The following is a 56,386-nucleotide window of genomic DNA, read 5'->3' on the forward strand; positions in this document are numbered from 1 at the left end:
CGAGGCGCAGGAAACGATCACCGCATCTTCGACATTCAACAGATTGGCGATATAGGCCCCGGTCTTGTCGACCAGATCCTTGATTTCAAAATAGTGATTCAGGCCGTAGTCAACCGCGTCAATGACGTCCTGACGCGGCGTGGATACGCCAAGCATGGTCATGCGACCTGACGTATTAATGACCTGTTTTAAATTATATTTTTCATAAATCGAAGACATGAGCGGCTTTCCCTTCATCGGTTAATAGGATTTCCCCGGCCACCACCGCGGCCAGCGGAACCAGCAACTGTTGGCCGGCTGCCGATTGCCCTTCTGAATCGGCAAAAACCTGCGGCCCCTGGCGGAGATCAAAAAGGGTGAAATCGGCGTCGCAACCCACTTCGAGCCGGCCCTTATTGACCAGGCGTAGCGCCGACGCGGCATTCTCAGTCACGCAGGCGATCACCTGCGGCAGCGACAGCCCGACGCTGAAGAATTTGGACATCACCGTCGCCAGGCTGTGTACCGGCCCGGCCATACGGTTGCGGCAGTAAATATCGGAACTGATGGTATGTGGCAAAATGCCCAAGGCAATCGCCTGCCGGGCGACCTCAAAGCTGAAGCTGGCGGTTCCGTGGCCAACGTCGAGCAACACACCGCGCTGCAGCGCACGCTGAATAGACTCACGCAGCGTGCCCGCCGGAGTCAGGATACGGTTTGGCTTGCCGTTGTAGCAGTGGGTGATAATGTCGCCACGGGTCAGCAGATCGGCTATCTCATCGAGATCCGGTGGGTTATTGCCGATATGCACCATCAGCGGCAATTGGTTATTTTCCTGTTGGATCTCTTTGGCAAGCACCAGCGGCCGGGTGCCATTCTGGCCGACCACGCTGCTGCTCATGCGCGCCTTGATGCCAATGATAAAACCCGGGTGTTCGCCTATCGCCTGGCTGACTTTCTGCTTGTCGATATCGGCCAGGTCTGCCAGTTCGTTCTGTCGCAGCAGACCGATGCGCGAAATATTCAGGAAGGCAAAAACGTTGGTTTTCGCACGGCGCGTCAGTGCATAAAACGTATCGACATCGTCAGTGCCGGTGCTACCGGCGTCGACCACCGTGGTGACGCCACAGGCGGTGCCGACCAAATCCGGTTCGTCATGGTAAATCGGCGAAGAGGGGTAGCAATGCACGTGGGAGTCGATCCAGCCGGCACTCAGGTGGTGATTGCCCGCCAGATCCCATTGCCGATGAGCGCGAACGTCTTCAGCCAGTTGCCCGACCTCGGCAATCTTGCCGTCCTGAACCGCCAAATCGACCAGTCGGTCATCCGCCAGTCTGGCGCGTCTGATTACTAAGTCATACATACTGCGTCACTCCTTTTCAAGCCGGGGAGCGGCATACCGCTCCCCAACAATCACAATCGCATTTAAGCGATGGCTACCGGGAAAATAGCCCCTAACAGCATCGCCCCGAGGATCGCCCCACCGGTGATTGGCTTATTCCAGATATAGAACAGCAGTGCGCCGAGCAGTGAACCAATGCCAATCGGAATCGAAGCGGTCATCGCCGACAGAATGATCAACGGCCCCAGGAAACGCCCGGAAGAGTTACCGGCCCCCATCATCACGTCCGCCCCGTAGGTGGAATTGCTTTGGTTGATGGTAAATTTACGCGCCAGAATGATCAGGTAGCCAATCGCCAGACCAATCACCAGGCCGGTGATGAGTGAAGCGGCAAAGTTGGCAACCGGGAAGATAATGCCGGCCCCGAGCAACAGTGCCGGCACTCCCAGACCTACACCGGTCTGGATTGCACCGCCGATGTCCAGGATCCCCACCAGTGAGCCTTCGATGATGCGCGCAAACAGGAAGCTGGCACCGAATGCCGCTACCGCACCATAAACGCCGGTATCCATTCCGGCCCGCAGCATGGAAACGAAGGCCACTTCGTTAAAGGCACCGATGCCGTACAGGTAGTACATGTGGGTCCCGGCGAACACGCCGGACGAGAGCAGGCCAACAAAAATCGGGAATGACCAGTCGGCATACCAGAAGCCTTTTTGGGTTTGTTCTTCCATCATCCAGCTCCTTATTTACCGCTCAGGGTATTGTGAATGGCATCCAGCCAGCCCGGCACGCCAAGGCTGAAGGACTCGAGGACTTTCATGTCGAAGCCGCGGAAGAAACCGCTCAGCACGAACAACAGCACGATCACGGCCATCATGATCTTGGTGATTTTGTTCCAGCCGCTCTCTTCCACGCCTTTACCGATCAGGATGCCCAGCACCAGACCCGGTACGGCGTTGCCCATGATCAGCTGCGCCAAACCGCCAAAGATGGTGCCCCAGAAACCGGAGCGACGCCCGGCGTCGATCGCCGCCAACCAGAAAATCACCGGCATCACGGTGTTCACCAGCAGGTTAGCCGCCGGTACCAACACTTTAATCGCCGTGACTTGCAGTGCAGCAGGCACTGCTGAAGCGGTGGTGTTAAGGAAAGCCACCACCAGCATGCCAATGATGCCGCACGCGATAGCCATTTTTTTCGGATCGTGCAGCGTTTGCGCCAGGTTGCGGTTTTTGACCATCAGCGCTGCCGCACCCCAGTGTGGGATAATGCGGTGGTCAACGTCCTGCGTGAAGGCACCTGCCGCCACGGAAGACGCCCAGGCGTTGAAGAAGAAGCCCAGACCGAATGAGAAGTGGGAAGCCGGATCGCCCTCGCAGGAGTTCAGCTCGCCCAAGGTACGGAAAGCGCCCATGCCCTGGGTGGTCGGGGCATGGAACATGCGTGCGGCGCCGGCCCCTACGCCAACCCCCACCAGTCCGCCGATAATAAGCGACTTAAATAAGATGATTAAAAACATCAGTATACCCTTTGATTTATGCTAACGTTTTTATTTCGTGACGAAGACAACTTTTTCTGTGTTGATGATTGTCACGTTCACGGTTATTTCCAGAGTAACGGAGTAGTTTTTTCTTTCGCGCGGAAGAAAGAAAAAAAGAAACTTTTCTTTTGTTATTTTCTCTTCCGCTTTTAATACGCTGACATCCTGCGGTTCAATACGCAGCAGAATATTACTGGTGGATTTTAATACCGCGCCCTGCACGTTGGCCAAAGCGGAAGCAAAAGCTTTCGCTTTGCTGTCGCCTTTACCCTCCACCTTTACCGACGTTGTATAGTGTTCTTTCATTACGGATTGCCGTGTTTTTTAACGTAGGCCTCAACCAACCTTTGTCCCAGCTCTTCTTTATCCATAAAACCGAAACCTAATACGGTGCAGCCTTCGTTAATTGCCGTCACGCCTTCATCAATCGAGCGCATGCCGTATTTAGCTTTATAACCGTATTTGGTCTGAGCGGTAATTGCCCCTGCACCGCCGCTGCCGCAGAAAGAAATGCCCAACTGCGCGCCTTCCGCTTTCATCACGTCGCCCAGCTTCATATCCGCCGCCACGCCAGGGATAACAATGGCTTTTCCGCCTGCATTTTCAATGCCCTGACCTACTTTCTGACCTTTACCCAAACGATCGCCAATCACTACAGTAATCTGACCCATGGTATTTTCTCCTGATTAAATTAGTTCGTTAACAGCTATTGGTTATTATCTTTTGCCACTTCAAAATGCACGGAAAGTAAATAAGCTTCTTCGATAGGTAAAGTTGCAAACTGCCCCACTACCCGCTCGGCCATTTGCATTGATTCCGCCGAAATTTCATCAAACAGTGATTTATCGACTTCCGGTAATGGCTCACCGGTTATTGAACGTAGCACCATGGCACGAATATGCGACTCCAGCATCTGTTGCTGTACCGCGTTGGTATAAATACCCTCGGCGTTTAGCATCTCGGTAATACCTGCCAGCACCTGTTCGGTGATTGTCCCGGCCAGGCTGACATCGGGTTGCTCACTATTTTCTATCGCAACAGATCCATCATTCACTTTTCAGTACCCCTAGATCCAAACATGATTCGGTCAATTGCACGGCATCACCTGAATAACCCGCCTTCTCTGATGCCTTTACCCTAACCCCGGGGAGATTTTCTGTGTAGCCTGTTTTTTTCCAGTTGGAAGTGGAAATTCAGTGACCGTCAGGGATCCATTTCGCAAAATAAGCATTTGCCAGATAATTCAATTAAATTACAAAAAGATAACGCCACAAAGTGTTTCCAGCTCGCCCGGCGACGGTGAAAAGCTTCGTGATCGGGATCTCTTTCTTTTCCCCGCTTAACCGCCTACTATCGGTAAGACAATTCGACATCAACAACACCCCCGCTCCTCTGGCGCGGGGGTGTTGCTTTTGTGCTGTTTTTCCGAATTTATGGGCGCGTAACCTGACGCCCTTTGATTTGACTGGAGAGTGGAATGACCAAACCAACCATTACTATTAATGAGCTGGATGCGGAGCGCCTGGATGCGCTATTGGCACAACCGGCCTTTGCCAACACCGATGTCGCCACTGCGCTGAACATCGAGCTGGATCGCGCCGAAATTCTGCCGCCGTCCCAAATCCCAGCCAACGTGGTAACCATGAACAGCCGCGTGCGTTTCCGCGACCTGCATACTGCAGAAGAACACGTGCGGACGCTGGTTTACCCGGCTTCGCTGAAGGACAGCCACGAACAGCTTTCGGTTATGGCACCTTTGGGCGCAGCCCTGCTGGGCATGCACATAGGTAACCAGATTACCTGGCAGTTGCCGAACGGTGAGGAAGCACATATCGAGGTGCTGGAACTGTTGTACCAGCCGGAAGCGGCAGGTGAATACCACCGCTAAGCGGTTATCAGGGCGGTACCCTGCCGCCCTTTCTGTGCCTTACAAACTGATGGCGATCAAAACCAGGATCAGCAGCAATATATAAATTCTGGCATGCCACCTGTCGTTAACCTTCGGCAGCCATCTTTTGGCAAACGCTATCCCCGCAATACCCGCCACCACCAACATACCCAGCAGGGTGAGATTGACATAACCCAGATATTGCGGCCCGGTCATTTCCCTCCAGCCCAATCCGATATACATCAATGCACCAATGACGGCGACCGGGATCGACAACGGATTGGCCGCGCTGACGCAATGCTTCATTTCGTAGCCATGCCGACGCAATAAAGGCACGGTCAGCACGCTCCCCCCGACACCGAGTAAGGTCGCAATCACCCCGATTACCGGACCACCGACCCACAAGGTCGTTTTTGACAGCCCTGCACGGGCCGGCTTGACTAAAAAACCCTGTCTGAACAGACAATCTGCGATCGTCACCAGCATATAAAGAATAAACAGCAGCCGAACCACTGCGTCCTCAAGAAAACTGGAGGCAAAAGCCCCCAATGCAGCGCCAATGCCGATAAAATAAACCAACGGGACAATGGTTTCACGCAGCAGGTTACCGCTGCGCCAGTTGGTGAAGGTGGCATAACCCGAATTCAGGATCATTACCGCCGTCGAGGTCGCTACCGCGATATGCATCGCCTGACCAGGGTGTTCGCCCGAAGCCGCAACCAGATGATAAACAAAGGGAACCACCACAAAACCACCGCCAAAACCGAACAAAATGGTGGTAATGCCGGTAATAAACCCGGTTAACAATACGAGAATGATATCTGCCATAGCCTCAAGTCCCCCCTGAGTAAAAATGTCGGAGGGCAGAATAAAACGATGGCTATTGGCTTGCTTCATATGAAAGGCCAACTATCATTGCGTTTCGGCCAAACTGCTCAATAACAGGTTTTATGCGTAACTTACGTATTGATGACCTCGACCACGTGCCCAGACCGGTGATTGCCATAGGTACCGACTATCCTTCAGGCCATCTGTTGCCCATGCATAGCCACCGGCGTGCCCAGCTGTTGTATGGCGCTACCGGCGTGATGCACGTATTCACCCGCCAGGGGAACTGGCTTGTGCCACCGCAGCGAGCGGTATGGCTACCGCCACAGATGCCGCATGAGGTGAGAATGGTCGGCGTCACTACCCGCAGCCTGTACATTGAGCCTGCAGCGCTGCCGGCCGCTCAGCCACAGGTTTGCCAGGTGGTTAGCGTGACACCGCTGCTGCGCCAACTGTTGATGGCGGCGGTCGATATGCCACTGGAGTATCAGCAGCAAGGCCGTGACGGCGCATTGGTCAGTCTGTTATTGCATGAGATTGCCCACCTACAATCTCTGCCACTGCACATCCCACTGCCTGCCGACCGGCGACTGGAGGAACTGTGCCAACGTTTTCTGCAGCAACCTGACGCGCACGACTCGCCGCAGGCCTGGGCTAAACGCCTGTATATGAGTATCCGCAGCTTCAGCCGCTTTTTCCGGGATCAAACCGGCATGTCATTTTCACAATGGCGTCAACGGGCCTGCGTAGTGTTGGCGTTGGCCCGGTTGGCTGAAGGTAGCAGTGTGACTCAGGTAGCGCTGGAAATGGGTTATGAAAGCAGCGCGGCGTTTGCAACCATGTTTCGCCGCGTACTGGGGCAGGCGCCGTCCTGTTATCTGGCCTCAGAACGGCGCGAAAGGGTTTAGCGGAATTTCTTGTGGTTGGCGTCGCGGGTTTGCTTGAAACCCTGGGCGACCTGTTTGGCTTCTGCCAGCTTGCCCTGATTAGCCAACGCCAGCGACTGATCGATCTGGCCAATCAGCGTATCCAGCCCGTGATGGAAATCTTTTATCTCTGGGCTATCGTTGGCTTTGTCCTCCATTTTTGGCGGCTTGCTTTGCTTGGCATCCACTGCCGCGGCACGCATATTCTGCAAGCTTTGTTTGAAGGTATCGGTAGAGTCGGTGCTCAGCACCTTTTTGTAATTGCCTGCGATGGTATCCATATCGTCGGCCAGATCGGCCGCGACCGCCAGTGAACTGGCACCCAATAATGCCAACGCCAACAGCGCTTTCAGTTTGTTCGACATACTTGCTCACCTTCCAGTTATCGTTTTATTTGACCCAGCCTAACCATAGGCAAGGGGACTGAAAACCGAAACCGAAGATTTGTAAGCAAGGTTAAAACGGGGAAGGGGAAGTGATGCGGCTGGCAACCGGAGCGGCCAGCCGTAAGCAGATTTACTGACCGGCGATTTTCATGTCCGGCAACAACACGGAACCACACTGGATGTTGCTGCGGGTTTCGATATCGCTGCCCACGCTGACGATATTGCGCAGCATATCTTTCAGGTTACCGGCAATGGTTACCTCGCTGACCGGATATTGGATCTCGCCATTTTCCACCCAAAAACCAGCCGCGCCGCGTGAGTAGTCACCGGTAATACCGCTGACGCCCTGCCCCATCAGTTCGGTGACCACCAGGCCGGTCCCCAACTGTTTCAACATGCCGGCAAAGTCATTACCCTGACCGGCAATACGCCAGTTATGGATGCCGCCCGCATGGCCAGTACTGTGCATGCCGAGCTTACGCGCCGCATAGCTGGTCATCAGCCAGGTTTGCAGCACGCCGTCTTTGACAATGTCACGCCGTTGAGTACGCACGCCCTCGCTGTCGAACGGCGTGGAAGCCAGCCCTTTCAGCAGATGCGGATGCTCTTCGATGGTCAGCCACTCCGGCAGGATCTGCTTGCCCAGCGAATCCAGCAGGAAAGTCGATTTACGGTAAACGCTGCTGCCGCTGATGGCGCCAACCAGGTGGCCGAACAAACCGGTCGCCACTTCAGAGGCAAACAGCACCGGTGCGGTCATGGTCGACAGCTTGCGCGGAGACAGGCGTGACAAGGTGCGACGGGCACATTCCTGCCCCACCCATTCAGGGCTTTCCAGATCGCTCATCGCACGGCCGATGGTATAGGCGTAATCACGCTCCATATCCCCCCCCTGCTCGGCGATCACACAGCTCGACAACGAATGTCGGCTGGAACAATAGCTTTGCAACATGCCGTGGCTGTTGCCGAACACTTTAATGCCGTAGTGGCTGTTAAAGCTGCCGCCTTCGGTATTGGTGATGCGCTTGTCCGCCGCCAGGGACGCCTGTTCGGCGCGGGCAGCCAGCTCAATACCGCGATCGGCATCCAGCTCTGCCGGGTGGAACAGATCCAGGTCCGGCGCGTCAAATGCCAGCAGGTCTTTCTCCGCCGGGCCGGCATGAGGATCCACCGAGGTATAACGGGCGATATCCAGCGCCGCCTGCACGGTGCGAGCAATAGCGTCCGGGCTGAGATCGGTAGATGAAGCGCTGCCTTTACGTTGCTGGTGATAGACGGTAATACCCAACGCGCCATCGCTGTTGAATTCAACGTTCTCCACCTCGCCAAAGCGGGTGCTGACGCTGATACCGGTAGATTTGGTCACGGCAACTTCTGCCGCATCAGAACCGGCGCGCGCCAGTTCCAAAGCCTGTGAAACGGCCTGTTCCAGCGCCTTGCGCTGCTGTGCAACTTGAGTGACTACTTTCATCAATCTGCCATACTTAATCAGAAAATCGTTGAGAAAAGTGCCGTGGCGGCGTGGTTGCGCGTGGAGTCACACGCAAAAATCATGAGATTTATACTTTTGAGTCTAACAGGAACCGCGTGGAATTTCGCATAAAGCCGGCAACCTGTTAGGATTAGCCTCTTTTTAACGGAGCCTACCATGAACAAACAGCCTGAAGACTGGCTCGACGATGTCCCGGAGAACATTGACGAGGAAGATGACGAGATTATCTGGGTCAGTAAAAGTGAAATTAAACGTGATGCCGAAGCGCTGAAAGACCTGGGTGTTGAACTGGTCGAGCTGGGCAAGAACGCGCTGGAACGTATCCCGCTGGATGAAGATTTGCGCGCTGCGATTGATCTGGCGCAGAAGATCAAAAAAGAAGGTCGCCGCCGTCAGCTGCAGCTGATTGGCAAGATGTTGCGCGCCCGCGACGTAGAGCCGATTCAGACTGCGCTCGACAAGCTGAAGAACCGCCATAACCAACAGGTTTCGCTGTTCCACAAGCTGGAAGCATTACGTGACCGCCTGGTCGAAGAAGGTGATGACGCGATCCCGCCGATTTTGGCGCTGTATCCGGAAGCCGATCGCCAGCAGCTGCGCTCACTGGTGCGTAACGCACAGAAAGAGAAGGCCGCTAACAAGCCGCCGAAAGCTTACCGTCAAATCTTCCAGTACCTGCGCGATCTGGCCGAGACCGCAGAATGATCGCCGCCGTCACCACGGGATGAACCCAGTTCATCCCCGGTGATGTGCAGGTTCACCGCTGCTTTCACGGATATTGAAACGCAGGCTGCCTTCCAGCTCTTCCTCCGCCTCTTCGAACAACAGGATAATCGCGCCAAAGCGACGTTTGCTGCGGGCATTGAGATGGGTAAATTCTATCTCCACCGGCAAACCTATGTCCGCCGTCACCACGTCCCACAGTGCATCCAGATTGGCACCAAAGGCCTCATCCAGCGCAAACTTATGCGCGAAGTCGCGGTAAAAAGCCGGCAAATCGTTAATCTGATTAAAATCGAACTCTACTTTTGCCATCAAGCTCACTCCACCCGAATGAAGTTTTTATAATGGTCACGCGTGACAAAAATCAGGCCATCGCTGGAATACAGCAAACGATCGGCGCCGCGCCGGCCGCATTGATAATTGATATCCGCCTCATGCCATACCCGATTGCGGGCCGTGGGCAGTTGCCCTTCACGGTTTGAGAAACGATCGCCGCCAATCGCTTTGCCCGGCAACGCCGAACACAGATTGCCGTTACGTGCATCCCATCCCTGTTCACGCGCCTGCTTCTTGGTGATGTAATAGTCCGGCAGCCGCTGATGCTGCTGCAGGTAGCTCACCACCCTTTGCTGCTGCGTCAGTTGGTCAATACTCTGACCCTCGGCTACCGCCGGTACGTTGGCAATCACCCGATCGTTACTGCGCAGTGCATTAAAACCGGCTATCACAACGGCGATAACGATCGCCACGAGGATCCGCTTGTTCATTGCTGTCCCTGATTTATGGCCGACAGGAGTGCATCAGCACCCATGCTGGTTGGATTTATAGATGAAAAGGATGAAGCAGAGATGACTGGCATGTAACGTTTTCACTTCAGGGAAAGCGTGCCGTACAACCTGCATCACCCGTTCAAGCTAATCATGCCATTTTGCAGCCGGTCAGGCACTCAGTGCAACTCTGAAACGGGGCTATCTCAGGCAAGTATAGCCCCGGCAAGAGTATTTGAGGTATCAGTCAATCAGGGCGTGGCGGTAGCGGTACAGCATGTCGGCCAGACGTTTTACCGGCCCGGTGACGCTGAGCGGGGCCTGATAATCCACCAGTTTCTGCTGATAATCGTTCATTTCACTCAACAGCCGATCGTAATAATAAGCACGTTTTACCTCGTTTTTCGCCGAGACCATGTGGTCGGCGGTACTGCGGATCTGCTTATGGAAAGCCGAAAGCTCCTCGCTGACCGGGATCTCAGCTCGCTGCATACGCTGGTGAGCGATGATCAGATTCAGCGCCAATCGGTACTTGGCAATATCGTTCGGGAACATCATCAACAGTTGATTCAACTGCTGATACAACGCCGGCAGGTGGTTTTGCTGACGGCGTGAGGCCTTGGTGGTCAACGCCGATACCGCGCTGCCGACAAACTGGTTCAGCAAGGTGCGACCGGTACGTTCACGCGAGTTATCGCGGATCAGCAGCAGCACCATCAGGCCCACACAGCTGCCGAGGAACTGGCCGAGCGCGCCATCGAGGAACTGCGTGACGTTGAACTCCATCGGGTTGCTCAATACCAGAATATTGATGGTCCCCGCCAGCAGGCCGAGCGAGCCCAACCGTCGTTTCTGCACTTCGATACCGATGAAAAACGCCAGCAGGCCCAGACTGAGGCACAGCAGTAAAATACTTTGCTGAGTCGCCGGCAGGATCACCATAAAGTACAGTGAGCCAACCGGGATCGCCGCCAGCATGCCCAGGATAAAGTCCATCGCCACCATGCGCGGTGCCGGAGTGCGCATCGCCAGGGAGGTGATCACCGCAATAATCACCATAAAGCCGCTGCCGGAGGTCCAGCCGGTCCACAGCCACAGCAGGCTGCCAAAGGCCGTCGCTACAAAGGTGCGCAGACCGTTAATCATCGCGTGGTGTCTTTCCGCCGAGGTCGGTTTAACCACCACCTCACTGCTCAACACCCCTTCTTCTACCGAACTGATACTGCTGTTGGTGTGTACACCTTTGGCCAGCAGCAGGTAGCGAGTGGCCGCCCCCACCCAACTGGTGATAGTCACTAATGTCTCGTCGGTACGATTGGTGGTCAGCACCTGCCGCAACAACTTCATGCGTTTATGGATTTCCTGCGGCGTTTGGGCCGGTACCATCAGCAATTCACGAATGTTTTCTTTCAGCGCGTCCGGGTGGTTCAACAGGATTAAATAGGTCTCGCAGGCCTGGGTAATCAACGTCAGCGAAAGCGTATGCAGCGCCAGAATGCGGCGATTCGCCTTTTGCCAGCGTGATGACTCCATCATCAGGTTGCTGCGCATGCCGTTCAGCGCAGTGGTGCTCTTCACCAAATTGCTCCAGGCGCGGTCGATATCTTCTTTCTCGGCATTGCTGATGCACATCTGCATCAACAGGTATTGATCCACCAGCAGTTTATCCACCGCCCGGTCGATATCCTGCTTGATTGAACGCGGCGAGAACAGCAAGTCTGCCAGCACGGCGCTGACGATCCCCAGCACGATCTCGCTACAGCGCTCAATAGCGAACTGCGGCGCTTCCAGCAGATGCGCTTCACTGCTGGCAACGGTGACAATAATGATCAACGCGGTATAACCCGCCAGGCCCCAGGCATAGGAGTTTTCAACTTTAACCAGGGAGGAAAGCCAGGTGCAGAAGCCGGCCCAGATGCAGCACAGCAACAACATCACCACCGGCGCACGTGCCGTAGTGACGATAATCGCTATGCCGACAAAGCAGCCGATAAATGTGCCGATAATACGCAGCCAACCGCGATGGCGAATAGCGCCGGAAAACGGCTCGCCGCCCGCGGCAAAGGCCGTGCCGGCGGCCACGATGGCGGCGGTCATCGCCGACCAACGTGGAGTTTCCAGATTGAGATGGAAGCCGACAAACAGCGCAAACACCACCGCAAAGCTGAGCTTGAAGGCAAATCTCAGCCGGATAAAGGTTGGGTTATTCATTAACCGAACTCACGCAGCCGATGCATCAAGCGAACAAAAGGCGAACCGCTGTCGGTAGCGCGGTCATTCTTGCCGGTGATCACCACGGTGGCGGTGGTGCCAGCCGGGTACGGGTGCAATTGGTCTTTGTCATCCAGCAGGATTTTCACCGGCACGCGCTGCGCCAGACGCACCCACTCCAGGTTGCTGTCGATCGACGCCAGCCCTTTGCTGTTCACGGTGCTGCTGCTGTTGTTGACGGCGGCGGCCACGCTATCGACGGTGCCATGCATAATGCGGTTGCTACCCAACGGGGTGATTTCCGCGCGGTCGCCTTTGTTCAGGCCATTGAGCTTGGTTTCTTCCAGATAGGCCAGAATGTAGAAACTGTCTTTCTTCACCAGCGCCACGGCGACTGAACCCCGGGTGATATATTCACCGGCGTGCACGTTCAGGTTGGTGATCCAGCCGTCGGCCGGTGCGCGTACCGTGGTGCGTTCCAGATCCAATTTAGCCAGTTCACGGGTCGCTACGGCCTTCGCCAACTGATGCTCTACGGTTTGCAAAACGTTATTCGCCTGGTCTATCTCTTCCTGCGACATCGCCTGCACGCCGAGACGCACACGGCGCCCGGCTTCACGCCTTTTTTCTGCCGCCAGCGTCTGGTAGTAGGCGACATCGGCATTGGCTTCTGCCAGGGCCTGTTGGTAGCGCGGCTGGTCGATAACCAGCAGTACCTGCCCTTTCTTCACCAGTTGGTTATCCACCAGAGGGACATCGGTCAACAGACCGGTAACGTCCGGGGCGATCGCCACCACGTCGGCGGTAAACTTGGCGTCACGCGTCCAGGGGGATTCCGTGTAGAACACCCAGGCCTTGAATATGGCGACGATCCCCAGCAGGACCAGAATCAGAGTGATCGCGATTCGGGTTATTTTTATTGAAAAATTTTTCACAGCGACCTCAAACGAAAAGACAGGTAATCAGATAGAACAAACAGCAGTACAGCGCGGTATTAAACAGCGCTGGATGCCAGACAAAATCGTAAATCCCGGTGGGTTGCAGCAGGCGGCGCAGCAAAAAAAACAACGCCAGCGAGAGCAACAACTCAAAAAATATCGGGGGAAACGACAGTCCAAAAATGACCATAACCGGAAGCAAACTCATCAATTTTTCCTTATTGTTCACTGCACCGGGCGTAGAGACCTATATCCATTCACATTCTCTTTACATTTTAGCTGACACGCACCACAAATTCAGGCCCAGACAGGTCAGGAACCTGAAATAAGAGTAAACTCTGGAGCGTACATCCGCGATAGGGACTGCGAGGATATCGGAGGGATCGGCCACCATGGCGCTGCCGATCGCACTCGCGCGTTAGTAAGGTCTTTTCGCCCGACCTGTTTATATTAGCGTGCTTACTATCAAGTCATCAACAATCTGTGATCTAAATCACTTTTAAGCCAGAGTGAATAATGGAAAGACTAAAACGGATGTCGGTATTCGCCAAAGTGGTTGAATGCGGGTCATTTACTGCGGCAGCGCGCCAGTTGGATATGAGCGTTTCATCTATCAGCCAGACCGTCTCCAAACTGGAGAATGAGCTGCAGGTCAAGCTGCTCAACCGCAGCACGCGCAGCATTGGCCTGACGGAGGCCGGAAAAATCTATTATCAGGGCTGTCGCCGCATGCTGCTGGAAGTCAGCGAAGTGCATGAGCAGCTGTACGCGTTTAACAATACGCCGACCGGCACGCTGCGCATTGGTAGCTCATCCACCATGGCACAAAACATGCTGGCAACCATGACCGCAGATATGCTTAAAGAGTACCCCGGCCTGACGGTGAACCTGGTGACCGGCATCCCGGCACCGGATCTGATCGCAGACGGGCTGGATGTGGTGATCCGCACCGGCGCGCTGCAGGACTCCAGCCTGTTCTCCAAACGCCTGGGCTCAATGCCAATGGTGGTGTGCGCTGCCAAAAGCTATCTCAGCCAGCACGGCACGCCACTAAAACCAAGCGATATGGTCAATTTTTCCTGGCTGGAATACAGCGTGCGGCCAGACAGCGAGTTCGAGCTGATCGCGCCGGAAGGCATCAGCACGCGCATCTCGCCGCAGGGACGCTTCGTCACCAACGATTCACAGACCATGATCCGCTGGTTGAAAGCCGGAGCCGGTATCGCCTATGCGCCGCTGATGTGGGTGATCGAGGAGATCAAACGCGGAGAGATCGAGATCCTGTTCAAAAACTACCATTCGGATCCTCGCCCGGTGTACGCGGTATACACCGAGAAAGATAAGCTGCCGCTCAAGGTACAGGTGTGTATCAATTATCTGACCGAGTACTTTAAGCGCGTGGGGGAAGTCTATCAGGGCTATCGCTGAGCAGCACACGACGCGCCAAGACGCCAAGCACCAGTAATGCCAGCATGCCCAGCCCCCAGATCAGCCAGACGACATACTTCACCCAGATGAGCAACTGTGGGAAAGACCCCGCCAGCCAGTTGCCCAGCTGCTGCAACTGCGGCAGCCAAGTGTCCAATAGCGCCTGTGGCACCAGGCTGAGCACCCCGGTAAGCTGCGGTGCCAACTGTGCCGACCCACTCTGCGCCAGCCCCGTCAGCGCAGGCAACCAACCCAATATGCCAGAAACACCCCAGGCCAGCAGCGTCCACACTGCCATTGCCGCCAACAGCACTGCCACACTCCATCCGCGTTTTGTCATGGCTATCCCCCGTTAGCGGCCTTGCCGCATTGCTGACAAAAACGACTGCCTGGCGGCAAGGGGGCGGAACATTCGCTGCATTGTGCCGCCGCCTCAAAAGGCTGACCGCAACGATGGCAATAACGGGCGCCTGGCTTGTTGGCCGCCTGACATTGCAGGCATTGCGGCCCCCGATCGCCGTGCTGGTTATAGCGGTTGCCATGGTGGCCAGTGCGATGCCCTGAGCGTTGATACCCGCCGCCAATACCGCCTTGCCCCAAGAGCTTTTTCAACAGACTCATCGCGCTTCTCCTCTGTGCTTTACGCCGGGTGACAGAATAAACCCTGGAGTAAACTCCAGGGTAAAGCGCGGCGAGGGAGATTTACGTTTAATTACACCGTCATACCGGCAACACTTTGATGTGGTTAACAAAAAGCATTATCGGCCATTACCCCGCCTGCTAGCGGTGCGCTATGCTGCGCTGACCTCTCCCTGCATCAGGAATAACTAAAAATGAAAAAAATCATACTGGACTGCGATCCGGGACATGACGATGCGATCGCTATGCTGCTGGCCTGGGGCAACCCGCAGATCGATCTGCTGGCCGTAACCACCGTGGTGGGCAACCAAACGCTGGAGAAGGTCACCCGCAATGCGCTGGCCGTCGCGCGCATCGCCAATATTACCGGAGTGCCCTTTGCTGCTGGCTGCCCACGGCCGCTGGTACGCCAGATAGAAGTCGCACCCGATATCCATGGCGAATCCGGCCTGGATGGCCCGGTATTACCGGAACCAACGCTGGCGCTGGAACCCTGCCACGCGGTAGATCTGATTATCGATACCATCATGGCTCACCCGCCGGGCAGCGTGACGCTGGTACCGACCGGTGGCCTGACCAACATCGCCATGGCAGTACGCAAAGAACCACGCATTGCCGACCGGGTGAAGGAAGTGGTGCTGATGGGCGGCGGTTACCACGTGGGCAATTGGAGCGCGGTGGCCGAGTTCAATATCAAGATCGATCCGGAAGCCGCACACATCGTATTCAATGAGAAGTGGCCACTGACCATGGTTGGACTGGATCTGACCCATCAGGCACTCGCCACGCCAGAAGTCTGTGCCCGCATTGCCGCTATCCAAACCGGACCAGCCAGGTTTGTCGGCGAACTGCTTGAGTTCTTTGGCAAGATGTATCAGCAGGCGCAGGGCTTTAGCGCCCCGCCGGTACACGATCCTTGCGCGGTGGCCTATGTGATCGACCCCGAAGTGATGACTGTCCGTAAAGTCCCGGTGGATATTGAACTGACCGGTACCCTGACGCTGGGAATGACGGTGGCCGACTTCCGCGCCGCGCCGCCGCCGGACTGCCACACTCAGGTGGCGGTAAAACTGGATCAAGATAAGTTTTGGGATTTGGTGGTGGATGCACTGGAGAGGATTGGGGAAGTGAAGGTTTAAGCTGCGGCTTATAAAGGCGGTATTGATGGGCCGGGTGGCTTTTGGACTGCCGCCCGGCCTGATTTTATCGCGGAGGAGAAACTAGCGCTTTAGTAATGCGGTTAATTGCCCATCCAACTGGCCAAGGCAGTCATCCATATATTCCGTGGTGACCTGCTTCACCATCGCATAATCACTGGCTTGCCACTGTGTCAGTGATGCCGAACGCGGGGTTGGGCTGCATTTGAATTGGTCGAAGGCTGAGAACATGCTTCCACCTTCCGGCCGCTTATAAAAGGTAACGGCGTAGCGCAGTTCGAATGGAGTATCACTTTTCGCTAGCTCCTGATACACCAGCAGCCATCTGGCGGGGGTGATATTCAAATTATTCTTGTAACTGTAACCGGCGCCGTTCTTTTGCAACCAGTCGGCGATAACAACCTTGGCTTTAGGCACCAGATAACTTTTAGTCGGTTCCGGCAACGTATCTACGCTGCTGCCTTTCAACGTGTCCTTGCTGAAAGTATTGGCGGAAAGACCACCGGTAAGTGCAGAGGTTAAAACCTGTAGCCCCACACCTACGCCGGTATTGGTCTGTGTGACAATACGCAGCCTGGTTTCGGCATATTGATTATTGTTATTTTCAGGTAGAGCAAAGAAAGTCTTCACACCAATGCTACTACCATTAGCGGCGGTGACCTTTTCTACATTATTAGTGGATGAACAGGCGGTTAATAACAACATGCTGCTCGCCATGTAAACACACAGAACTTTTTTCATTACTGCTCCTTGTTAGTAACATTCCAACTTCATGTTGGGTTTTTATTTATTTTTAAGATCTTCCGTTTTTCATGGCTTCTAAATCTGAAGCCAACAACCTCAAATTGCTTTCTTTGCCAAACTCAATAATACATCCATCAAGTTTACTTTTAACGATATCTTTCACTTTCTGATATTCACCCAATGACCACTCATCTAGTTGATGGGACCCAGTTGTAAATGAACAGTCAAATTTATACTTACCTGGATTTGATGTGGAAACATTCATCGTGTAAATGAGTTCATAATTACTACCTCCGGCTAGTTCAGTATATACCAAGTAAAATTTCAAATACCTTACACTCAGTGGATAGTTTTGGTAGTCAGCATTATCTTTAACATAAAGACTATCTTTTATCACCCTATTAACATTAGGTAAAAAATAATCAACCGACGGATTCTCAACGGAATTTATTTTACTCCCTTTTAATTCATGTTTACTAAACGTTGATTGTGACGTATTACCTCCCAATAAAGCTGTTAGAACAAAACTAGTAGCTTTAGCTGCCACCACACTTGAAGTATCGCTCTTAGTAATGACTCGCAATACAGTATCTGATGGAGCCTGATAGTCAGTCTCTAAAAGCTGAAAACTTTGAGTCTTAACATAACCACCTGATTTTAACTTGATAACCTCCTCATTACTTACTTTACTTAATGGTTTTTCCGGCCCTGTATTGGCGCAACCGAACAAAAGAAACGTTAATAAAAAAACAGATTTTGCATTTCCATATTGCATAAATCATCCTTATTGAAACAATATAATAAAAACCTATAAAAAACCCTTGCTTAATATTATCCCACACCAACTAACAAACCACTAAATCTCTCAACTATAATTATTAACGGTATTTATTTTAGAATAAAGAACCCAACCCACACACTTTTTATTTCAGGATCTCAAAGACGCATTTATAGACTATATCGCCAATCAACTGCGCCTGCTTCAGTCAACTTTGCTTTTTCTCATTATAAAATATCGACCCAATGCAGCCATTGGTGTTCTCGGTATCCCGGCTCAGTTGATTAACATCCTGCTGCTGGTTGGCCTGGTCCCGAATGAACATGCTACCGCCTGACACCGCCACTGACGCTGATCTGTTTACCCACGCCAATACTGACGCCGACATTACCGCCGCGACTCTTGTTGCTGTCCTCGGTCTTCTGCGTATTGGCCACGCCCAACAGCAATACATCCCGCTCGGCATTCAGGGTGGTGTCACCCCCTGCTTTGAGCTGGCTGCCGGCCACGGCAATATCGCCACTATCGGCCGTGTTACCCTTGCCGGTCGCCGTCACCTGCAAATGATTACCGCCGTTGAGCGTTGAACCGGTAACGGTAGCTTGCTCCTGATGCTGTTTCGACGACGGTTGCTATGCCCCCAGCGAAATGCTGATGCCCACCATGCTGCCTTCTTCAGTATCGGTATTGCCCAGTGTGGCCTGTTGCCCCGCCTGAAGTGCCTACACACCGGATAAGGCCGCTCTGCGCCCGTACCGCGTTGTCGATCAACTGCTGCATCTGCGCCAGATCGGAGCCAACGCCGTTAAGATAGTGCTGGTCGGTTTGTCTGAGCATCCGTGTGTTTTTTTGGGCGTTTTAACGACAGAACGGTAAATGTAACAAGATACGAACCATTAGCCACGGCCCTGATTTGGTCATTTAAGAAAGAACATTCCTAAAGCAGGCAGCAGAAAATCATCTGAAAATAGTAGAGTTAGCTTATTGATTTGCACTGGCAGAAAAAAACAGTGAATCGCTTTTTATTTCAACAAAACCAGAAAGTTGCCGCTAATGCGATGAGTGCCGCAGAAAAAGCTAACAGGGGCCGTGAACCGGCCCCTGGGGAGTATGGATTACGCAGTACCACCGACGGTCAGGGTGTCCAGCTTCAGAGTCGGTTGACCGACACCTACCGGCAGGCTTTGCCCCTCTTTACCGCAGACACCGACGCCTTTATCCAGCGCCAGATCGTTGCCCACCATCGAGATTTGCTGCATCGCCTCAATACCCGAGCCGATCAGCGTAGCGCCTTTCACCGGCTTGGTGATGCGGCCTTTTTCGATCAGGTAGGCTTCGGTGGTGGAAAACACAAACTTGCCGGAGGTGATATCCACCTGGCCGCCACCAAAGTTCGGCGCGTACAGGCCATATTCGACGCTGGCGATGATCTCTTCCGGTGTTGACTTGCCCGCCAGCATATAAGTGTTGGTCATGCGTGGCATTGGCAGGTGCGCATAGGACTCGCGGCGGCCGTTACCGGTCGGCGCAACGCCCATCAGACGCGCATTGAGTTTGTCCTGCATATAGCCCTTCAGGATACCGTTCTCAATCAACATGTTGTACTGGCCAGGTACGCCTTCGTCGTCGATCGCCAACGAACCTCGTAACCCCTGCAAAGTGCCGTCATCGACCACGGTGCAAAGCTCGGAAGCCACCAACTGGCCCATCTGACCGCTGAAGACCGAAGTACCACGACGGTTGAAGTCACCTTCCAGCCCGTGCCCCACCGCTTCATGCAGCAGCACGCCAGGCCAGCCTGCGCCCAGCACCACCGGCATATTGCCTGCCGGAGCCGCCACCGCAGAGAGGTTAATCAATGCCATGCGCACCGCTTCTTTGGCGTAAGCATCGGCACGGACTTCACCATCGGCGATTTCCAGGAAATAGTCATAGCCGAAACGACCACCGCCGCCGCTGGAGCCGCGTTCACGCTTGCCGTCTTGTTCCACCAGCACGCTGACGGATAAACGTACCAACGGACGAACGTCCGCCGCCAGGGTGCCGTCGGTGGCGGCTACCAGAATTTGTTCATACACGCCGGTAATGCTGGCGCTGACCTCTTGCACCCGTTTATCGGCCGCGCGGGCCACCTTGTCAACACGGTGCAACAGAGCGATTTTCTCTTCCCGCGGCAGGCTTTGCAACGGATCGAGCAGGGGATACAACGCCTTATGGCTGATTTCACCCAGGGTATGCACCTGACCATTCCCGCTGTCACGGACTATGCTGCGCGCGGCATGGGCACTTTGCTGCAAGGCGTTCAGGGTGATTTGATCGGCATAGGCGAAGCCGGTTTTCTCGCCGCTAACGGCGCGTACCCCAACCCCTTGATCGATATTGTAAGAGCCATCCTTGATGATACCGTCTTCAATCACCCAGGCTTCGTGGTAGCTCGACTGGAAATAGAGATCGGCATAATCGAGGCGGCGTTCGGCCAGTTGCCCCAGGACGGAAAACAGGTCCTGGTGGCTCAGCTTATTGGCAGCAAGTAACTGCTCACTGACAAACGTCAGGCTCATAATTTTTTCACTCTTTAATGGAGGATTTGTTGTCAAACGGCGCCGTCAGCGACGTCTGGAATCGGTTGTGTTGCAATACCGGCATCTGCTCGCGAATGGTTTTGAGGCCGGTAATATCGACCCGTACTTTCAACGCCGATACCGCATCCGGGTTTTCAGCCAATACCTTGCCCCAGGCATCCACCGCCAGCGAATGGCCCCAGGTGCGACGCGTCGGGCCATGGCTGCCAACCTGCGCAGGCGCCAGGATCACACACTGGTTTTCAATCGCCCTGGCGCGCAGCAAAATTTCCCAGTGCGCCTCACCGGTCACGCGGGTAAAGGCCGCCGGTACGGAAATCAATTCAGCGCCCTGCGCTCGTAACGCCTGGAACAGCGCCGGGAAGCGCAGATCGTAGCAGATGGTCATGCCAAGCCGCCCGACCGGGGTATCCACCACCTGGAGCTGTTGGCCATGCTGATAGGTGTCAGATTCCCGATAATGGCCGTGGGAGTCGTTAATGTCCACGTCGAACATGTGCAGCTTGTCATAGCGCGCGCGGATCTCGCCCTGGTCGTCGAACAGCAGGCTACTGGTGGTGATCAGCGCAGGGTTTTCACGACTGACCAGCGGCATTGACCCCACCAGCAGCCAGACGCCATAACGCCGTGCCATGTCACGCACCGCATTCTGCAGCGGGCCATCACCCTGGCGCTCCGCATGTTCACGATAAGCCGCAGAATTGGCGAACAGCAGCGCGTTCTCCGGCGTCATAACCAGTTTTACCCCGGCATTGAGCTGCTTAATCTGCTGTTCAATCTGGGCCAGGTTGTCACGCACCCGATCGCCACTGCACAACTGTAACAACGCAACGTTTGCACTTTTCATGACGCCTTATCCTCCTTTGGCTTACGCAGGACCTCGTTGACCTTCGGCTGGTCCAAATCGCCGCTGATATGGTAGCGAATCAGCGAGATCTTATTCCACAGCGGCCCCAACACCTGCGAGGCAGCAAACACCGCCGCGCCAACGATAGGGTTAATCACGAACGCCGTGGCTACGCCGACAGTGGTCGAAATGGCCGGTGCGACTACCGCTTCCATATCAATCCGGCGGCGCGCCAAATCGACCTGACCGCTCATGGCAATATCCGCCGCCAGTCCGTCAACCAACAGGTTATCGGTATGCATTATGCCATCTTTCAGCCACGCAGTGCTGCGGATGGAGTCAAAGTAGAAACCTTTGCCGAAGGTATCACTGAAATCGAACTGCAACTTACGTAACAGGGAGTCGACGCTGACCAAACGCAACAGTTGGCCGGCACGCCCGCCGCCCATGCTGTCGATCTCGCCTTTGCCCATATTGACCTTCATCGCACCGCTAAGGGTACTCATCTGCGGTTTCCACGGTGGACCATGCCAGTACAGATCAAAATCAATGTCATAAGGCGCGCCTTTCAGCGGCGTGGTGATGCCGAAGAAAGCGGCGGTTTCATCAATATTGCCCCCCAGCAGTTTGCCTTTCAGCGAGCTGCGTTCTTCCTGGGCGTTCTGCTTCCACAGGCCGCTGGCGGTCATGCGCCCTTTGCCGGTATCGACCAAGCCATGCTCCAGGTTCAGGGTATCACCCCGATTGGCCAGATCCGCCTCCACCTTGCCGAGGTTTTGCCCCATTACCCAGCACGACTTGCAGCGCAGCATCAACGACGGCCAGTCACGGAAAGAAACCTTATCTGCCACCGCCAGCGGGTTGGTTGCCGCGGTCGGGGTACCCTTGCTGTCGCTAAACTGCGGATTGTAATAAAGATAATTGATATCGGCACGCCATGGCCCGCGATCCGTAACCCGCAGACTGCCGTCGACCTCTTCCCCCTTGGCGCTGACCAGGGTCGCGCCGAGTTGCTTTTCAGCCGATAGCGTCAGCTTGTGCCAGGCCTGGCCGCCCAACAGCAGCTGTGGTGTTTTCAGCGCGACGGTGGTCGGGAAGTTGAAGCCGCCCACCTGGCCCGAGCTACCGCCTTGTTTTAACGCCGGTGCCATTAACCCCAGCCATTTTTCACCGTCCAATGGCGGTAGGTTGAGCGTCAAAGATTTACCGGCCGGTAAGGGTGGCGTTCCACCACCTTCGGTTTGCCATGCCGCACGTGCAAGCGTCACCTGCTGTTTGGCGAAGGTCCATTCGCTGTTGAAATGGTTCTGCTTGCCGGCGCTGCCGGTCAGCATGAAGCCATTCAGCCCACCTTTCACTTTTACACTCAACGGCAGTGGCTCACCCGCCGGTTTATCTAGCGGTGAAGGTAAGTGACTGCTCACTTTCTTGAGGTCCGCATCAATGCCAATGTCATAGCTGGCGTTGCCCTTATGCGGCAAGGTAATGGCAACCTGGCCCTGCCAGGGCGCGCTGCCACTCAAGGCATCGGCGACTTCCTGCGGAATACCGGGGAATTTACCCGGCTGCCAGTCAGCCTTCAGATCAACATTGACCTTGTAGTCACTTTTACCTTCCAGCGTATTGAAATTCACCGCAACCGGCTGCCCGAACCAGTTGGCCGACAGGCTATCACTGGTCAGGTTGCCGTTATCGAAGCGGAACTTGCCGCTGACTTTTTTCAGCTCACTTTCGATAGGCTTAACCAGCAGTGAATTGTTGTTCAGCGCCACCTCGCCCGTAGCGCGCACCAGCTCGCCGTTCAAGGGGATATCGAGATGTAAGCGCCCACTGACATTACCGCCAATCTGCAGCTCATTCAGTGCAGCACCCAGTGAATCATGCAGCGGTGTCTGCTCGAAATAGTCATGGATTTCCTCACCCTGACCCGCCACGTCAGCGTCAACCAACAGGCGCTCTTTCAGGTAGTCCGGAATGATGGCGGTAACATTTTTGCCATCGACTTTACCCAGTTTGGTCTGCGGAGCATTCATCCACAGCCCTTCGTTGGCAAAATCGAGATCGATGGCCAGATCGGTCAATGCCGGCCAATCCGGTTGGAACTGGAAGGTCGAATGCCGCAGCGGGACAAATACCTCAAACTGGCCTTCGTGTTTACGGTAAGGGAAATGCTGTGGGTCACCGTTGTAGAGCAGCGTGGCGTTATCCACCTGCCCGCCCTGAATGGCACCGCTGAGGTAATCCACCAGGTGCTTGCCCATCAAGGGCTCTGGGAAGTAACGCCAGGCGTCTGCGGCATCGTACAGGCGGATACCCGCCAGAATGCTCAGCCACGGGTCGCCCTTGGCCGGCTGCTGGTAGCGGAAATCACCGTTCACCCACAGCGATTTGGCCTTCACATCCAGATTTTTACTCGCCAGCTCCCAGCCCTGTGGGTTGTTCAACCAGGTTAACGCACCGCGCGCGCTGCTGACTTCCAGCGGGGCGCGGAACATGTCGCCGTACGGCAAGGTGCTGTCATTGAGATCAAGTTGCAGACGACCATTTTCTACGCCGCCACTCAGCGCGCCAGAGAAATGATTTATCCCCGGTAACAGCTTCCATGGCTGCCAACTGACGTCCTGCCAGCGGGCCTGGAAACGGGTTTTTTCCGGCTGTTTCAGCGGAATATCCAACGCCAATGCATTGACCCTGCCCTGCGGTTGCAGATCGTTCCAGCGCTCCAGCACGTCCGGGCTGAGGAACGAGAAGGTCGGCAACAGCGCAGACAGGCGTTCAAGCTGAATGTTGGTCGCCCGCACGCGCAGCTCTTCCGTTTGTCCCGGCCCCATAAACTCGGTATTTTCCGGTAGCCACAGTCCGGACAGCTTGCCTTGCGGCCAGGCCTGACCGTCGGTGGCCAGGTTGAGCTGCGGCACCTCGACTTGCCAGCCGGTCCCCTGGCGGCTGAGCGTCAGCGCCAGATTGTCCACGTCCAGGCGGTGCTGTTGTTTGCCCACGCTCCAGTTGGCCGCGCCCTGCTTTAACAACGCACTGCCGCTGGCAATTTCACCGTTCTGTATTTGCAGCCAGGCTGCCAGGCTAAAGTCGGCGCTCTCCAGGCCGGTATTGGCTCGTAACCACCGGGTGAACCAGGGCTTCATGTCGATATTATCGGCCTGCATATAGACCGTGCCAACATTCAATAACCCCTGGTTATCACGCAGATCCATCCGCAGTTGAACCACGCCATGCTGGCCGTTCAGCGTCGACAGGCCTACCTGCCCCTCGGCACGGTGACGATCGCGGCCGTTAAGCCAGGTTAGCTGTGGAACCTCGAATTCGGCGCGCGCGCCGGCAGGCGTAAGGAAGGAAAGCCGGCTGTCACGTAAATTAAAGTGATCCACCTGATGCAACAGCAAATCGCTGATTTTACCCGGCTCGATGGTACTTCCCTTATGCTCTTCGCCACCCAAAGTGGTGTTGAGATCGAACTGGAGTTGGTAGAAGGTGAGATCGCGGAACTGCCAGCGCCAGTGCAACAGCGACTGCCATACGTCCAGCGCCAGCGTAACGCGTTCTATATGCAGGTTGCTTTTGGGCAGCGTGGCGCGCACGTTGCGCATTTCCAACTGCGGGCCGAAGGTTTCCCAACTTCCCTGCATAAAATCGATCTGCACCGGCACGCCGGAGAGACTTTCGACCTTGGCCAACAGTTGCGGGCGGTAGTTGTTCAGTTCAGGCAGCGCCAAACGCAGCCCGCTGATCAGCAACGCCACGATGACAATCAGACTGGCGCCTGTAGCTAACAAAATCCCAGGCAGTCGCCTCACGCAGTTCTCCTTGCTTCCGCTGCCTGGCAACGGGATATCTATGCATGGGGGGCCCAGCATGCTGGGCCCCACCAATACCGGACTTTGGCCGCCAACAGGCGGACTACATCATGACAACGTCAAATTGTTCCTGGCTGTACAAGGGTTCGATCTGCACCTTGACCTGTTTGCCAACAAAGATTTCCACTTCGGCCAGCGCATGGGACTCTTCGCTTTTCAGCGCCTCACCCACCGCCGCAGAGGCGTAAACCAGGAAACGATCTGAATCATAAGCATGGTGCACGCGCACAATTTCACGCAAGATTTCGTAGCACACGGTTTCCACCGTTTTCAGAGTGCCGCGCCCATGACAAGTAGGACAATCATGACACAGCACATGTTCAATGCTTTCGCGCGTGCGTTTACGCGTCATTTCCACTAAGCCTAGCTGAGAGAAGCCGTTGATCGTGGTTTTTACCCGATCTTTACTCAGTGCAAGTTCCAGCGAATGCAGCACCCGACGACGATGTTCGTCATTATTCATATCAATAAAGTCGATAATGATAATGCCGCCCAGATTGCGCAGCCGCAGTTGGCGGGCAATGGCCTGGGTCGCCTCGATATTGGTATTGAAGATGGTTTCGTCGAGATTGCGATGGCCGACAAAGGCGCCGGTATTGATATCCACGGTGGTCATCGCTTCGGTCTGATCGATGATCAGGTATCCGCCGGACTTCAGCTCAACCTTGCGCTCCAACGCGCGCTGGATCTCGTTTTCGACATCGTACAGATCGAAGATCGGCTGGCTGCCGGTGTACAGCTCCAGCTTGGCGGTAATATCCGGGATGTACTCACCGGTAAACTCCACCAGCAGATCGTGGGTCAGACGGGAGTCCACGCGGATCCTGTCCAGCGCCGCACCGGCGAAGTCGCGCAAGATACGCTGCGCCAGCGCCAGCTCACCGTATAACTTGTATTTGGTCTGGTTGCGTTTTTTACGCTCCATCACCTTGGTCCACAGGCGTTTGAGGAAGGCGGCGTCTTGCGACAGCTCTTCTTCCCCAATGCCTTCTGCCGCGGTGCGGATGATAAAACCACCCAGTTCATCGCAGTAACCGGCAACGGCTTTTTTCAGGCGATCGCGCTCGGCTTCACTTTCAATACGCTGCGAAACGCCAACGTGCGCCGCCCCCGGCATGAATACCAGGTAACGCGAAGGCAAAGTGATGTCAGTGGTCAGGCGCGCGCCTTTGGTGCCTAGCGGATCTTTCACCACCTGCACCATCAGATCCTGCCCCTGGCGTACCAGTTCGGCAATATCGCGCACGTGGAAATTTTTCTGCTCATCGCCGGCGACACATTCGGTGTGCGGCATGATATCAGAGGCGTGCAGGAAGGCCGCTTTGTCCAGGCCGATATCGACGAATGCCGCCTGCATACCCGGCAACACGCGACTTACGCGTCCTTTATAAATATTGCCGACGATACCGCGCTTGGATTCGCGCTCGATATGGATCTCTTGCAGGATGCCGCCATCAATATAGGCAACCCGCGTTTCAGACGGTGTGATATTAACCAGTAGCTCAGCTGTCATGCCTTCTCCTCAGAGCCGGTCGATAATGGCAGCGCCCATCAACCGGTTCTTACATCACGTAATGCGACAAAATTACTGAGCAGCTCATGTGTTTCGACCAACGGCAAGCCCATCACCGCGTGATAACTCCCGGTTATCGTCCTGACGAAACAACCACCCTTTCCTTGAATTCCATAGGCGCCCGCTTTATCCATCGGTTCGCCCGTTGCAATATAGTCGCAAATATCCTGCTGTGACAGGTTGCGGAATGTCACGTCTGTCACCACTAGCTGGCACAGAACGTCATGGCGATCGGCGATCGCCACCGCGGTCATCACCTGATGCTGTTTACCCGACAGCGCCGCCAGCATTTGCGCCGCATGCGTTTCGCTTTGGGGTTTTTCCAGCACCCGGCCATTGAGCACGACAATGGTATCCGCGCCCAGCACCGGCCAGTCCTGCCGGGCCAACGCCACGCCTGCCCTGGCCTTATCCTGCGCCAAACGGCGCACATAGACTTCCGCCGCTTCCCCTTCCTGCCGCTGTTCTTCGGTATCCGTCAGGATAATTTCAAACGCCACGCCCAACAGGGTCAGTAATTCACGTCGACGGGGAGAGCCGGAGGCCAGATAAAGCGAAGTCATTGATATACCTTTCATATTTCAAGCTGCAGCGGTGTTGGCTGCCCTCAATCCCCCCAGTCACTTGGTCATCCAAGCTCCTGGGTATTCACTCGATTGCCGCCTTGCCGCAACTCGAAATCTCTTGGGTATAAATACCCTTACTGTACGGCGAACTGACGGCGGATTTTGCGCATCAGCAGGAATAACCACGGCCACAGAATGCCGTTTACCACACTACTCCAGAACACCTCTGGGCGGAAAGAAACGTTGATCACTAAAAACTCGGCCCAGAACACCACAACATCCATCGCCAGTGACAATAGCACTACGATCAGCGCCTGTTGCCAGAGGGCCATGTTGCGGAACAGTTGGAATTTGAACGCGACCAGATAGGCAATGATCCCCAGCGCCAGCGCACGCACGCCCAGCGTAGAACCGAGGATCAGATCCATAATCAGCCCCAGCACAAAGCCGGTACCGACGTTAACCCGGTGTGGCAGTGCCATTACCCAGTAGATCAGGATTAAAGCCAGCCAGGAAGGCCGGAACATGTAGATCTGTTCCGGCCACGGCATAATTTGCAGCACCAGCGCCACCAGGAATGACAGCCAGATTATCCAGCGCCCATTACTGCGGTAGCGATTCATTGGGTAACTCCCGCCGCGGCCGGTGCGGCGGTTTGCGGCACAGCGATGCCGGTTGCCGGTGCCGGCAGTGGCTGTTGCGGCCCCATGGCATCGGCCGGTGGCAACACCTGAGGCATCATCTGCATCAGACGCTCATTGGCGACACGGTGCACTTCGTCCGGCGGCAACGGCATATCGCCATTACGATCGGCCCCCCACAGCAACAACAAATAGCGCAAACGCTGCAGACCCGCCGTCGGGCGTGCCTGGATCACGGTATACGCACGCTGGTTATCCACTTTAACCGAGGACACCACCGCCACCGGATAGCCTTCCGGGAAGCGGCCACCCAGGCCGGAAGTAACCAACACGTCGCCCACGCGAATATCGGTATTGTTCGGCAAATGTTCGAGCTGTAAATCATCGGCACAACCGCTGCCTGCAGCGATCACCCGGATATCATTGCGCAGTACCTGGATAGGTAACGCGTGTGAGGCATCGCAGATCAGCAGCACGCGGCTGGTGACTTTCGCCACCGCGACCACCTGGCCGACTACGCCTTTATCACTGATGACCGGCTGGCCTTCATAAACCCCGTTGTCTGAACCTTTGTCGATCACCACCTGGTCGCTGTAAGGATCAGATCCGGTCGAGATCACTTGGGTGACCATTTTGTGTTCGTCCTGGCGCAGCGGCGAGCCTAACAGCTCACGCAAACGGGCGTTTTCCTGCTTGAATTGGCCAAGAAGAAGAATATCGCTGTTTTTCAGCAGCAGTTCCTGCCGCAGAGCACGGTTTTCCAGCTCCAGCTGTTGGCGGGTAGCCAGCGTTTCTGAAACGCTGTCCAAAACTTTACGCGGCCCATTGGCCAGAAAATAGAAAGGGCTGACGGCCGTGTCCATGTAGTTACGTATTTTCACGAACGTACCGAGACGGCTGTCGGCAACGATCAGGCAGATAGCCACAATCACTGCTAAAAAAAGTCGTAGTTGCAGGGAAGGCCCCCTGCTAAAAATCGGCTTCATAAATTATGCGTGTTCCTCGACAACAGAAAGAGGAACCGTACCCGATTTTCGCTTTGCGCATTCATCCGATACGATTCCTCCTTCCTGGGGCTGACTATTCTTCGCTGAACAAATCGCCGCCATGCATGTCGATCATTTCCAACGCCTTGCCGCCACCGCGAGCTACGCAGGTCAGCGGATCTTCTGCCACGACGACCGGAATACCGGTTTCTTCCATCAGCAGGCGATCCAGGTTGCGCAGCAATGCGCCACCGCCGGTCAACACCATGCCGCGTTCGGAAATGTCGGAAGCCAGTTCCGGCGGACACTGTTCCAGCGCGACCATCACCGCACTGACGATGCCGGTCAACGGCTCCTGCAGCGCTTCAAGGATTTCATTGGAATTGAGAGTAAAGCCGCGCGGTACGCCCTCGGCCAGGTTACGGCCGCGAACTTCGATTTCATGCACTTCATCGCCCGGATAAGCTGAGCCAATACCGTGCTTGATACGTTCGGCGGTCGCTTCACCAATCAGTGAGCCATAGTTACGACGCACATAATTAATGATGGCTTCGTCGAAACGGTCACCGCCGATGCGCACGGAAGAAGAGTAGACCACACCGTTGAGTGAGATCACCGCCACTTCGGTAGTACCACCACCGATATCCACCACCATTGAACCGGTAGCTTCAGAAACCGGCAGGCCGGCACCGATTGCCGCAGCCATTGGCTCTTCAATCAGAAACACTTCACGCGCACCGGCCCCTTGGGCGGATTCGCGGATGGCACGACGTTCAACCTGCGTTGCGCCGACCGGCACGCACACCAGCACGCGCGGGCTTGGCCGCATGAAGCTGTTGCTGTGAACCTGTTTGATAAAGTGCTGCAGCATTTTTTCAGTCACGAAGAAGTCAGCGATAACGCCGTCTTTCATCGGACGGATAGCCGCGATATTGCCGGGGGTACGCCCCAGCATCTGTTTAGCCTCATGACCCACGGCCGCAACGCTCTTGGGTGAACCGGCACGATCCTGGCGAATGGCAACCACCGAAGGTTCGTTCAGTACAATGCCTTGCCCTTTAACATAAATCAGGGTATTGGCGGTACCCAAGTCGATGGACAAGTCATTGGAAAACATGCCACGAAATTTCTTAAACATAACTAAAGGATAATCCTGCAAGCTGGGGGCGGAAAATAAAATCCGCCTACTTTACCAACCACACGAAGCAGCGACAAGGCGCAAAAATGTTCTACTTCGGTGAAAAATAGTCTGTATTGTTTCTGCTCGAATGCACGGAAATTGGATGAGGCCTGAATTCCCTGAACAAAGGCTCAGTTTACCACCCTGTCAGCGCACGAAACGGCGTAACACAGCTCATAAAATCTAACATATTCCCTGATTGCCGTTGGTGGTAAGCACCTACCAACGCTCAACAGAAAAGGACTGACAAGAGCCTATATCAAATAGGCGTCATTGTCGCAGGCAGTTTGGGGATAATCCCAAAAAGACAGATAAAATAGCCCAGATGAATTGGCGCTCATTCTACGTCAATTTTTGCCCGGCATTCAGGTTAAACGCGATAACGGCGCGAATATTTTTTACGCCCTACATCTATCGGTTCCGGCGACGCGAAAAAGTCGCCCTGCCCGCCGAGGATCCCGCGCTCCTTCAGCGTCTGCCATTCATTACGCGTCCGCACGCTGGCGGCAAAAACCTGGGTGCTGGTGCCTTCACAGGCACCCGTCAGGCTCTGAACGAACAGCTGATTCTCATCCCGCTTATCGATACTCCGCACCAAACCGGGATGGAGCTTGACCAGTTCCACCGGTAAGGACTTGATATAGGAGGTACTAACCACGGTTAACCCCGCCTGGGACACGGCCAGACGACACCCCAATCCAGAGAGCAATCTCAACACCGGGCGCAAACGGTCGATATGTTGACACACGTCTGCCTCTGCAAGTTCAATCAGAATTCGCCGACGATGACTTTTTTCACACTGTAGCAGGCTATCACGCAGCCAACGCTGGAAAGTACGCTGCAATAATGAGTCTACGCACAGCGTAAATGCCAGCGTTTCTTCAGGCCACAGCGCCAGTAAGGGGAGAATGCGACTCAGATGCTGGCGGTCGTAACTTTCCGCCAGACCCAATTGCTGTACCAGCGGCATATACTCTGATGGCAACAGTTCCTGGGTGCCATCGTATATCCGGCTCATGATCTCCCGGTGATGAACTTCCCCCTCCACCGTCACCGCCGGTTTTTGGTACAACCGTGGGCCACCCCGTGCCAGCACCTGTTCCAACAGAGTGCGCCATTTGACGCTACCGCGCCCTTTTTCCGGCACCTGGCTATCGTAAACATACCAGCCGTTTTCCCCCTGCAGCGTGGCGTGGCGCGTGGCCTGCTCGGCATAATCAATCACCTGTTCGGTGCTTTGCCCGCTGCGGTAGGCCACAATACCAATATGCAAAAACGCCTCGCGATCGATAAGCGCCGTTGAAGGCAGGGCGTCAATGGCATGAACCAACTGTGAAGCAATACCGTCCGCCTCTTTCAGCGTGCGATGCGGCAACAGGACGGTGAAATCACTGTGGAAATAGCGCGCCAGCAACGCCGCCGGGTAGCGCATCACAAACGTCGACAACAGATTGACCAGCGAATACATCAGTTCCTGCACAGCACTGTTGCCGTGAGTTTCCCGCAGCGTGTCGAAATCCGGTAATCGCACCATCATGACAATACCGTGCGAACCTTCCTCTTCCAGCTGCGTGGTCAGTTGGTTATCAAAGAATAACCGGTTGTTCAGCCCGGTTTTGGCATCCTGCGCGGCAAAAGCGCGGATCAGCGTATCGACCCGGCTGCGCTCCTCGCGCGCTTCCGCCAGATCCGCCAGCAGGCGATCAAGTGCACCGCTGACGTTCGCCGGCCATTCGCGCACGTCGCCCTGCATCACGCTCTCTCGTTCGCCGTTAAGAATACGCCGTGCACGGCGCTCCAGCCGGTCCTCTCCGTCGGCCTGATCGCGCAGCCAACGCAGGCTGAACAGCAAGATAACCACCATCACGACGATCGACAAAGAGACAGCCGCAGTAGATTGCAACGAACGCACGTCGCTGGCGAAAGGATCAATATAGGTAATACGTAGCGAAGCGCCGGGATGCTGCATCAGCGGCAGAGAAACCTGCCGGTAGCCGTTGAGCGATTCCCAGGGCTGTTTTACCGTTGGCAGATGATAAGAAAGGAGGTTGCTGTGGCTGGTATCCACGCTGACGGCCACGATACCGAGCGGGCGCATCACCAACGGTAACCACTGTTGCTGTTCCTGGGGAGATTCACGCAGCATCGCCTGATCGAGCGAGGTCATCAGCGAATCGAAGCGACGCTCCAGCCTCTCCTGAGTGACGTAGAAGTAACTGTATGAGCAGCCCATCAGCATCAAAAACATCGCCATAGCAACAAGCAGGGTGATCAATGCAGAGAGCTTGGTGGTGAATCGCATCCCTGTGCCTTGTCCGTTATGGTTACGTGAATTTTCACCTTTGGTCGTATAAAGGCCCCGAATTCGCTCAAAAGAATCCAACACAATACCCTGATTTTTAATTAGTCGCTGGCGTATCCTTGACGATCATCGCCGGCAGTTCATGCTGCTCAAACTACCAAGCATCATCAACGAAGAAAACCTTCAATCACCCTTTTTTGCCTTTTATCAGGACATAAATTTCTTATATGCATATAGTCAATTAAATCTGATCCAGCCATCCATGACAAAATTGCAAACAAGAGGAAGAGTGACATGCGTGCACTGTTATTGGAACAACTAGACGATCAAACTCTGGCTCGCGTCAAAGATATCAGCAGCGACCAACTGCCCGACGGCGATGTCACGGTAGATGTTAATTGGTCCAGCATTAACTATAAAGACGCGCTGGCGATCACCGGCAAAGGCAAAATCGTGCGCAACTTCCCAATGGTGCCGGGCATCGACTTCGCCGGTACCGTGCGCCAAAGCCGCGACGATCGTTTTAAAGAAGGCCAGAGCGTGGTGCTCACCGGCTGGGGCGTGGGTGAAAACCACTGGGGTGGTCTGGCTGAGCAGGCGCGTGTCTCCGGGGAATGGCTGGTGCCGTTGCCGAACGGACTGGATGAGCGTAAAGCAATGATCCTCGGTACAGCCGGCTTTACCGCCATGCTGTGCGTGATGGCGTTGGAAGAAGGCGGCGTACACCCGGATGACGGCGACATTTTGGTCACGGGTGCCAGCGGTGGCGTGGGCAGCACGGCGGTCGCTATTTTGGCGGCGCTGGGCTATCACGTCACGGCCGTCAGCGGCCGTGAAAGCAATACTGACTACCTGAAAGCGCTCGGCGCTAAAGAAGTGCTGTCGCGTGACGGTTATCTCGAAGCTCCGCGCCCGCTGGAAAAGCAACTGTGGGCCGGTGCAGTAGATAGCGTCGGCGACACTATGCTGGCGCGGGTTTTGGCGCAAATGAACTATAACGGCACGGTCGCCGCCTGTGGGCTGGCCGGTGGATATCACCTGCCGACCACGGTGATGCCATTTATTTTGCGCAATGTTCGTCTGCAAGGGATCGACTCGGTGCACACTCCGTTGCATCGCCGTCAAACCGCCTGGGAACGCCTGGTCGGTATCCTGCCGGAAAGCTTCTATCAACAGGCCACCCAGGAAATCACGCTGGAACAGGCACCGGCCGCGGCTGCCGCACTGTTGGATAACAAAGTCACCGGCCGCACCCTGGTGAAAATCCGCTAAGCCTGATGGCCCCCTGCAACGGGGGCCCTATCCCGTCTGCGAAATTTCATATTTTCCCGCGGCCTCTCGCATAAGGCCCGGTTTCACGCCATGCTTACTCCAGATACGTGGAGAAAAACAGCATGAGCAAACAACGTAAATTAACTGAGGCCGATGTCACGCCCGAGAGCGTATTTTATCAGCGACGTAAAGTGTTGCAGGCGTTGGGCATTACCGCCGCATCACTGGCCCTGCCGCTTAATGCGCAGGCCGATTTGCTGTCATGGTTTAAAGGCCACGATCGGCCCAAGGCACCGCCGGGTAAACCACTGGAGTTCAGCAAACCTGCCGCCTGGCAGGCCCAGCTGGCCTTGACGCCCGAAGATAAAGTCACCGGCTACAACAACTTCTACGAATTCGGTCTGGACAAGGCCGATCCGGCCGCCAATGCCGGCGGCTTGAAAACCGAAGGTTGGCAGGTACGCATCGACGGCGAAGTCGCCAAACCGATCACGCTGGACATCGATGATTTAATCAAACGCTTCCCACTGGAACAGCGCATCTATCGCATGCGCTGCGTTGAAGCCTGGTCGATGGTCGTGCCGTGGATTGGCTTTGAATTGGGTAAACTGATCAAGCTGGCAGAACCAAACAGCAACGCACGCTACGTCGCCTTCCAGACGTTGTACGACCCGGAACAGATGCCCGGCCAGAAAGACCGCTTTATCGGCGGTGGGCTGAAGTATCCCTATGTCGAAGGGCTGCGTCTCGACGAGGCGATGAACCCGCTGGCGCTGCTGACCGTCGGCGTATACGGTAAAACGCTGCCGCCGCAGAATGGTGCGCCGCTGCGCTTGATCACCCCATGGAAATACGGTTTTAAAGGGATAAAGTCGATCGTCCATATTCGCCTGGTGCGCGATCAGCCCCCCACCACCTGGAATGAGTCTGCACCGAATGAATACGGCTTCTACGCCAACGTTAACCCGCACGTCGATCATCCCCGCTGGTCGCAGGCTACCGAGCGTTTTATCGGCTCCGGCGGCATTCTGGACGTTAAGCGCCAACCCACCCTGCTGTTTAATGGCTATGCCGAACAAGTCGCATCACTGTACCGCGGCCTGGACCTACGGGAGAATTTCTAAGTGCGTTTGACTCCAACCCATATCAAAGGGATCAAAGTTGCCATTTATCTGGCGGCATTTTTGCCCTTTCTCTGGCTGGTGCTGTCGGTGGATCAAGGCTGGTTCAGCGCCGACCCGGCCAAGGATATACAACACTTTACCGGCAGGATGACGCTGAAACTGTTACTGGCAACCTTGATGATCGCCCCACTGGCACGCTATACCCGCCAGCCGCTGCTGATCCGTTGCCGCCGTCTGGTGGGGCTGTGGTGTTTTGCCTGGGGTACGCTGCATCTGATAAGCTATTCGACGCTTGAATTGGGGCTAAGCAATATTGGCCTGTTGGGGCGTGAACTGGTCACCCGCCCTTACCTGACGCTCGGCATTATCAGCTGGCTGATCCTGCTGGCGCTGGCGGCAACCTCGACGTTGTGGGCCATGCGCAAACTGGGGGCCAAATGGCAGACGCTGCATAATCTGGTGTATCTGGTGGCCATTCTGGCACCGATTCATTACCTGTGGTCGGTCAAAACCTTTTCGCCACAGCCCTTCATTTATGCCCTGCTGGCCGTCGTGCTGCTGGCATTGCGCTACAAGAAATTCCGCAATTGGTGGCGTTAAAAGGCGGAACTTTTCTGTGTTCTACCCCTCATAATGCGATAACACCCTCATCAGTTTGCTGGTTTAGGGTTGAATATCTTCGCTGATAAGACCAGTATTTAGCTGCGAATTGCTACGATATCGTTATAATGCCCGACCTTGTTCCTGTTCTCAGGGTGAATTTTCCCCTTAACAGGTGACAAATCGGTGACATCGGGTTATTTTCTACGATGATGGTTTTATTGCCGGAGATACCAGCACAATGGCGGATAAGTTTCACATTTTGCTTCTGAACGGCCCCAATCTGAATCTGCTGGGGACGCGTGAGCCGGAGAAGTACGGCAGCACGACGCTAACAGAGATTGTTAACGGATTGGAAAACCAGGCATCCGCACTGGATATTACCCTGAGCCATCTGCAGTCTAACGCTGAACATGCGCTTATCGACTGCATACATCAGGCACGCGGCAACACAGATTTTATTCTGATCAACCCTGCCGCGTTCACGCATACCAGCGTGGCGCTGCGCGATGCATTGCTGGCGGTGCAGATCCCGTTTATCGAGATCCACCTCTCCAACGTGCATGCCCGAGAGCCTTTCCGTCATCACTCCTACCTTTCCGATATTGCGGTGGGTGTGATTTGCGGCCTCGGCGCAGATGGCTACACATTTGCTTTACAGGCAGCGGTTAACCGTCTGTCGAAAACCCACTAATTGCTACGCAAAAAGAGTACGGAATCACACTCATGGATATTCGTAAAATCAAGAAACTGATCGAACTGGTTGAAGAATCAGGTATTTCTGAACTGGAAATCTCTGAAGGCGAAGAGTCAGTTCGCATCAGCCGTGCCGCCCCGGCACAGGCTTACCCAATGATGCCGCAGGCATACGCAATGCCGGCACAGCCGCAGCCAGCACTGGCTACCGCCGTTGCTGCCGCGCCAGCCGAAACCCCTGCAGCACCAGCGGCCATGAGTGGCCACATCGTTCGTTCTCCAATGGTCGGTACCTTCTACCGTACGCCAAGCCCGGATGCGAAAGCCTTCATCGAAGTTGGCCAGAAAGTGAATGCCGGCGACACGCTGTGCATCGTTGAAGCCATGAAAATGATGAACCAGATCGAAGCGGACAAATCCGGCGTAGTGAAAGCTATTCTGGTAGAGAACGGCCAACCGGTAGAATTTGACGAGCCACTGGTCGTCATCGAATAACGAGGCGAACATGCTTGATAAAATTGTTATCGCCAACCGTGGCGAGATCGCGCTTCGTATCCTGCGTGCTTGTAAAGAGTTGGGCATCAAAACCGTTGCCGTGCACTCAACAGCCGATCGCGATCTGAAACACGTACTGCTGGCTGACGAGACCGTGTGTATCGGTCCTGCGCCATCGGTAAAAAGCTACCTGAATATCCCGGCTATCATCTCTGCGGCAGAAATCACCGGCGCAGTGGCGATCCACCCGGGTTACGGCTTCTTGTCTGAGAACGCCGACTTCGCCGAGCAGATCGAACGCTCCGGCTTTATCTTCATTGGCCCGAAAGCCGAAACCATCCGCCTGATGGGCGACAAGGTTTCTGCCATCAACGCCATGAAAAAAGCCGGCGTGCCTTGCGTACCAGGCTCTGATGGCCCGCTGACCGACGACATGGATAAGAACCGTGCCTTCGCCAAGCGCATCGGCTACCCGGTGATCATCAAGGCATCTGGCGGCGGCGGCGGCCGTGGCATGCGCGTTGTGCGCAGCGACAAAGACCTCGAACAATCCATTTCCATGACTAAAGCGGAAGCCAAAGCGGCTTTCAACAATGACATGGTTTACATGGAAAAATACCTGGAAAACCCACGCCATATCGAAATTCAGATTTTGGCAGACGGTCAGGGTAACGCCATCTATCTGGCTGAACGCGACTGCTCCATGCAGCGCCGCCATCAGAAAGTGGTTGAAGAGGCTCCGGCACCAGGCATCACCAGCGAAATGCGCCGCTACATCGGCGAGCGCTGCTCGAAAGCCTGTGTTGAGATCGGCTACCGCGGTGCGGGGACTTTCGAGTTCCTGTACGAAAACGGCGAGTTCTATTTCATCGAAATGAACACCCGTATTCAGGTTGAACACCCGGTTACTGAAATGATCACCGGCGTGGATCTGATCAAAGAGCAGCTGCGTATCGCTGCCGGTCAGCCGCTGTCGATCAAACAGGACGAAGTGAAGGTTCAAGGCCACGCGGTGGAATGCCGTATCAACGCCGAAGACCCGAACACCTTCCTGCCAAGCCCAGGCAAGATCACCCGTTTCCATGCGCCAGGCGGTTTCGGCGTGCGTTGGGAATCTCATATTTACGCCGGTTATACCGTACCGCCGTACTATGATTCCATGATCGGCAAACTGATCACTTACGGTGAAAACCGTGACGTGGCGATAGCCCGCATGAAGAACGCCCTGGCTGAGCTGATCATCGATGGCATCAAAACCAACGTTGAACTGCAGCAGCGGATCATGAGCGACGAAAACTTCCAGCACGGTGGCACCAACATCCACTATCTGGAGAAGAAGCTCGGTCTGCAGGAAACCTAAGGCAGGTTATTCATATCGCCTGACAGAAGGCCGGTTAATCACCGGCCTTTTTCTTTACTGCTTTGGGTCACTCAAGGGATGATCAAATCCATAATAGTTGTATACCCTAAATAATTGGAGTTGCATCAAGGCGGCAAGGGAGCGCAGCCAACACAGAGGCAACTTCAAGTATGACGGGCATATTGGGGAACACTGATGGACACACGCTTTATTCAAGCCCACCGCGAAGCACGATGGGCACTCGGCCTGACGCTGATCTATCTGCTGGCCTGGGTGTTAGCAGCCTATCTCCCCGACAGCGCTTCTGGCATTACCGGCCTGCCACACTGGTTCGAAATGGCCTGCTTATTGGTACCACTGCTGTTTATCGGTCTGTGCTGGCTGATGGTGCGTGGCGTATTCCGCAATATTTCGCTGGAGGACAGCGATGCAAACTGAAGTCATTTTGCCGCTGGTTGCCTATCTGCTTCTGGTGTTTGGACTGTCGGTTTACGCCTACAGTCGGCGTCAGACTGGTAATTTCCTCAGCGAATACTTCCTTGGCAGCCGATCGATGGGCGGCTTCGTGCTGGCCATGACGCTGACTGCGACCTATATCAGTGCCAGTTCGTTTATCGGTGGTCCCGGTGCTGCCTATAAATATGGCCTTGGTTGGGTGCTGTTGGCGATGATCCAACTGCCAGCCGTATGGTTGTCGCTCGGTGTGCTGGGCAAGAAATTCGCCATTCTGGCGCGCCGCTACAACGCCATCACCTTAAACGACATGCTGTACGGTCGCTATCAAAGCCGTTTGTTGGTCTGGTTGGCCAGTCTCAGTTTGTTGGTGGCGTTCCTGGGGGCCATGACGGTGCAGTTTATCGGCGGCGCACGCCTGCTGGAAACCGCTGCCGGCATCCCTTACGACACCGGTCTGCTGATCTTTGGCGTCAGCATCGCGCTGTATACCGCCTTTGGTGGCTTTCGTGCCAGCGTGCTGAATGATGCCATGCAGGGCCTGGTGATGTTGATCGGCACCGTGCTGTTGCTGGTGGCGGTGATCCACGCTGCCGGTGGTCTGCACAGCGCGGTGGACAAACTCCACCAAATTGATCCGGCGCTGGTGTCACCTCAGGGTGGTGAACAGATCCTCAGCCTGCCGTTCATGGCTTCGTTTTGGATCCTGGTGTGCTTTGGCGTGATAGGTCTGCCGCATACTGCGGTACGCTGTATTTCCTACAAAGACAGTAAGGCAGTACACCGCGGCATCATCCTCGGCACTATGGTGGTGGCGGTACTGATGTTCGGTATGCACCTGGCCGGTGCGCTGGGCCGCGCGGTGCTGCCGGATCTGAAGATCCCCGATCAGGTGATCCCGACGCTGATGATCACCGTGCTGCCGCCGTATGCCGCCGGCATCTTCCTGGCAGCACCCATGGCGGCCATCATGTCGACCATTAATGCCCAGTTACTGCAATCTTCCGCCACTATTATTAAAGATCTCTACCTTGGCGTACGGCCGCAGCAAATGCAGAACGAACGCTTGATCAAACGCTTTTCCAGCCTGACCACGTTAATCCTCGGGCTTTTGGTGCTGCTGGCAGCATGGCGACCGCCGGAAATGATCATCTGGCTGAACCTGCTGGCGTTCGGCGGCCTGGAGGCAGTATTCCTGTGGCCACTGGTGCTGGGCCTGTACTGGGAACGCGCCAACGCGCAGGGTGCGCTTAGCTCAATGGTGACGGGTGCGGTATGCTATACGCTATTGGCCAGCTTCAAGCTGCAACTGGCGGGGCTGCATCCTATCGTGCCTTCGCTACTGCTTAGCCTGCTGGCGTTTTATATCGGTAACCTCGTCGGCGAAAAACGCCGGACGGCGTCATCATTACCCTCTTAAAAGAGAATTGTTATGCCTTGGATCCAACTCAAACTGAACACCACCGGCAGCCAGGCGGAAGACCTGAGCGACGCGCTGGTCGAAAGCGGCGCAGTATCGGTGACCTTTCAGGACACACACGACAATCCGGTGTTTGAACCGCTGCCGGGCGAAACCCTGCTGTGGGGCGATACCGATGTGATCGGGCTGTATGACGCTGAAACCGATATGGCCGAAGTGGTGGCAATGCTGGAACAGCATCCATTGCTGGGCGCCGGTTTCCGCCACAAGGTCGAACAGCTGGAAGACAAAGACTGGGAGCGTGAGTGGATGGACAACTTCCACCCGATGCGTTTCGGCGAACGTCTGTGGATCTGCCCAAGCTGGCGTGACGTGCCCGATCCGCATGCGGTTAACGTGATGCTCGACCCGGGCCTGGCGTTTGGTACCGGCACCCACCCGACGACGGCGCTGTGTCTGCAGTGGCTTGATGGTCTGGATCTGGCCGGTAAGACCATTATCGACTTCGGTTGTGGTTCCGGCATCCTGGCGATTGCCGCCCTGAAACTCGGTGCTGCACGCGCTATCGGCATCGATATCGATCCCCAGGCCATTCAGGCCAGTCGCGACAACGCGCAGCGTAACGGCGTTTCCGAGCGTCTGGAGCTGTATCTGCCAAAAGACCAACCTGCCGATCTGCTGGCTGACGTGGTCGTCGCCAATATTCTGGCCGGTCCATTGCGTGAGCTGGCCCCGCTGATTGGCTGCCTGCCGAAATCCGGCGGTTATCTGGGCCTGTCCGGCGTGCTCGCCACCCAGGCAGCGAGCGTAGCGCAAGCCTATGAAGATAAATTCACGCTCGACCCGGTAGCAGAGCGCGAGGAATGGTGTCGCATCACCGGCCAACGCAAGTAATGACCGTGTTGCTTTAATAAAAACCACCGATAACCCAATCCGTTACGGTGGTTTTTTTTCACCTGAGATTTCGCTGATTTATCCTGACGAAAAGTAGAGGTATGCTGCAAGCGCGTTAACAGCCGTTTTTTAGCTGCTGCCCGCCAAAGGATACTAACTATTTTTCAATAAGGATTGGCAATGAAAGGGAAATTATTACTCGCCGCTTTACTGGTCTCCAGTTTTTCGGTTGGCGCTGCCGAGCAGGCCCATTGGGGTTATGAAGGCCAGGAAGATCCGGCACACTGGGGAAAACTTTCTCCGGACTTTTCGCTGTGCGAAACCGGTAAGAACCAGTCACCGGTTAATGTTAAAGGTGCTCTGAAAACCCAGCACGACAAACTGAAACTGGCTTTCCAAGCGGGCAAACAGCAGATCGTCAATAATGGCCATACCGTGCAGGTAAACGTCAGCGGCGGCAATACTCTGGTATTGGATAACGACACCTTCACGCTGCAACAATTTCACTTCCACGCCCCCAGCGAAAACGAAATTGACGGCAAGCAATTTCCCCTTGAGGCACACTTTGTTTATAAAGACCAAGAGGGTGAGCTGGCCGTCCTGGCATTGATGTTCCAGCAAGGCAAAGCCAACCCGCAGCTGGCGCAGGCCTGGCGGCAGATGCCAACCGCCGTCGATCAGACCGCTGTGCTGACTACGCCGCTGGATATCAAGGCTCTGCTCCCCCAAAACTTTAACTTCTATCGGTTCAGCGGTTCGTTAACCACGCCCCCTTGTTCGGAAGGGGTAAGCTGGATGGTGCTGGATAAGCCTGTCAGCGCCTCTGCCGAACAGATAGCCCAATTCCGCGCCGTAGTTCACCATGCGAACAATCGCCCGCTACAGGCGCTGAACGGCCGCGTAATCATCGACTAAGGCTGCCTGGATAACTTCACCGTCGGCTTGATAGCTGGCGGTGAAAATCCCCCTCTTTAACCACAGCCCTCGTCACGCGATTTCAGCGTAATTGTGCCCCTTCTCAACGCAATACCCTGACAAATGGCCGATATCGCTGCCGATATCCAGCTGAATCGAGACTCATTACAGATAAAATTCTGTTGTGTTGGGAATATTTTATCGAGCACTAATTAACCATTTTTCGTCAACTCATTGTTAAATATATATAATATTTTTATAGATCCTGACGAGGTGCATTTTTATTGCCGAATAGCGCCTGATTGGTCAAAGTTTGGCCTTTCATCTCAACGCAAAAATGCGTAATATACGCGCCCTTGCGGACACAGTATGGTTACTCTTTGTCTATGCGCATTGGACACCACCAGCTTACAAATTGCTTGATTGCGGCCCCGATGGCCGGCATTACAGATCGCCCATTTAGAGCCCTATGTCATGCAATGGGTGCTGGGATGGCTGTATCCGAAATGCTCTCCTCCAATCCGGAGGTGTGGCGGACGGATAAGTCGCGTCTGCGTATGGTCCATAGCGATGAACCAGGGATCCGTTCCGTGCAGATTGCCGGATGCGATCCGGATGATATGGCCGCCGCGGCACGTATTAACGTGGCCAGTGGCGCACAGATCATCGACATCAATATGGGGTGCCCGGCCAAGAAAGTGAACCGGAAGCTTGCAGGGTCTGCATTGCTGCAGTACCCGGATCTGGTTAAACAGATCCTCCACGCGGTTGTTAACGCTGTGGATGTGCCGGTAACACTTAAGATCCGTACCGGCTGGGAACCCGAACACCGTAACTGTGTAGAGATTGCCCAACTGGCCGAAGACTGTGGTATACAGGCCCTGACTATTCATGGCCGAACCCGCGCCTGCCTGTTCAACGGCAACGCGGAGTACGACAGCATTCGGGCAGTTAAGCAGAGTGTTTCCATTCCGATTATCGCGAATGGCGACATTACTGACCCGCATAAAGCCAGAGCAGTGCTCGACTACACTGGGGCTGATGCCCTGATGATAGGCCGCGCTGCTCAGGGGAGACCCTGGATCTTCCGGGAAATCCAGCATTATCTGGACACTGGGGAACTGCTGCCGCCTCCGCCGCTTGGCGAGGTTAAGCGTTTGTTGATAGGGCATATTCGGGAATTGCACGGCTTTTATGGCCAAGGCAAGGGATTCCGAATTGCTCGTAAGCACGTATCCTGGTATCTCCAGGAGCACGCCCCGAATGACCAGTTTCGGCGCACATTCAACGCCATAGAGGATGCCAGCGAACAGCTGGAGGCGTTGGAGGCATATTTCGAAAATCTTGCGTAACAAAAAAGAGCTGACAGAACTATGTTCGAACAACGCGTAAATTCTGACGTACTGACCGTTTCTACCGTGAACTCACAGGACCAAGTGACTCAAAAGCCTCTGCGTGACTCGGTGAAACAAGCACTGAAGAACTATTTTGCTCAACTGAATGGTCAAGACGTTAACGATCTGTATGAGCTGGTATTGGCTGAAGTTGAACAGCCACTGTTGGACATGGTGATGCAATACACCCGTGGCAACCAGACCCGTGCAGCCCTGATGATGGGCATCAACCGCGGTACGCTGCGTAAGAAATTGAAAAAATACGGCATGAACTGATACTAGTCAGTTGGCATGTTGAAAAGGCGCAACCTCGTAAGGGGCGGCGCCTTTTTCTTCTCTGGGGTTTTATCAAGTTCAGGTCAATGCGAATGAGAATATTCGCATGCCACTCCTCCTTGTCAGTCCGTATTGTGTGTTACAATATACATTCCTGGAGCCGCCTTCGCGGGCCTGCAGCCATCCCTCCGAAGCCTGATAGCAGCGCGAACCGCCCTTCGAGTGTAAAGATTTGGTCAATTATGGAATCTGGCCAAACGATAGTGATGTCTGGGTGTCTGAGTGGTCGTATCGCAATTGAGTGGATCCTTGTGCGTTACAGATTGCTGCCCCTTTTAATGCATAAATGAGTTCATATGAAGCGTCCGCAAAAATTCAAAATGGCCCTGCTACATCCTCGCTACTGGTTTACCTGGTTCGGGCTGGGCTGTCTGTTCTTACTGGTTCAACTCCCCTACCCGCTGCTGCACAAGCTCGGTATATGGATGGGCCGCACCTCAATGCGTTTCCTGAAACGCCGGGTGTCCATTACTCGCCGTAACCTGGAACTCTGCTTCCCGGACATGGACGTGGCGCAGCGCGAGCGCAAAGTGACAGGTAACTTCGAATCCCTCGGCATGGGCCTGCTGGAGACCGGCATGGCCTGGTTCTGGTCAGATAAGCGCGTTAAGCGCTGGTTCAACGTTTCCGGTATCAATCACCTGAAAGCGGCACAGCAAAACCAACGCGGCGTGCTGGTGATTGGCGTACATTTTATGTCGCTGGAGCTGGGTGGCCGTGCCATGGGTCTGTGCCAGCCGATGATGGCGATGTACCGCCCGCACAACAACAAAGCGATGGAATGGGCGCAAACCAAAGGCCGTATGCGTTCCAACAAGGCGATGCTCGATCGCAAAGACCTGCGCGGTATGGTTCAGGCTCTTAAGCGCGGCGAAGCCGTATGGTTCGCTCCTGATCAAGATTACGGCCCACGCGGCAGCGTATTCGCCCCGTTGTTCGCCGTCGATCAGGCCGCCACCACCAGCGGGACCTATATGCTGGCACGCATGGCCAAGCCGGCACTGGTACCGGTGGTTCTGATTCGTCGCGAGAAAGGCCGGGGTTATGATCTCCTGATCCAACCGGCACTGGAAAATTACCCCATTGGCGACGAAGTCGCCGCCGCGGCTTACATGAATAAAGTGGTGGAAAAAGAGATCATGCGCGCCCCAGAGCAGTATATGTGGCTGCATCGTCGCTTTAAAACCCGACCGGCCGGTACCCCCTCGCTGTACTGAGCCAAAACCTGATTTTCCAAGCCCGGTGGCCTACGCCGGGCTTTTTTGTGCGCCGTACTAATAAAACTGCGGATTGGCTTTCGACTTTACTGTAACCTCCTTTTTTACCCGCACAGGAAAAGGAAATGATGAAAGCTCACGTTCGCATTGCTCTGGTCGGTGACTACAAACCTGAGGCCGTTTCTCACCAGGCCATCCCCATTGCTCTCAAGCTTACCGCCACACACCTTAACGTCGATATCCAATCCCACTGGCTACCCACAGAAACCATTACCGCTCCCTCAGTACTGCGAGACTATGATGCGATCTGGGTGGTACCCGGCAGCCCGTATAATCATGATGACGGTGCCTTTATGGCGATCCGCCATGCCCGGGAGCAGAACGTCCCTTTTCTCGGCTCCTGCGGTGGCTTCCAGTATGCGATTGTGGAATATGCCCGTAACGTTATGGGTTGGCACGACGCCGGACATGCAGAAACCGACAGCGATGGCCGGTTGGTGATTGCTCCGCTGAGCTGTTCGCTGGTCGAAAAAAGTGGTGCCATTCTTTTCCAACCGAATACGCTGGCCGCCCGAGCTTACGGCAAGCTGGAAACGCACGAAGGCTACCACTGTAACTTCGGCGTCAACCCGGAGTTTGTTACCGATCTACAGCGGTATCCGCTGATTATCAGCGGGCATGACAGCGAAGGTGACGTGCGGTCAGTCGAACTGCCGGGGCACCGTTTTTACGCCGCCACGCTGTTCCAGTCTGAACGCGCTGCGTTACGCAACAAGCTTTCTCCGCTGGTGGTGGAACTGATCAAGAGCGCCGCAACAGTCTGATAAAGGCGGATAATGAAGGCCATGTCGATATGGCCTTCTCATCAGAAACTTACCACATCAATTGCCCTATCAGCGGCGCAGCAATCACCGTGATAATCCCCGCCAACATCATTACCAGGCTGGAAACCACGCCTTCTTCCTGCCCCATCTCATAGGCTTTTGCCGTACCAGCACCGTGTGATGACGCTCCGAGCCCGGCACCTTTCGCCAGACTGCTGCGCACCGCCAACCGCAGGAACAGCATATCCCCTACCGCCATGCCGAACACCCCGGTGATCACCACAAACAGCGCCACCAGATCCGCCTGCCCGCCCATCTGTTTGGCCGCTTCCAGCGCAAACGGCGTCGTGATGGAGCGCACGGCCAGGCTGCGCTGCACCTCTTCCGGCAGCGTCAGCAGTCGCGCCAGCCACACCGAGCTGTAAACCGCCACCAGCACTGCCGTCAGCACTCCGGCGCTGAGCGACAGCCAGTGGCGGCGAATGATATGCAGATTCTCGTATACCGGTACCGCAAAGGCGATGGTGGCCGGCCCCAGCAGCCACAGCAACCAGTGCGTTTCGCCAATGTAGTCCTGGTACGAAATATGGGTCACCACCAGCAACAACACCAGGATCATTGGCGTCAGTACCAATGGCATCAACAGCAGGGTACGGTGGCGGCGGTAGAGTTTTTTATTGGCGAAATAGAGCGCCAGCGTTGCCACAAAGCAGGCGATGCTCAGGATAAAATCATTCATCGCGCTGCTTTCGCCGTTGTAACCAGACTTCCAGTCGATAGACCCGGTCGACCACCAGCCCCGTCGCACCCAGCGTCAGCGTGGTGCTGACTGCAATCACCAGGAAAATCTTCCAGCCTTCTACCATCAGCAGTTGGGCATAGTTGACCACCGCCACTACCGCCGGGACGAAGAACAGCAACATCTCGGCCAACAGCCAGCGTGAACCGGCCCGAACCCAGCTCAACGGCAGAATGCGCAGCAGGATCAGCGCCAACAGCATCAACATGCCAATAATGTTGGCGGGCAGCGGCAAATGGAACTGTTGCACCAGCCGATCGGCAATCAAAAATAACACCGCGTACAAAACAACCTGAATCGGCACCTGCAAGCGAGCCAGCAAACTGGGAGCAGCGTGGCGTAACGCCAGTAACATGGAAGATGACCTTAAACATAAAATTCGCGTTTTACAGTATACGCAGCCAGGAAACCTCCCATGAAATGAATTAAAATCATCAGTATCATGCCATCAGGGAATAATTTCCCGCCGGTATTGTCCCTGAGGAGAACCCCACGTGGATGTCCGCACTTTGCGCTACTTCGTGGAAGTGGTGCGCCAGCAAAGCTTTACCCGCGCGGCGGAAAAACTGTTCGTCACCCAGCCGACCATCAGCAAGATGCTGCGGCATTTGGAAGAGGAACTGGAGTGCACCTTGCTGATCCGCGAAGGCCGCAGACTGCACCTGACCGACAGCGGCCAGGCGGTGTATCAGCGCGGTCTGGCCATCATCGATGAATTCCGCCAGTTGGAGGCCGAGCTGGAAGACATCAGCTCGGTAAAAAAAGGCGTGCTGCGACTCGGTATCCCGCCAATGGTCGGCCGGCAGATTGCCGATTTGATCCGACAGTTTCGCTACACCTATCCCGGTATCGAACTGAAAATTTCAGAGTTGGGCGGGCTGTCGGTCGAACAGGCGGTGATGTCCGGTGAACTGGATCTGGCGATGACCATTCTGCCGGTAGACTCCGCTCAGCCACTGACCTTTCTGCCCTTGCTCGGTCACCCCATGTGCGTGGTCGCACCACGAACGCCGCACTGGTTGAACCGCACCAGTATCCACATCTCCGAGTTGGCCAACTGGCCGATCCTGCTTTATAACGAGGACTTCGCGCTCTACAAGATGCTGATGAACGCATTCCGCCAGGCCGGTTTTGAACCCCAGATTGCGGTACGCAGCGGGCAGTGGGACTTTCTGGCGTCGATGGTACAGGCCGGAGTTGGCATCGCCACCCTGCCGGAGCCGGTTTGCCAATGGCTGGATAAGGAAAACCTGATTTGGCTGCCGTTGGAGCCACGCATGGAATGGAAGGTGGGGTTAATTTGGCGTCAGGGCAGCTACCTGTCGCACAGCGCGCAGGCCTGGATAGCCTGCTGCCGCGACTACTGGCCGCCGGTGAAATGAATGGGGCCGCGTCTGCGGCCCCATGAATATCAACCTTCGCGCTCTATCAGCAGCGCTTCCAGCAGGTCGAGATCGTGCAATAATTTTTGCAGCGTCTCGTTGCTGATTTTCTGCGTGGCGCGCAGGTGATACAACTCACCACGTTCGGCACGCAGCGCCGTCAGACGGAAGCGCCGTTCGAGGTTTTCCAGCATCAGCGCATTTTCGATATCGTCTTTCGTGGTGATGCGCCGCCGCAGCGTGCCGACCACCCGCGAACTGATCTCTTTCAATATCTGCGGATCGATATTTTCCTCGGTATCCACCGCCAGACGTTCTTCCATTTTGTTGACGCTTTCGATCGCCACTTCGGCCGCCATGGCAATCGCCATCCGCTCTTCACTCTTGCTGACGCTCTTGTCTGCCACCTGCACGCCGCGCAGCAACAGCGGCAACGCCATGACACCGGCAATCAGCGAAAGCAGGATCACCCCAGCGGCGATAAACACCAGCTGATAGCGCGCCGGGAAGGCGCTACCGTCACTCAGCAGCAGCGGGATAGACAACACACCCGCCAGCGTAATCGCCCCACGCACCCCGGCGAACGACGCCACCCACAGCTCACGCGTGGTGAAATCACCAAACTGCAACGGCCGTTTTTTCATAAAGCGACGGCTGGCGTTTTTCATCAGCCACAGCCAGGTAAAGCGTAATATCAATAACGCACCGTAGATAATGGCAACATCGGCAAACAGGTACCAGGTCTGAATGGTCGGATCCAGCTCCGCCTGCAAAATGGAGGTTTCCAGGATGCCCGGCAGCTGCAGCCCCAACATGATGAACACCATGCCGTTGAACACAAACTCCAGCATCGCCCAGACGCTGTTGGCACGCAGACGCATTGCCAGCGGGGCATTGCGGATCACGCCGGACTGGCTGATGGTCATCCCCGCAGCCACCGCGGCCAGAATACCGGAGACGCCAATATGTTCGGCAATCAGATAAGAGGCAAACGGCAACAGCAGCAGGAATACAATTTGCGTCGCCGGGTCGTCGCCGCTCCAGCGGCTCATTACGCGCAACGACTTACTGTAAAGCCAGGTGATCGCCACACCGGCCAGCAGGCCGCCGATCGCCACCTTGAGGAACTCCAGCGTCGCCCCGCCCACGGTAAACACCATGGTCCCCATCGCCACTGCGATGGCAAATTTGAGTGAAACCAGACCAGACGCGTCGTTCATCAACGCCTCACCTTCCAGCACCCCCATGATCGGCTTGGGAATACGCCCTTTACCCACGATACCGGACAGCGCCACGGCATCGGTTGGCGACAGTACCGCCGCCAGAGCAAACGCCGCCACCAGCGGGATCCCCGGCACCATGGCGTAAATCAGGTAGCCAACACCGACGACGGTAATCAGCACCAGCACCAGTGCCAGGCCAAGAATTTCACGGCCGTGGTGCAAAAACTCACGCGTCGGGGTTTTCCAGCCATCGGCAAACAGCAACGGTGGAATAAACAGTACCAGGAACAATTCAGGATCAAAGTCGACGTGCAGCCCAAAATGCGGCCAGGCCAACAAGGCCCCGATGCCGATTTGCATTAACGGCAATGGCACCTGGAACGGCAACATGCGCGTCACCACCCCGGACAGGGAGACCACCAAAATTAAAATGAGGATTGTAAAAAAGATTTCCATGCTTTCCTTAGACTCTAGGGTTCAAACCACAACAGCACATAGCCGGAGTATGCCCCGATAGTAGATCACTTTTTTTACAGCGGTTAAAGCTTGTTGTGCCATTCAAAATGCAGTATCGGCAGAAGGAGACTTATCTGAAGCAGAAATGGGGATAAAACATCCCCCGCCGACGCGACGGGGGAAACATCCGCGCGATTAGATTGCCCAACCGCCGGCATAGAATGCCACCAGCGCCACGGCAATGACCACGGTACCGATATTCAACCGACGCCATTCACCGGAGAAGATACGGCCAATCACCAGTGCGCTAAAGCCCAGCATGATGCCGGTGACGATATTACAGGTCAGCACGATAAACACCGCGCACAGCAGGCCGGACATGGCATCAACAAAGTCGTTGAAGTCCAGCTTGGTGACATTGCTTAGCATCAGCAGGCCGACGTACATCAGCGCCGGTGCGGTGGCGTAAATCGGCACCAAATAAGATAACGGCGACAGGAACAGGATCATCAGGAACAACAGACCGACCACGGTCGCGGTCAGGCCGGTTTTACCGCCCGCCGCAGTCCCCGCAGCCGACTCGATATACACCGCTGCCGGAGCCGCGCCCACCAGGCCGGAGAAAATGCTGCTCAGGGAGTCCGAGGTCAGCGCTTTGCCGCCGTTGATGATCTGCCCGTCTTTATCCAGCAGGTTAGCCTGGCCGGCCACCGCACGGATGGTGCCGGTGGCGTCAAACACCGCCGTCATCACCAACGCCAATACGCTCGGCAATACGACCGGCTGCAAGGCGCCCATGATATCCAGACTGAAAATCAGCGAATGGCCGTTGGCGTCTGCCAGGCTTGGCATGGCAAATAGCCCCTGATACTTCACTGCCGGGTCAAACACCAGACCAATCACCGAAATGGCGATAATCACCAGCAGAATACCGCCAGGAACACGCAGCTTTTCCAAACCGAAAATCACCGCCAGCCCAAGCAGCGTCATCACTACCGGGAATGAGGTAAAGGCGCCCAATGCTACCGGCAGGCCGTCCAGCGGGTTCTTCACTACCAGGCCCACACCGTTAGCGGCGATCAGCAACAGGAACAGACCAATACCGATACCGGTGCCGTGTGCCACGCCCATCGGCAGATTGCGCAGGATCCAGGCGCGGATACCGGTGACCGAGATAATGGTAAACAGCACGCCCATCAGGAATACCGCACCCAGCGCCACCGGAATGCTGATGTGCTGACCCAGCACCAGGCTGAAGGCGGTAAAGGCGGTCAGTGAGATCGCACAGCCGATAGCCATCGGCAAATTAGCCCACAGCCCCATCAGCAACGAGCCCAGACCGGCAACCAGGCAGGTGGCGACAAACACCGCCGTTGGCGGGAAACCCGCCTTGCCCAGCATACTCGGCACCACAATCACCGAGTAAACCATCGCCAGGAAGGTGGTTAACCCTGCCACCACTTCCTGCCGCACACTGCTGCCACGTGCAGAAATATTAAAATAACCATCAAGCCCGCCTTTTGGTTTAACGGCGTTGTTCGCTTGAGAATTCGACATCTTGCTGTCCCCTGTGTTTCATTGCCAGCCCGTTGCAAGGCTTGTTATTCCGCCCACGCCGGTTTGGTAGGGTATCGTTTGCTTTTCTGTCTTTCACTCACGTCGCCCATTGGCGGCGCTTATTAAGGCAAACGATTAACTCTTATGGCGTGAGGCGGATGATTTATGGTGGTTTATTCAAGGCAAACGATTATCCAGCCTTCTATGCCCTCTGATCAACCAAAGATCGCGGCAATTTATGCATAAAAGTAATGAGGCCCATCATTATCGAAAATATGAAATTTGTCACATAGGGAAATCTGATGGGAAAGCCCCCCGTTCGGAGGGCAAAAAGAGTCATTGGGCCTGTGCGGCCTTTTCGTCCATGTACATCAGTTCCCAGATATGACCGTCCAAATCCTGGAAGCCGTGACCGTACATGAAGCCGTAATCCTGCGGCTGATTATAAGTATTGCCACCGGCAGCGATCGCCTTGCGTACCAGTGCATCCACCGCCGCACGGTCAGGCTGCGACAGACACAGCAAAACCTCGGTCGATTTTTTGGCATCGACAATCGGATTAGGGGTGAACATTTTGAATTTGTCGTGGGTCAGCAACATCACATAAATACTGTCGCTAACCACCATGCAAGCGGCGGTATCGTCGGTAAACCGGGGATTAAAGCTGAAGCCCAGTTCGGTGAAAAATGTCATGGATGCGGGCAGATTGCCCACCGGCAGGTTAACAAAGATTTGCGTAGCCATGGGCTACCTCCGATGAAGGGTGACCTCATCGAGTATAGCCCATCGCCTTATTTCAGCAGATCATAAGGCCCGCCCTGCTCCAGCGCCCGCTGGTAGGCCGGACGGGTATGAATGCGCTGCAGATAACCGCGTAGCTTGGGGCAACCGTCCAGTGCGCCACGTGCCGCCATCGCCTCCAACGGGAAGCTCATCTGGATATCCGCCGCGCTGAATTCATTACCGACAAACCAGGTGTTTTTGCTCAGGTGCTGTTCCAGATAATCACAGTGTGTCGCTATCTGTTTGTCCAGATATTCACGCTGCACGCCTTTGCCAATCGCCCCCGCCACCGGCCGTAACAGCCAGGGGATCGGCGGCTGGCCCAACCGGCTAAACACCAGCTTCATCACCAGCAATGGCATTAGCGACCCTTCGGCATAATGCAACCAATACCGGTACTGCTGACGGGCATGATAGTCGGTGGGAATAAACTGCCCCTGCGCGTCGTAGGCTTCCTGCAGGTATTCAATAATGGCGCCGGATTCCGCCAGCGTCAGATCGCCATCGACAATCACCGGTGACTTGCCCAGCGGATGAATTTTCTTTAATTCCGGCGGCGCCAGCATGGTTTGCGGATCGCGCTGATAGCGCTGCACCTGATAGGGCACATCCAACTCTTCCAAAAACCACAGGATACGCTGCGAACGCGAGTTATTCAGATGGTGAACAATGATCATGAGGGCGCTCCTATCCGTTGCCATAACAATTCGCCGATCTGTACGCCGTTGCCAAACTGCAGCGGTACAGTACGAAGCTGGAGACGATCGCCGGAAAAATGATAAAAACGCACCTGACGGCTACCGATCCAATTGGGGAACGAGCTGCCTTCAACCTGATGCACTATCCGCTGGTCGCTTTCATCCACCTGATAGCGACCAAAATAACAAATCATATTGATAAAGGCGGCGTGGATTTCCTGGCCGGTGCCCTGCGCCAGATCGTCGGCGGCAAAGCGTGGCCGGGTGGCGCTATAGAGCTGCGCCGCCATGGTGCCATTGGGTTCGTAGTTAATGCGACCCAGCACCTGCTCGCCCAGCGGGTGATTGACCCTGCCGTCTTCCCCTTTGAAGACAGAAGACACCAATGACCAACTGCCGATAAACGCGTTGACTGACATGCTATTTACTCCTCTAAGGTTCCTGCTTACTCAAAGGGTAGTGGCGATTTTTCCAGCACGCCAGCGCAAGCCGCACCGCTCAAAAATAAGTCAATTTATTTGATGAAGATTATCAAAACTCTCCGATTTTCTATTCAGCCGCCTCAGCCTATTATCTACCACATCGAGAGACAACAACCTCTCACCTAAAAAATACCCTGAGGATTGAATCATGAAAAACATCAAAATTTTTGCTACTGCTCTGCTACTGACTACCGCCTCTTTCGCCAGCGTTGCTGCCGACCAGCCAACCAGCCAACCTGCTGCCGACGCCCAGAAAATCGGTGTTGTGTCCGTTAGCGGTGCTTCTAACCTGAGTGCACTGGAAACTGAACTGGCCAACAAAGCCGCAGCATCAGGCGCCAGCTCTTACCGTATCATCTCCGCCGGTGGCCAGAACAAACTGTACGGCACCGCAGAAATCTTCAACTGATCGTCAGACAGTAAACTGACGGAAGAATGAAGCCCCGCAAGGGGCTTTTCTTGTTTCTAGCGCGCATCAAACCGAGCCGCCAGCTTCTGCAAGCGAAATTGTTCGGTAATGAAATCAACAAATACCCGGGTTTTGGTAGGCAGGAATTTTGTGGTGGGAAAATACAGATGCACGCTACCGCGATCAACATACCAGCCTGGCAATACTCGCACCAGGCGACCACTCTCCAGATAAGGTAACGCGTTCGGCATGCTGATCAGCGCAATGCCTAACCCCATTTCTGCTGCCCGTGCCGCCGCTTCCGGCTCGTTTACCGTCATTTTTATCATCATGCTCGGCGCGCGCTGCTCGTTATCCGCATTGCGCAGCGGCAGGTTGCGGACTCGCCCGGTTTGCGGTGAACGAATAAAAATGCCCGCATGACTCACCAACTGTTCCGGCTGCTGGAGCGACGGGGACTGTTGCAAATACTGCGTCGAAGCCACCAGCACGCCGTGTGCCGGTGCAAGCTCACGGGCGATCATCCCCTGTGCCAGCTCGATACCGCCGCCCATTGCCGCATCGAAATGTTCGCCAATCAAATCCACCTGACGATTATCAAAATGCCAGTCTGGAACAATCGACGGATAACGCGCCAGAAAGTCTGGCAGCATCGGCAAGACAAAATGCAGGCCGAAAGCGGTACCCATGCTGACCTTTAGGGTTCCCGCCGCGACCCCACCACTGCTACTCAAACTTTTCAATGCACACTGGATCGACAGCAAACCGCCGCTGACTTCCTGCAAAAAACGTTCGCCCTCTTCGGTCAGCGTCAATTTACGCGTATTGCGCTGGAATAGCCGCACGCCGACCAGCGTCTCCAGTTTGGTGACGTTCTTTCCCACTGCCGCAGAACTGATCCCCAGCTTGCGGCCGGCGGCGGAAAAACTGCCGCTCTCTGCGCTGCTGACAAAGCACTCCAGATGCCCAAGCATGATTTATCCCCGTCGATTTCAAACCAGTGGTTTAAGCTGATTATAGCCCTTTGAGGCTAGTTACCGATCCGAATTTCTCCGATACTGAATCGGTAGCTTTATTAACCTCATCTCACTCTGGAGAAACATCATGTCCGCAACTCTCTCTCTGCAAGGTAAAGTCGCTTTCATTCAGGGCGGTTCACGCGGCATTGGCGCCGCCATTGCCAAACGTCTGGCGCGCGAAGGTGCCGCCGTGGCTTTCACTTACGTCTCCTCCGCCGGTAAAGCTGATGCACTGGTCGATGAAATCACCGCTGCCGGCGGCAAAGCCCTGGCTATCAAGGCCGACAGTGCCGATGCTGCGGCTCTGCAGCAGGCGGTGCGCCAGGCAGTGAACAGCCTGGGCAATCTGGATATCTTGGTCAACAACGCCGGTGTGCTGGCAATGGGCAGCACCGAAGAACTGCCGCTGGAAGATCTGGACCGTACGCTGGCGGTGAACGTTCGCAGCGTGTTTGTTGCCAGTCAGGAGGCAGCCCGTCATATGAATGATGGCGGTCGCATCATCAATATTGGCAGTACCAACGCCGAACGTATGCCATTTGCCGGCGGTGCAGTCTATGCAATGAGTAAATCTGCACTGGTCGGCCTGACCAAAGGCATGGCACGCGATCTCGGCACGCGCGGCATTACCGTTAACAACGTGCAGCCCGGCCCGGTAGATACCGATATGAACCCGGCCGACAGCGATTTCGCCGAGCAGTTGAAAGGGATGATGGCGGTCAACCGTTACGGCAAGGATGAAGAGATCGCCAGCTTCGTCGCCTATCTGGTTGGCCCTGAGGCGGGTTATATCACCGGTGCCAGCCTGAGCATCGACGGCGGTTTCTCGGCTTAATATTCCCAGAAAAACAAAAAGCCTCTCTCGAGGCTTTTTTAGTTTGACTACAATGAAAAGACGCACCATTCGGAGTGTCTTCCATGAATGCCACCTCTTCCCAACGATTGGTCATCGCCTGCCTGATGTGCCTCACAGCCCTGCTGTTTGCCGGTTCAGTTTATGCTGCTCCGGTAAAGGATAAAACGCTCGTTCAGGAAGAACCCGAGACGCTCCAGGTCAATATGGACGACATCATGCGACCCTGGCAGGGGGATTTGCCAGGCATGCTCGATCGACGGGTGATTCGGGTATTGACGACTTACAGCAAGACCTTTTTCTTTATCACCAAGGGCACCCAGCGTGGAGCCACCCATGACATATTTATCGAGTTCGAGCGCGACCTTAATCTCAAGTTGATGAAGGATAAAAAACTCAAACAGCGCCATCTTAAGGTGCGCGTCATCTTCGTGCCGGTAGCTCGTGACCAGTTACTCAATGCCCTCAATGAAGGCCGGGGCGACATTGCTGCTTCCAACCTCACCATTACCCCGGCACGTCAGGAGCAAGTGACGTTCACCACCCCCCTCTATCCAAAGGTTAAGGAACTGCTGATTTCTGGCCCCTCCTCACCCAAGGTGGAAAACCTGGAACAACTTTCTGGAAAAACGGTATTCGTACGCCGCTCATCGAGCTATTACGAAAGCCTGGAGGCCCTGAACAAACGCTTTGCCCAGGAATCACGTCCTCCCGTTATCCTGGAAACCGCCCCCGAAGCGCTTGAGGATGAGGATCTGATCGAGATGCTGAGCGCCGGCCTCATTCCACTTATCGTGGTTGACCGCCATAAGGCGCTATTCTGGAAACAGATTTTTCCCAAAATTCAGCTGCACGAAAATGTGGTGCTGCGTGACGATGCCGACATCGCCTGGGCGGTGCGCAAAAATAATCCGCAGTTACTCGCCTTGCTCAACGGCTTCGTAGAGAAAAATCGCCAGGGCAGCAAATTGGGGAACACCATTTTGTTGCGCTACCTGAAAAATGCCAAATATGTCAAAAACGCGGCCTCGGAGAAGGAGCGCGCCAAATTTCTGGCGATGGTGGAGGTGTTCAGGAAATATGGCGATCGCTATAACGTGGACTGGCTACTGATGGTGGCTCAGGGCTATCAGGAGTCGCGCCTCAACCAGTCGGTCCGCAGCCCGGTGGGGGCTATCGGTATTATGCAGGTGATGCCGGGCACCGGCAAAGAGCTGAAGGTCGGCGACATCCGTAAACTGGATCCCAATATCAATGCCGGGGTGAAATACATGCGCTGGATGATCGACCGTTACTACGCAGATGAGCCGATGACGCCCCTCGACAAAGTGCTGTTCTCATTCGCCTCTTACAACGCTGGCCCAGCACGCATCGCTCGTTTGCGCACCGAAACCGAGAAGCGCGGCT

59 protein-coding genes and 1 pseudogene (2 of these 60 only partly in view) are annotated in these 56,386 nt (G+C 55.1%); 23 read left to right on the top strand and 37 right to left on the bottom strand.

From position 1 onward, the window contains the following. From OCH02_RS12480 to OCH02_RS12510, 7 genes are all read right to left on the bottom strand, one after another. On the bottom strand, window positions 1-219 hold the beginning of the coding sequence (locus tag OCH02_RS12480; RefSeq protein ID WP_261431527.1) for a DgaE family pyridoxal phosphate-dependent ammonia lyase. The gene continues 900 nt to the left of window position 1, outside the view; 219 of the gene's 1,119 nt are visible here — the first part of the coding sequence; its start codon is at window positions 217-219; the stop codon falls past the left edge of the window. Next, window positions 203-1,342, bottom strand: a complete 1,140-nt coding sequence (locus OCH02_RS12485) for an amidohydrolase/deacetylase family metallohydrolase (RefSeq protein ID WP_261431528.1) — start codon at window positions 1,340-1,342, stop codon at window positions 203-205. Before OCH02_RS12485 ends, OCH02_RS12480 begins: the two co-directional genes overlap by 17 nt. Window positions 1,343-1,404: 62 nt before the next feature. Further along, window positions 1,405-2,055, bottom strand: coding sequence for a DUF4310 family protein (locus OCH02_RS12490; RefSeq protein WP_037416299.1), 651 nt, complete (start codon window positions 2,053-2,055; stop codon window positions 1,405-1,407). Window positions 2,056-2,066: 11 nt separating this feature from the next. Further along, window positions 2,067-2,843, bottom strand: a complete 777-nt coding sequence (locus OCH02_RS12495) for a DUF4311 domain-containing protein (protein WP_012147073.1) — start codon at window positions 2,841-2,843, stop codon at window positions 2,067-2,069. A gap of 30 nt (window positions 2,844-2,873) precedes the next feature. Continuing rightward, window positions 2,874-3,170, bottom strand: coding sequence for a DUF4312 family protein (locus tag OCH02_RS12500; protein WP_261431529.1), 297 nt, complete (start codon window positions 3,168-3,170; stop codon window positions 2,874-2,876). Continuing rightward, the gene (locus OCH02_RS12505) at window positions 3,170-3,535 is read right to left on the bottom strand and encodes a glycine-rich SFCGS family protein (RefSeq protein ID WP_012147075.1); all 366 of its coding nucleotides are present in this window, start codon (window positions 3,533-3,535) and stop codon (window positions 3,170-3,172) included. Before OCH02_RS12505 ends, OCH02_RS12500 begins: the two co-directional genes overlap by 1 nt. 35 nt (window positions 3,536-3,570) lie before the next feature. Continuing rightward, entirely contained in the window at window positions 3,571-3,918 is a 348-nt protein-coding gene (locus OCH02_RS12510) for a glycine dehydrogenase (RefSeq protein ID WP_167519928.1), read from the bottom strand. Between the two features lie 423 nt (window positions 3,919-4,341). On the opposite strand from OCH02_RS12510, the gene rnk reads away from it, so the two are divergent. After that, on the top strand, window positions 4,342-4,752 hold the full coding sequence (gene rnk, locus OCH02_RS12515; protein WP_261092743.1) for a nucleoside diphosphate kinase regulator: 411 nt from the start codon (window positions 4,342-4,344) through the stop codon (window positions 4,750-4,752). Window positions 4,753-4,791: 39 nt separating this feature from the next. Here rnk and OCH02_RS12520 read toward each other — a convergent pair whose 3' ends face one another. Beyond that, complete coding sequence (locus OCH02_RS12520) at window positions 4,792-5,580, bottom strand: sulfite exporter TauE/SafE family protein (RefSeq protein WP_261431531.1); 789 nt, start codon at window positions 5,578-5,580, stop codon at window positions 4,792-4,794. Window positions 5,581-5,702: 122 nt separating this feature from the next. Here OCH02_RS12520 and OCH02_RS12525 point away from each other — a divergent pair, with 122 nt between their 5' ends. Beyond that, window positions 5,703-6,488, top strand: a complete 786-nt coding sequence (locus tag OCH02_RS12525) for an AraC family transcriptional regulator (protein WP_261431533.1) — start codon at window positions 5,703-5,705, stop codon at window positions 6,486-6,488. On the opposite strand, the gene cybC is transcribed toward OCH02_RS12525, so the two are convergent. Then, on the bottom strand, window positions 6,485-6,871 hold the full coding sequence (gene cybC / locus OCH02_RS12530) for a cytochrome b562 (protein WP_261431535.1): 387 nt from the start codon (window positions 6,869-6,871) through the stop codon (window positions 6,485-6,487). The two genes, OCH02_RS12525 and cybC, sit on opposite strands and share 4 nt — an antisense overlap. A 151-nt stretch (window positions 6,872-7,022) precedes the next feature. Then, on the bottom strand, window positions 7,023-8,363 hold the full coding sequence (gene pmbA / locus OCH02_RS12535; protein WP_153858866.1) for a metalloprotease PmbA: 1,341 nt from the start codon (window positions 8,361-8,363) through the stop codon (window positions 7,023-7,025). Between the two features lie 177 nt (window positions 8,364-8,540). On the opposite strand from pmbA, the gene yjgA reads away from it, so the two are divergent. After that, window positions 8,541-9,089, top strand: a complete 549-nt coding sequence (gene yjgA, locus OCH02_RS12540; RefSeq protein ID WP_012147082.1) for a ribosome biogenesis factor YjgA — start codon at window positions 8,541-8,543, stop codon at window positions 9,087-9,089. Between the two features lie 30 nt (window positions 9,090-9,119). Here the strand turns inward: yjgA and OCH02_RS12545 are convergent, their stop codons facing one another. The 5 genes from OCH02_RS12545 to aaeX form a co-directional block, all read right to left on the bottom strand. Beyond that, entirely contained in the window at window positions 9,120-9,419 is a 300-nt protein-coding gene (locus OCH02_RS12545) for a barstar family protein (protein ID WP_037416266.1), read from the bottom strand. A gap of 5 nt (window positions 9,420-9,424) precedes the next feature. Continuing rightward, window positions 9,425-9,874: a ribonuclease gene (locus tag OCH02_RS12550; RefSeq protein WP_261431536.1), complete on the bottom strand. Its 450-nt coding sequence runs from the start codon at window positions 9,872-9,874 to the stop codon at window positions 9,425-9,427. Window positions 9,875-10,117: 243 nt separating this feature from the next. Continuing rightward, window positions 10,118-12,085 carry a p-hydroxybenzoic acid efflux pump subunit AaeB gene (gene aaeB, locus OCH02_RS12555; protein WP_261431537.1) on the bottom strand — a complete coding sequence of 656 codons (1,968 nt, stop codon included), beginning with the start codon at window positions 12,083-12,085 and terminating at the stop codon, window positions 10,118-10,120. Then, window positions 12,085-13,020 (bottom strand): p-hydroxybenzoic acid efflux pump subunit AaeA, encoded by a 936-nt coding sequence (gene aaeA / locus OCH02_RS12560; protein ID WP_261431538.1) that lies wholly within the window; start codon window positions 13,018-13,020, stop codon window positions 12,085-12,087. The genes aaeB and aaeA overlap by 1 nt, the downstream gene beginning before the upstream one ends. A 7-nt stretch (window positions 13,021-13,027) precedes the next feature. Beyond that, entirely contained in the window at window positions 13,028-13,231 is a 204-nt protein-coding gene (gene aaeX / locus OCH02_RS12565; RefSeq protein WP_012147087.1) for a p-hydroxybenzoic acid efflux pump operon protein AaeX, read from the bottom strand. Between the two features lie 308 nt (window positions 13,232-13,539). On the opposite strand from aaeX, the gene aaeR reads away from it, so the two are divergent. Then, window positions 13,540-14,451, top strand: coding sequence for an HTH-type transcriptional activator AaeR (gene aaeR, locus OCH02_RS12570; protein ID WP_112362641.1), 912 nt, complete (start codon window positions 13,540-13,542; stop codon window positions 14,449-14,451). Here the strand turns inward: aaeR and OCH02_RS12575 are convergent. Together OCH02_RS12575 and OCH02_RS12580 are read right to left on the bottom strand one after the other, a co-directional pair. Next, window positions 14,414-14,791 carry a hypothetical protein gene (locus OCH02_RS12575; RefSeq protein WP_261431539.1) on the bottom strand — a complete coding sequence of 126 codons (378 nt, stop codon included), beginning with the start codon at window positions 14,789-14,791 and terminating at the stop codon, window positions 14,414-14,416. The two genes, aaeR and OCH02_RS12575, sit on opposite strands and share 38 nt — an antisense overlap. Before the next feature lie 2 nt (window positions 14,792-14,793). Further along, the gene (locus tag OCH02_RS12580) at window positions 14,794-15,072 is read right to left on the bottom strand and encodes a zinc ribbon domain-containing protein (RefSeq protein ID WP_261431540.1); all 279 of its coding nucleotides are present in this window, start codon (window positions 15,070-15,072) and stop codon (window positions 14,794-14,796) included. Window positions 15,073-15,284: 212 nt separating this feature from the next. Here OCH02_RS12580 and OCH02_RS12585 point away from each other — a divergent pair, with 212 nt between their 5' ends. After that, window positions 15,285-16,229, top strand: coding sequence for a nucleoside hydrolase (locus OCH02_RS12585; protein WP_261431541.1), 945 nt, complete (start codon window positions 15,285-15,287; stop codon window positions 16,227-16,229). 81 nt (window positions 16,230-16,310) lie between these two features. Here the strand turns inward: OCH02_RS12585 and OCH02_RS12590 are convergent, their stop codons facing one another. The 12 genes and pseudogenes from OCH02_RS12590 to csrD all read right to left on the bottom strand — a co-directional run bounded on the left by OCH02_RS12590 (window position 16,311) and on the right by csrD (window position 32,318). Next, window positions 16,311-16,988, bottom strand: a complete 678-nt coding sequence (locus OCH02_RS12590) for a hypothetical protein (protein WP_261431542.1) — start codon at window positions 16,986-16,988, stop codon at window positions 16,311-16,313. A 52-nt stretch (window positions 16,989-17,040) separates the two neighbouring features. Then, a complete protein-coding gene (locus OCH02_RS12595) occupies window positions 17,041-17,766 on the bottom strand; it encodes a hypothetical protein (RefSeq protein WP_261431545.1) in 726 nt (241 codons plus the stop codon). A gap of 350 nt (window positions 17,767-18,116) precedes the next feature. Beyond that, a pseudogene (locus tag OCH02_RS12600) lies at window positions 18,117-18,521 on the bottom strand (hemagglutinin repeat-containing protein); the annotation flags it as partial. Between the two features lie 363 nt (window positions 18,522-18,884). Then, window positions 18,885-20,330, bottom strand: a complete 1,446-nt coding sequence (tldD, locus tag OCH02_RS12605; RefSeq protein ID WP_261096158.1) for a metalloprotease TldD — start codon at window positions 20,328-20,330, stop codon at window positions 18,885-18,887. A 7-nt stretch (window positions 20,331-20,337) separates the two neighbouring features. Continuing rightward, window positions 20,338-21,198: a deaminated glutathione amidase gene (nit1, locus tag OCH02_RS12610; protein ID WP_261431547.1), complete on the bottom strand. Its 861-nt coding sequence runs from the start codon at window positions 21,196-21,198 to the stop codon at window positions 20,338-20,340. Next, window positions 21,195-25,010, bottom strand: coding sequence for an AsmA2 domain-containing protein YhdP (gene yhdP / locus OCH02_RS12615; protein ID WP_261431548.1), 3,816 nt, complete (start codon window positions 25,008-25,010; stop codon window positions 21,195-21,197). The genes nit1 and yhdP overlap by 4 nt, the downstream gene beginning before the upstream one ends. A gap of 103 nt (window positions 25,011-25,113) precedes the next feature. After that, complete coding sequence (gene rng / locus OCH02_RS12620) at window positions 25,114-26,583, bottom strand: ribonuclease G (protein WP_012147102.1); 1,470 nt, start codon at window positions 26,581-26,583, stop codon at window positions 25,114-25,116. A gap of 38 nt (window positions 26,584-26,621) precedes the next feature. After that, window positions 26,622-27,206 carry a Maf family protein gene (locus tag OCH02_RS12625; RefSeq protein WP_261431550.1) on the bottom strand — a complete coding sequence of 195 codons (585 nt, stop codon included), beginning with the start codon at window positions 27,204-27,206 and terminating at the stop codon, window positions 26,622-26,624. 137 nt (window positions 27,207-27,343) lie between these two features. Further along, window positions 27,344-27,832: a rod shape-determining protein MreD gene (gene mreD, locus OCH02_RS12630; protein WP_012147104.1), complete on the bottom strand. Its 489-nt coding sequence runs from the start codon at window positions 27,830-27,832 to the stop codon at window positions 27,344-27,346. After that, the gene (gene mreC / locus OCH02_RS12635; protein ID WP_261431551.1) at window positions 27,829-28,836 is read right to left on the bottom strand and encodes a rod shape-determining protein MreC; all 1,008 of its coding nucleotides are present in this window, start codon (window positions 28,834-28,836) and stop codon (window positions 27,829-27,831) included. Before mreC ends, mreD begins: the two co-directional genes overlap by 4 nt. Window positions 28,837-28,930: 94 nt before the next feature. Continuing rightward, window positions 28,931-29,974 (bottom strand): rod shape-determining protein MreB, encoded by a 1,044-nt coding sequence (gene mreB / locus OCH02_RS12640; protein WP_012147106.1) that lies wholly within the window; start codon window positions 29,972-29,974, stop codon window positions 28,931-28,933. 412 nt (window positions 29,975-30,386) lie between these two features. After that, complete coding sequence (gene csrD / locus OCH02_RS12645) at window positions 30,387-32,318, bottom strand: RNase E specificity factor CsrD (RefSeq protein WP_261431552.1); 1,932 nt, start codon at window positions 32,316-32,318, stop codon at window positions 30,387-30,389. Between the two features lie 294 nt (window positions 32,319-32,612). On the opposite strand from csrD, the gene OCH02_RS12650 reads away from it, so the two are divergent. The 14 genes from OCH02_RS12650 to OCH02_RS12715 all read left to right on the top strand — a co-directional run bounded on the left by OCH02_RS12650 (window position 32,613) and on the right by OCH02_RS12715 (window position 45,318). After that, entirely contained in the window at window positions 32,613-33,590 is a 978-nt protein-coding gene (locus OCH02_RS12650) for an MDR family oxidoreductase (protein WP_261431553.1), read from the top strand. A gap of 122 nt (window positions 33,591-33,712) precedes the next feature. After that, complete coding sequence (gene msrP, locus OCH02_RS12655) at window positions 33,713-34,714, top strand: protein-methionine-sulfoxide reductase catalytic subunit MsrP (RefSeq protein WP_135318216.1); 1,002 nt, start codon at window positions 33,713-33,715, stop codon at window positions 34,712-34,714. After that, window positions 34,715-35,314, top strand: coding sequence for a protein-methionine-sulfoxide reductase heme-binding subunit MsrQ (msrQ, locus tag OCH02_RS12660; RefSeq protein WP_012147110.1), 600 nt, complete (start codon window positions 34,715-34,717; stop codon window positions 35,312-35,314). Between the two features lie 241 nt (window positions 35,315-35,555). Further along, window positions 35,556-36,008, top strand: coding sequence for a type II 3-dehydroquinate dehydratase (gene aroQ, locus OCH02_RS12665; protein WP_012147111.1), 453 nt, complete (start codon window positions 35,556-35,558; stop codon window positions 36,006-36,008). A 32-nt stretch (window positions 36,009-36,040) separates the two neighbouring features. Further along, window positions 36,041-36,505 carry an acetyl-CoA carboxylase biotin carboxyl carrier protein gene (accB, locus tag OCH02_RS12670; protein ID WP_261431556.1) on the top strand — a complete coding sequence of 155 codons (465 nt, stop codon included), beginning with the start codon at window positions 36,041-36,043 and terminating at the stop codon, window positions 36,503-36,505. Window positions 36,506-36,515: 10 nt separating this feature from the next. After that, the gene (gene accC, locus OCH02_RS12675; protein WP_153858845.1) at window positions 36,516-37,865 is read left to right on the top strand and encodes an acetyl-CoA carboxylase biotin carboxylase subunit; all 1,350 of its coding nucleotides are present in this window, start codon (window positions 36,516-36,518) and stop codon (window positions 37,863-37,865) included. A 195-nt stretch (window positions 37,866-38,060) separates the two neighbouring features. Continuing rightward, on the top strand, window positions 38,061-38,303 hold the full coding sequence (locus tag OCH02_RS12680; RefSeq protein ID WP_261431557.1) for a YhdT family protein: 243 nt from the start codon (window positions 38,061-38,063) through the stop codon (window positions 38,301-38,303). Further along, window positions 38,293-39,738, top strand: a complete 1,446-nt coding sequence (gene panF / locus OCH02_RS12685; protein ID WP_261431558.1) for a sodium/pantothenate symporter — start codon at window positions 38,293-38,295, stop codon at window positions 39,736-39,738. The genes OCH02_RS12680 and panF overlap by 11 nt, the downstream gene beginning before the upstream one ends. 12 nt (window positions 39,739-39,750) lie before the next feature. Continuing rightward, complete coding sequence (gene prmA / locus OCH02_RS12690; protein WP_261431559.1) at window positions 39,751-40,632, top strand: 50S ribosomal protein L11 methyltransferase; 882 nt, start codon at window positions 39,751-39,753, stop codon at window positions 40,630-40,632. 180 nt (window positions 40,633-40,812) lie between these two features. Continuing rightward, window positions 40,813-41,547, top strand: coding sequence for a carbonic anhydrase (locus OCH02_RS12695; RefSeq protein ID WP_261431560.1), 735 nt, complete (start codon window positions 40,813-40,815; stop codon window positions 41,545-41,547). A 386-nt stretch (window positions 41,548-41,933) separates the two neighbouring features. Then, window positions 41,934-42,899: a tRNA dihydrouridine synthase DusB gene (gene dusB, locus OCH02_RS12700; RefSeq protein ID WP_037410551.1), complete on the top strand. Its 966-nt coding sequence runs from the start codon at window positions 41,934-41,936 to the stop codon at window positions 42,897-42,899. Window positions 42,900-42,920: 21 nt separating this feature from the next. Continuing rightward, complete coding sequence (gene fis / locus OCH02_RS12705) at window positions 42,921-43,217, top strand: DNA-binding transcriptional regulator Fis (RefSeq protein WP_000462905.1); 297 nt, start codon at window positions 42,921-42,923, stop codon at window positions 43,215-43,217. Between the two features lie 356 nt (window positions 43,218-43,573). Continuing rightward, the gene (lpxP, locus tag OCH02_RS12710; protein WP_261431561.1) at window positions 43,574-44,494 is read left to right on the top strand and encodes a kdo(2)-lipid IV(A) palmitoleoyltransferase; all 921 of its coding nucleotides are present in this window, start codon (window positions 43,574-43,576) and stop codon (window positions 44,492-44,494) included. Window positions 44,495-44,622: 128 nt separating this feature from the next. After that, complete coding sequence (locus OCH02_RS12715; protein ID WP_261431624.1) at window positions 44,623-45,318, top strand: CTP synthase; 696 nt, start codon at window positions 44,623-44,625, stop codon at window positions 45,316-45,318. A gap of 49 nt (window positions 45,319-45,367) precedes the next feature. Here the strand turns inward: OCH02_RS12715 and OCH02_RS12720 are convergent, their stop codons facing one another. Both OCH02_RS12720 and OCH02_RS12725 read right to left on the bottom strand, forming a co-directional pair. After that, on the bottom strand, window positions 45,368-46,057 hold the full coding sequence (locus OCH02_RS12720; protein ID WP_261431562.1) for an LrgB family protein: 690 nt from the start codon (window positions 46,055-46,057) through the stop codon (window positions 45,368-45,370). After that, complete coding sequence (locus OCH02_RS12725; protein WP_261431563.1) at window positions 46,050-46,472, bottom strand: CidA/LrgA family protein; 423 nt, start codon at window positions 46,470-46,472, stop codon at window positions 46,050-46,052. Before OCH02_RS12725 ends, OCH02_RS12720 begins: the two co-directional genes overlap by 8 nt. A gap of 139 nt (window positions 46,473-46,611) precedes the next feature. Here OCH02_RS12725 and OCH02_RS12730 point away from each other — a divergent pair, with 139 nt between their 5' ends. Continuing rightward, window positions 46,612-47,499 (top strand): LysR family transcriptional regulator, encoded by an 888-nt coding sequence (locus OCH02_RS12730; RefSeq protein WP_261431564.1) that lies wholly within the window; start codon window positions 46,612-46,614, stop codon window positions 47,497-47,499. 29 nt (window positions 47,500-47,528) lie between these two features. Here OCH02_RS12730 and OCH02_RS12735 read toward each other — a convergent pair whose 3' ends face one another. From OCH02_RS12735 to OCH02_RS12755, 5 genes are all read right to left on the bottom strand, one after another. After that, complete coding sequence (locus tag OCH02_RS12735) at window positions 47,529-49,178, bottom strand: Na+/H+ antiporter (RefSeq protein ID WP_261431565.1); 1,650 nt, start codon at window positions 49,176-49,178, stop codon at window positions 47,529-47,531. 195 nt (window positions 49,179-49,373) lie between these two features. Further along, window positions 49,374-50,735, bottom strand: a complete 1,362-nt coding sequence (locus tag OCH02_RS12740; RefSeq protein ID WP_017894183.1) for an NCS2 family permease — start codon at window positions 50,733-50,735, stop codon at window positions 49,374-49,376. Between the two features lie 336 nt (window positions 50,736-51,071). After that, on the bottom strand, window positions 51,072-51,479 hold the full coding sequence (locus OCH02_RS12745; protein WP_012147126.1) for a VOC family protein: 408 nt from the start codon (window positions 51,477-51,479) through the stop codon (window positions 51,072-51,074). A 47-nt stretch (window positions 51,480-51,526) separates the two neighbouring features. Then, complete coding sequence (locus OCH02_RS12750) at window positions 51,527-52,195, bottom strand: glutathione S-transferase family protein (RefSeq protein WP_261431566.1); 669 nt, start codon at window positions 52,193-52,195, stop codon at window positions 51,527-51,529. After that, the gene (locus OCH02_RS12755; protein ID WP_261431567.1) at window positions 52,192-52,635 is read right to left on the bottom strand and encodes a lipocalin-like domain-containing protein; all 444 of its coding nucleotides are present in this window, start codon (window positions 52,633-52,635) and stop codon (window positions 52,192-52,194) included. The genes OCH02_RS12750 and OCH02_RS12755 overlap by 4 nt, the downstream gene beginning before the upstream one ends. Window positions 52,636-52,846: 211 nt before the next feature. Between OCH02_RS12755 and bhsA the strand changes: the two genes are divergently transcribed. Next, a complete protein-coding gene (bhsA, locus tag OCH02_RS12760) occupies window positions 52,847-53,107 on the top strand; it encodes a multiple stress resistance protein BhsA (protein WP_012147129.1) in 261 nt (86 codons plus the stop codon). A gap of 56 nt (window positions 53,108-53,163) precedes the next feature. Here bhsA and OCH02_RS12765 read toward each other — a convergent pair whose 3' ends face one another. Continuing rightward, window positions 53,164-54,081, bottom strand: a complete 918-nt coding sequence (locus tag OCH02_RS12765) for a LysR family transcriptional regulator (protein WP_261431568.1) — start codon at window positions 54,079-54,081, stop codon at window positions 53,164-53,166. Window positions 54,082-54,211: 130 nt separating this feature from the next. Here OCH02_RS12765 and OCH02_RS12770 point away from each other — a divergent pair, with 130 nt between their 5' ends. Both OCH02_RS12770 and OCH02_RS12775 read left to right on the top strand, forming a co-directional pair. Then, complete coding sequence (locus OCH02_RS12770; protein ID WP_261431569.1) at window positions 54,212-54,961, top strand: 3-oxoacyl-ACP reductase family protein; 750 nt, start codon at window positions 54,212-54,214, stop codon at window positions 54,959-54,961. An 83-nt stretch (window positions 54,962-55,044) separates the two neighbouring features. Next, window positions 55,045-56,386, top strand: the 5' portion of a protein-coding gene (locus OCH02_RS12775; RefSeq protein WP_261431571.1) for a lytic transglycosylase F. It continues 209 nt past the right edge of the window; the window shows 1,342 of its 1,551 coding nt (coding positions 1-1,342); it begins with the start codon at window positions 55,045-55,047; its stop codon lies off the right edge, out of view.

Source organism: Serratia quinivorans (assembly GCF_946227985.1).
Classification (GTDB): Bacteria; Pseudomonadota; Gammaproteobacteria; order Enterobacterales; family Enterobacteriaceae; genus Serratia; species Serratia quinivorans_A.

What these genes read in the sequence shown, in the direction of transcription:
- pmbA (WP_153858866.1), bottom strand. Translation starts at nt 8,363, where the DNA reads ATGAAAGTAGTCACTCAAGTTGCACAGCAGCGCAAGGCGCTGGAACAG.
- OCH02_RS12545 (WP_037416266.1), bottom strand. Translation starts at nt 9,419, where the DNA reads ATGGCAAAAGTAGAGTTCGATTTTAATCAGATTAACGATTTGCCGGCT.
- mreD (WP_012147104.1), bottom strand. Translation starts at nt 27,832, where the DNA reads ATGAATCGCTACCGCAGTAATGGGCGCTGGATAATCTGGCTGTCATTC.
- aaeR (WP_112362641.1), top strand. Translation starts at nt 13,540, where the DNA reads ATGGAAAGACTAAAACGGATGTCGGTATTCGCCAAAGTGGTTGAATGC.
- OCH02_RS12720 (WP_261431562.1), bottom strand. Translation starts at nt 46,057, where the DNA reads ATGAATGATTTTATCCTGAGCATCGCCTGCTTTGTGGCAACGCTGGCG.
- cybC (WP_261431535.1), bottom strand. Translation starts at nt 6,871, where the DNA reads ATGTCGAACAAACTGAAAGCGCTGTTGGCGTTGGCATTATTGGGTGCC.
- OCH02_RS12625 (WP_261431550.1), bottom strand. Translation starts at nt 27,206, where the DNA reads ATGACTTCGCTTTATCTGGCCTCCGGCTCTCCCCGTCGACGTGAATTA.
- OCH02_RS12525 (WP_261431533.1), top strand. Translation starts at nt 5,703, where the DNA reads ATGCGTAACTTACGTATTGATGACCTCGACCACGTGCCCAGACCGGTG.
- dusB (WP_037410551.1), top strand. Translation starts at nt 41,934, where the DNA reads ATGCGCATTGGACACCACCAGCTTACAAATTGCTTGATTGCGGCCCCG.
- OCH02_RS12680 (WP_261431557.1), top strand. Translation starts at nt 38,061, where the DNA reads ATGGACACACGCTTTATTCAAGCCCACCGCGAAGCACGATGGGCACTC.
- OCH02_RS12725 (WP_261431563.1), bottom strand. Translation starts at nt 46,472, where the DNA reads ATGTTACTGGCGTTACGCCACGCTGCTCCCAGTTTGCTGGCTCGCTTG.
- aroQ (WP_012147111.1), top strand. Translation starts at nt 35,556, where the DNA reads ATGGCGGATAAGTTTCACATTTTGCTTCTGAACGGCCCCAATCTGAAT.
- aaeB (WP_261431537.1), bottom strand. Translation starts at nt 12,085, where the DNA reads ATGAATAACCCAACCTTTATCCGGCTGAGATTTGCCTTCAAGCTCAGC.
- yjgA (WP_012147082.1), top strand. Translation starts at nt 8,541, where the DNA reads ATGAACAAACAGCCTGAAGACTGGCTCGACGATGTCCCGGAGAACATT.
- OCH02_RS12770 (WP_261431569.1), top strand. Translation starts at nt 54,212, where the DNA reads ATGTCCGCAACTCTCTCTCTGCAAGGTAAAGTCGCTTTCATTCAGGGC.
- OCH02_RS12500 (WP_261431529.1), bottom strand. Translation starts at nt 3,170, where the DNA reads ATGAAAGAACACTATACAACGTCGGTAAAGGTGGAGGGTAAAGGCGAC.
- OCH02_RS12505 (WP_012147075.1), bottom strand. Translation starts at nt 3,535, where the DNA reads ATGGGTCAGATTACTGTAGTGATTGGCGATCGTTTGGGTAAAGGTCAG.
- msrP (WP_135318216.1), top strand. Translation starts at nt 33,713, where the DNA reads ATGAGCAAACAACGTAAATTAACTGAGGCCGATGTCACGCCCGAGAGC.
- tldD (WP_261096158.1), bottom strand. Translation starts at nt 20,330, where the DNA reads ATGAGCCTGACGTTTGTCAGTGAGCAGTTACTTGCTGCCAATAAGCTG.
- OCH02_RS12715 (WP_261431624.1), top strand. Translation starts at nt 44,623, where the DNA reads ATGAAAGCTCACGTTCGCATTGCTCTGGTCGGTGACTACAAACCTGAG.
- nit1 (WP_261431547.1), bottom strand. Translation starts at nt 21,198, where the DNA reads ATGAAAAGTGCAAACGTTGCGTTGTTACAGTTGTGCAGTGGCGATCGG.
- bhsA (WP_012147129.1), top strand. Translation starts at nt 52,847, where the DNA reads ATGAAAAACATCAAAATTTTTGCTACTGCTCTGCTACTGACTACCGCC.
- OCH02_RS12590 (WP_261431542.1), bottom strand. Translation starts at nt 16,988, where the DNA reads ATGAAAAAAGTTCTGTGTGTTTACATGGCGAGCAGCATGTTGTTATTA.
- OCH02_RS12765 (WP_261431568.1), bottom strand. Translation starts at nt 54,081, where the DNA reads ATGCTTGGGCATCTGGAGTGCTTTGTCAGCAGCGCAGAGAGCGGCAGT.
- OCH02_RS12490 (WP_037416299.1), bottom strand. Translation starts at nt 2,055, where the DNA reads ATGGAAGAACAAACCCAAAAAGGCTTCTGGTATGCCGACTGGTCATTC.
- OCH02_RS12755 (WP_261431567.1), bottom strand. Translation starts at nt 52,635, where the DNA reads ATGTCAGTCAACGCGTTTATCGGCAGTTGGTCATTGGTGTCTTCTGTC.
- OCH02_RS12520 (WP_261431531.1), bottom strand. Translation starts at nt 5,580, where the DNA reads ATGGCAGATATCATTCTCGTATTGTTAACCGGGTTTATTACCGGCATT.
- OCH02_RS12740 (WP_017894183.1), bottom strand. Translation starts at nt 50,735, where the DNA reads ATGTCGAATTCTCAAGCGAACAACGCCGTTAAACCAAAAGGCGGGCTT.
- OCH02_RS12650 (WP_261431553.1), top strand. Translation starts at nt 32,613, where the DNA reads ATGCGTGCACTGTTATTGGAACAACTAGACGATCAAACTCTGGCTCGC.
- rnk (WP_261092743.1), top strand. Translation starts at nt 4,342, where the DNA reads ATGACCAAACCAACCATTACTATTAATGAGCTGGATGCGGAGCGCCTG.
- accC (WP_153858845.1), top strand. Translation starts at nt 36,516, where the DNA reads ATGCTTGATAAAATTGTTATCGCCAACCGTGGCGAGATCGCGCTTCGT.
- accB (WP_261431556.1), top strand. Translation starts at nt 36,041, where the DNA reads ATGGATATTCGTAAAATCAAGAAACTGATCGAACTGGTTGAAGAATCA.
- mreC (WP_261431551.1), bottom strand. Translation starts at nt 28,836, where the DNA reads ATGAAGCCGATTTTTAGCAGGGGGCCTTCCCTGCAACTACGACTTTTT.
- OCH02_RS12735 (WP_261431565.1), bottom strand. Translation starts at nt 49,178, where the DNA reads ATGGAAATCTTTTTTACAATCCTCATTTTAATTTTGGTGGTCTCCCTG.
- lpxP (WP_261431561.1), top strand. Translation starts at nt 43,574, where the DNA reads ATGAAGCGTCCGCAAAAATTCAAAATGGCCCTGCTACATCCTCGCTAC.
- rng (WP_012147102.1), bottom strand. Translation starts at nt 26,583, where the DNA reads ATGACAGCTGAGCTACTGGTTAATATCACACCGTCTGAAACGCGGGTT.
- mreB (WP_012147106.1), bottom strand. Translation starts at nt 29,974, where the DNA reads ATGTTTAAGAAATTTCGTGGCATGTTTTCCAATGACTTGTCCATCGAC.
- aaeX (WP_012147087.1), bottom strand. Translation starts at nt 13,231, where the DNA reads ATGAGTTTGCTTCCGGTTATGGTCATTTTTGGACTGTCGTTTCCCCCG.
- prmA (WP_261431559.1), top strand. Translation starts at nt 39,751, where the DNA reads ATGCCTTGGATCCAACTCAAACTGAACACCACCGGCAGCCAGGCGGAA.
- fis (WP_000462905.1), top strand. Translation starts at nt 42,921, where the DNA reads ATGTTCGAACAACGCGTAAATTCTGACGTACTGACCGTTTCTACCGTG.
- OCH02_RS12750 (WP_261431566.1), bottom strand. Translation starts at nt 52,195, where the DNA reads ATGATCATTGTTCACCATCTGAATAACTCGCGTTCGCAGCGTATCCTG.
- OCH02_RS12495 (WP_012147073.1), bottom strand. Translation starts at nt 2,843, where the DNA reads ATGTTTTTAATCATCTTATTTAAGTCGCTTATTATCGGCGGACTGGTG.
- OCH02_RS12585 (WP_261431541.1), top strand. Translation starts at nt 15,285, where the DNA reads ATGAAAAAAATCATACTGGACTGCGATCCGGGACATGACGATGCGATC.
- OCH02_RS12485 (WP_261431528.1), bottom strand. Translation starts at nt 1,342, where the DNA reads ATGTATGACTTAGTAATCAGACGCGCCAGACTGGCGGATGACCGACTG.
- panF (WP_261431558.1), top strand. Translation starts at nt 38,293, where the DNA reads ATGCAAACTGAAGTCATTTTGCCGCTGGTTGCCTATCTGCTTCTGGTG.
- OCH02_RS12550 (WP_261431536.1), bottom strand. Translation starts at nt 9,874, where the DNA reads ATGAACAAGCGGATCCTCGTGGCGATCGTTATCGCCGTTGTGATAGCC.
- OCH02_RS12580 (WP_261431540.1), bottom strand. Translation starts at nt 15,072, where the DNA reads ATGAGTCTGTTGAAAAAGCTCTTGGGGCAAGGCGGTATTGGCGGCGGG.
- OCH02_RS12595 (WP_261431545.1), bottom strand. Translation starts at nt 17,766, where the DNA reads ATGCAATATGGAAATGCAAAATCTGTTTTTTTATTAACGTTTCTTTTG.
- OCH02_RS12695 (WP_261431560.1), top strand. Translation starts at nt 40,813, where the DNA reads ATGAAAGGGAAATTATTACTCGCCGCTTTACTGGTCTCCAGTTTTTCG.
- csrD (WP_261431552.1), bottom strand. Translation starts at nt 32,318, where the DNA reads ATGCGATTCACCACCAAGCTCTCTGCATTGATCACCCTGCTTGTTGCT.
- OCH02_RS12575 (WP_261431539.1), bottom strand. Translation starts at nt 14,791, where the DNA reads ATGACAAAACGCGGATGGAGTGTGGCAGTGCTGTTGGCGGCAATGGCA.
- OCH02_RS12745 (WP_012147126.1), bottom strand. Translation starts at nt 51,479, where the DNA reads ATGGCTACGCAAATCTTTGTTAACCTGCCGGTGGGCAATCTGCCCGCA.